We start from the raw sequence: 56,973 nt of genomic DNA, 5'->3' as shown, positions 1-56,973 counted from the left end.
GGATCCGCATCCCGGGGCCGGGTGCCCTTGATCGGCTCGGCGCGCATGGCACCGTCAGGCGCGATCCGCAGGAACCGCTCCGGCGAGGTGCTCGCCACAGTGAGGTCACCGAAGCGCAGGTAGCTGGCGAACGGCGCGGGATTGCCCCGCCGCAGCATCAGGTACGCCTGCCAAGGCTCGAGGGTCGCGGCGGGAAGATTGGCGGTCAGTGCAGTGGTCAGGCAGACCTCGTAGCTGTTGCCTTCGGTAATTTCGTGCTGCGCCCGGCTGATTTTGAACTTATAGGATGCTTCCGAGTCCCGGGCCGTAAAGTCCGGGCCGCCGTGGCCTGGTGCGCGGGGTTCGAGGACGTGGCCGGCGCCGGCCGGCTTTCGGTTGCTTGCCTCGGTGATGGCGGAGCGGGCAGTAGCCAGCCAGTCTCCGGCGTCTGCGGCGCCCAGCGCCAGCAGCCAGACCGTGCGCTCCACGTGGTCCAGGACCACTGCGCGACCGGCGAAAAGCAGGCAGGCATCCGGGGTCCCGGCCGATACGTCGCTGCCGCCGGTCTCACGTTTGAGTTCGTAGCCGAGGTAGCCGAGCCAGCCCAAAGTGAACCCGCACGGATAGTCCTCGGGGCCGCTGAGTGTGGGCTGGCCCCAGACGCCGTCGAGCCAGCGGAAGAACGGCCCCTCGGTCGTGACGCTGGCGTTTCCGACGCTCACACAAGTTGTCCCCGAGTTGTGCCGGACCGACTGTCCGTAAGGGCCGCCGTCGTCCGCCAGGATGCTGAAGCGGCTGCGTTCCGCCGCCGCACCGCCGTCGGGCGCCACGGGCGTCAGCGATGAGTCGAGCCAGACGGCATTGGCCGAGCCGCCGAAGAGGGCTTCGAACACCAGGACCGGGTCCGGGACGGCGTCGATCCGTTCGGCCTGCAGCTCCAGCCCGGTGCGTGCACTGCGTTCGGGCAGCAGCACCGGAGCCAGGGCCGGCAGGTACAAGAGGGACTGCAGCACTTCCGCAGGGGCGGCGCCGTCGGCACGGTTGAGCACCCGGACATCGGCGCGGGCCGGAACGTCATCCCCGGCCAGCCACTCCTGCTCCTGGGCGGCCCACTGGTCCCAGAACGGTTCGTACGTTTCACCGTCGCGGGCCAGGGCCCTGCTGCGCCGGTCTTGTTCGGGCGAATCGGCCCAGATCACGGCGGCAAGGAAGGGGAGGGCGGCTGCGGCGGCAGCACCCACGCCTTCCACCAGGACGATTTCAGCGGGCTGGGTGGTGCGGGTGGCGCCGTCGTAGTGGGCTGTCCAGTCCCAACTGACCCATTCGGCGGGCTCGCTGCGGTGCAGCGGGGCCAGGACCGTGGAGACGTAACGCTCGACGCCGGCCACAAGCCCGTTCCAGCCGGGATAGATGTCTTCCAGATGGAAGAGGGAGACCTTGTGGTGTTCGCGGAGCGTCGCCGCCAGCTCGATCGCCAAGGTGGTCTTGCCGGCGCCGGATCGTCCGTCGATGGCGATGATGACGGGTGCGGGACTCATGATTTAGAGCGTACCCGCTGCCCTGCATTGGGTTGATCACTGCCGGGTTGATCCCTGCCCGGTTGTTGCCCGCCCGGCCGTTGACGCCGGGCGAGCTCCGTCCGGACATGCGCCACGATCCCGGGCAGTGCAGCGTGGATCAGGTCCCAGGTGAGGTCGAAGTCCGCGTGGCCGCCGTACCAGGGGTCGTCGATGCCCTGGTCGAGGGGATCCTTGCCCGCGACGGCCGGATCGAAGCTGCGCAGAATCCGGATCTTGGACCCGGATTCGCGGTCCGGTGCGGCCTGCTGCAACCAGCCGAAATGGTCCACGTCCAGGGCAAGGATGAGGTCGCGGTTGTGGAACCATCTGGTGTCCCATTCGCGTGCCACGTGACGTTCCGAGGAAATGCCGTTGGCGGTGAGTTTGCGGGCGGCCCGCGGATCAATCGGGCGGCCCACTTCGTAGGCCGTGATCCCCGCCGAGTCAACGACGGCGCCGGCCAGGCCATCCGCGGCGATGGCCTCCGCCAGCATCAGTTCGGCCATCGGCGACCGGCAGATGTTCCCGGTGCAGACCGCGATGATCCGGTACTGGCTCGACGGTGAGGTCATAGTGCAAGCATGGATTATGCGGCTCCGCTTGGCTAGTTCCCGGCGGTGGATGTTACAGGCTTTGTCACATCATATTTGCAAGGTTTGAACTATCGGCCTGCGGGACTCCCGGACCAGACGGCCTTGCGGAGAATGGACCGCAGAGACGCCACCTCCTCGCCGGTAAGCATGACCAGCTGTCGCGCCTCGGCGGCCTGGGTTGCCTTCTGGGCGGCAGCGTGGAGGGTGCGGCCTGCTTTTGTGGCGGACACCAGTTTCTGCCGCCGGTCTGAGGGTCCCGGCTTTCTTTCCACGAGGCCGCGCTGTTCCAGCTCATCAATGAGTGCCACGATCTGGCTGGGATCCAGGCTGAGGAACTCGGCCAGTTCGCGTTGGGTGGGTCCCAGATTGCCGCAGGCCAGCGCCAGCACGGAGTAGGACCGCTCCTTCAGCCCGAACTCTGCAAGGGCCGCGTTGTTGAGCACGCTGCCGGCGGCGTGCAGCTTGGCCAGCAGGAAGCCTATGTCAGTGCTGATGCTTGATTCCGCCAGCCGGGTGGAAGCCTCGCCGGAGCTTTCGGCGGCGAGGTGTACCTGTTGTGTCATGGTGCCTTTCGGGCGGGTAGCCAGCCGGGTCGTTGAATTATTCAATGATCCCACGTGCACCGCGCCTGCGAAAAGCGTGCACCGGGAGCGGTGAATGCGGCGGGTGGGGAAGCTGATTGGATGCAGAAATAAATCATTGACATTCTCAAGGATTAAGTTTCTAATTGAAGCAGTCAAGGGAGATGTGCATCACACGCAGGCTCCCTGGGATATCCGCCGCAAGGCGCAGTGCAAAGGAGCAGCATGAGCCTGTCAGGGAAAGTAGCAATCGTCACCGGAAGCGGCCGCGGCCTGGGTCTGGCGTACGCCCGGGAACTCGCCCGCCAGGGCGCCGCCGTCGTGATCAACGATGTGGATGCCGACGTGGCCGCTGAAGCGGTCCGGACCATTGAGGCCGACGGCGGCCGCGTCGTCGCCGTCGTCGCTCCGGTGGGCAGCACCGAAGCCGCCCGGCAGCTCGTGCAGAAAGCGGTGGAGGCTTTCGGCCGGCTCGACATCCTGGTCACCAACGCCGGCATTCTGCGGGACAAGTCCCTGCTGAAGATGACGGACGAGGACTTTGACCTCGTCATTAACGTCCACCTCAAGGGCACCTTCACCTGCGCCCGCGAAGCGTTCGCCTACTTCAAGGAAAACGGTATCGCCGGCCGCATCATCACCATCGGATCGCCCACCGGCCAGCGCGGCAACTTCGGCCAGACCAACTACGCCGCCGCCAAGGCCGGAATCGTCGGCATGGTCCGCACCTGGGCGCTGGAAATGAAGAAGGCCGGCGTCACCGCCAACGCCGTCATCCCGGTGGCCGCCACCGCCATGACCAAGACCGTCCCGTACTTCCAGAAGGCCGTCGAAGCGGACGAACGCGGCGAGGCCATGCCGGCCTTCTTCCGTCACGATCTGGGGTTCGGAACCGCCGACGACGTCGCCGGACTCGTTGCCTTCCTCGCCTCCGACGCAGCTGCCGGCATCACCGGCCAGGCGATCGGCGCCGGCGGGGACCGTCTGCAGCTCTGGACCCACCCGGGGGCTGCCGTTACCGAGTACCGCGAAGGTGGCTGGGGCTATGCCGACCTGATCGAAAACTTTGGCAAGCTCTTCGGCGACAAGCTGCAAAGCGTCGGCGAGGAATTCCTGCCGCTTCCGGAAGAGCTCAAGCCCGAACCGGCAGAGGTCCGCTGACATGGCCTCCCAGCGCTATGAACTCAGCATCGACGCGGCAAAGCTCGACGCGATCGACATGCACGTCCACCTTGAGGTGGACGGCCACGGCCACGAATCCCTGCCGTCGGCCCTCAGCGAAGCGTCCGCCAAGTACTTCAAGTCCGAGGACCGCACCCCGTCGCTGGACCGGATCGCCGAGGTCTACCGCGAACTGAACATGGCCGCCGTCGTGTTCACCGTCGATGCCCGCACCCAGCTCAAACACGAGCCGAACAGCATCGAAGACCTCGTCGCCGGCGCCGCGCGGAACAACGACGTGCTGATCCCGTTTGGCAGCGTGGACCCACGGACCGGCGCCGAGGCCATCCAGGGCGCCAAGCACCAGGCCATCGACCTGGGTGCCCGCGGGTTCAAGTTCCACCCGTCCCTACAGGGTTTTGACCCCTCCAACGAACAGTTCTACCCGCTCTGGGCCGCCCTGCAGGAACTCGGCCTCCCGGCGATTTTCCACACCGGACAAAACGGCATGGGCGCCGGGCTCCCGGGCGGCTACGGCATCAAGCTGGGCTACTCCAACCCGCTGCTGCTGGACGCCGTCGCGGCGGACTTCCCGGAACTGCAGATCATCATGGCCCACCCCTCGGTGCCGTGGCAGGACGAGGCGAACTCCATCGCCACGCACAAGTCCAACGTCTTCATCGACCTCTCCGGCTGGTCCCCGAAGTACTTCCCGGAATCGCTGGTGAAGATGGCCAACTCCGTGCTGCAGGACAAGGTCCTTTTCGGCACCGACTTCCCGCTGATCACCCCGCAGAAGTGGCTGCGCGCCTTTGCGGACCTGCCGCTCAAGGACGAGGTCCGGCCCAAGATCCTCAAGCACAACGCCGTCCGCCTGCTCGGACTGGGAGGCTGAGATGACTGTCGATACCGAACAACAAACCCGGCTGTACGGCGTCTGCGACTACTACGACGCCGAGTCCCTGTTGACCGCGGGGGAACGCCGCGTGCTGGGCAGGCTGCGGACCTTCCTCGACGAGAAGGCCCGGCCGCTGCTGGCGGACTATTGGGAACGCGGCGAGTTCCCGGATGAGCTCGCCGAGCCGCTGATCGGCCTGGACCTGATGGAGCCGGCCGAACTGCGCGGCCCGGAGGGCAGCCCGGCCCGGGGAATCTACCAGGGCTTCCGGATCTTCGAGCTCGCCCGCACCGACGCCTCGCTCGCCACCTTCTACACAGCCCAGGCCGGACTGTTCCGGACCGCGATCCGGGTCGGTGCCTCCGCGGAACAGCAGGCCGAATGGATGCCGAAGGTCATCGACTTCTCGCTCAAGGGGGTCTTCTCGCTGACCGAGCCGGAGTCCGGTTCCGACATCGCCGGCGGGCTCTCCACCACCGCCCGCCGTGAGGGCGACACCTGGATCCTCGACGGCGCCAAGCGCTGGATCGGCGGCGCCGCCACCGCGGACGTCCTGGCCGTGTTTGCCCGCGACGTGGCCGACGGCCAGGTCAAGGCCTTCCTCGTCGAGCGGGAAGCCCCCGGCGTGACGCTGGAGAAGATCCACGGCAAGACCGCGTTACGGATGATGCAGAACGCCCACATCACCCTCGAGGGCGTACGGGTGCCCGAATCGATGCGCCTGCACAACGTGGAGTCCTTCCGGGACGTCGCGGCAATGCTGCGCGCGATGCGCTCGGACGTCGCCTGGATTGCCACCGGGATCGCGGCCGGTGCATTCGAGGCGGCCCTGCGCTACGTCACGGAACGCCGGCAGTTCGGCCGCACGCTCGGATCCTTCCAGCTGGTCCAGGAAAAACTGGCCCGGATGCTCGGAAACGTCACCTCGGCGCTGTCTCTCGTGGTGCGGCTCACCGAGCAGCAGTCCAACGGCATCTACCGGGACCAGGGCTCCGCCCTGGCCAAGATGCAGACATCCCTGCTGATGCGCGAAACCGTGGCCCTGGCCCGCGAAGTGGTCGGCGGCAACGGCATCACCCTTGAAACCGATGTCGCACGCTTCCACGCCGACGCCGAGGCCGTCTACTCCTACGAAGGCACCCACGAAATCAACGCCCTCATCGTCGGCCGGGCCCTGACCGGCGAAAGCGCCTTCACCCGCTGACCCCGGCACCCACCAAATCCAACACACCCCGCTCCGGCACCGCCGTCGGACAGTTCCCTGCCCCACCCAGCCCTCCAGGAGGACATCATGCCCAATCTCGTCGTCGATTTCGACAAACTGCTCACGCTCGCCGGCACCGATCTCGGGGTCACCGAGTACCGCGAAATCACCCAGGAACAGATCAACAAGTTCGCCGACGCCACCGGTGACGACCAGTGGATCCACGTTGACCCGGAACGCGCCAAGGACGGCCCGTTCGGCGCCCCCATCGCCCACGGCTTCCTCACCCTCTCGCTCATCATCCCTTTCTGGGGCGAGCTGTTCGACGTCGACGGCGTCACCACGAAGGTCAACTACGGACTGGACAAAGTCCGCTTCACGTCCCCGGTCAAGGTGGGCGCGCGGATCCGGATGCGGTCCACCATCAGCGAAGTGACCGAGGTCAAGGGCGGTGCCCAGATCAAGGTCGCCAACACCATCGAGATCGAAGGCCAGGAGCGGCCCGCCGTCGTCGCCGAGTTCCTCGCCCGCTTCTACAAGTAAAAAGCCCCCTCTACGAACCCTCCCTCTGTTCAAAGGAACAACCATGTCAGGACTCACTCAGCTTCAAGCGATGGGCACCGCCGAGCGACGCAAGGAAGCGCGCACCGTCATTGCCTCCAGCTACCTGGGCAGCACCATCGAGTACTACGACTTCCTCCTCTACGCCACGGCCGCGGCGATCGTCTTCCCGAAGGTCTTCTTCAGCGGCATGGACGACTGGGTAGGCGTGGTGGCCGCCTACGGCACGTTTGCCGCGGGCTACGTGGCCCGCCCGGTTGGCGGCATCATCTTCGGCCACTTCGGCGACCGGATGGGCCGCAAGAACATGCTGATCATCTCGATGCTGGTCATGGGCGTGTCCTCAACCCTGATCGGGCTGGTCCCGGGTGCCTCGGTGGCCGGCCCCTGGGGTGCGGTGCTCCTCGCGATTCTTCGTGTCTTCCAGGGCATCGCCGTCGGCGGTGAATGGGGCGGGGCCGCCCTCATGGCGCTGGAGCACTCCGAATCAGGCAAACGCGGTTTTGCCGCCTCGTTCGTCAACGCCGGGGCGCCCACCGGCGCCGTCCTTGGCACCCTGATCATGGGCGCGTTCTCAGCGCTCCCGAACGATCAGTTCCTCGCCTGGGGTTGGCGGGTGCCGTTCCTGCTCTCCTTCGTGCTGCTGGGCGTGGGCATGTTCGTCCGGCTCAAGGTTTCCGAAAGCCCTATCTTCAAAGCCGCCATTGAACAGGAAAAAGCTGAGCGGGAGAGCGCGGCGCAGGCAAACGGCGCCGGAATCACGGCAAAGCCGGCCGCGCCCCTGGTACAGGTCCTGCGGCGGCCCAAGACCCTGATTTTCACTATGCTCGCCGGCGCCGCAGGCTTCGCGCTCCAGGTGGTCCTGGCCACGTTCTCGGTGACCTACGCCGTCTCCAAGGGCGCCGACCGCCAGGGCGTGCTGTACGCCTTTGCTGCTGCCTCCCTGATCTCCATCGTGTTCGTGATCATGGGCGGCCGGCTTTCCGACAGGGTGGGCAGGCGGCCGGTGATGATCGGCGGACTGGTTCTCTTCATCATCTACCTGGTGCCGATGTTCCAGCTGCTCTCCTCCAACAACATCATGCTGATCTTCGTGGCGTTCGCCATCGGCCTGATGATCCACTCCACACTGTTCGGTCCATTGGCGGCCTTCGTGTCCGAGCAGTTCGGCACCACCTCCCGCTACACCGGGGCGTCCCTGGGCTACCAGCTGGCAACCCTGCTTGGGGCCGGGTTCACTCCGGGCATCGTGGCCCAGATCTTCAAGGACTCAGGCCAGGACACGGCATCAGTGGTCTGGTATCTGGCGATCATGTCGGTCGTCTCCATCGTCTTCATCCTGCTGACCCGGGAACCGAAGAACAACGACCTCCGCACCGTCCGGGCCTGACCCTTCATCGGGTCCCCTCACACGGGCTAACCTCACAGTAGAAAGGATTCGCCGTGGAAAATTTTGGCATCGGTTCGTGGCTGCAACGTCGCCGCCCGAAGTCCGGCAACAAGACCGCCCTGATCAGCGGTGACCGGGAACTTAGTTATGAACAGTTCGCGGACCGGACCGTCCGCCTCGCCAACGCCCTGGGGGACCGCGGCGTGGCCAAGGGCGACAGGGTTGCCTACCTGGGCGAGAACCACCCGTCCTTCCTGGAAACCCTCTTTGCGTGCGGCACCCTGGGTGCCATTTTCGTCCCGCTCAACACGCGGCTGGCACCCCCGGAAATCCAGTTCCAGCTGCAGGACTGCGGCGCCGGGGTACTGGTCCATGCAGGCAGCCTCGGCGACCTGGCAGCCCGCGGGTCGGCCGGCACGGCAGTGGCAAGGCTCGTCGTCGTAGACGATGCCGGCGCCGGCAATAACCCGGCGGTGCGCAGTGGAGCCGCCGGGGGCCCGACGGCGGTGGAGGACTTTGCGGACCTGGTGGCCTCCGGTTCGGACCAGCCGGTCGACGAACCGGTCACGCTGGACGACGGTGCCATGATCCTCTACACCTCCGGGACTACGGGCCGGCCCAAAGGGGCCCTGCTGACCCACGGCAACGTCACGTGGAACTGCATCAACGTGATCGTTGATTTCGACTTCTCCTCGCAGGACGTGGCGCTGATGATTTCGCCGATGTTCCACGTGGCGTCGCTGGACATGGGCGTCCTGCCCACCCTCCTCAAGGGAGGAACTGTGGTGCTGGAGCCGAAGTTCGACCCCGGCCGGACACTGGAACTCATTGAGCGGCACCGGGCGACCACCATCAGCGGGGTGCCGACCACCTATCAGATGCTCGCCGAGCACCCGGCGTGGGCCACGGCGGACCTCAGCTCCTTGAACAAGCTCACCTGTGGCGGGTCAGCGGTGCCGATGCGGGTGCTGGAGGCGTATGAAGCGCGCGGCATGCGGTTCTCCAATGGCTACGGCATGACCGAGACTGCGCCGGGCGCCACCACCCTGCCGGCGGCCCGGTCCAGGGATAAGGCTGGATCGGCCGGACTTCCGCAGTTCTTCACCGATGTGCGAATCGCCGGCTTCGACGGGGACACCGCTGCGCCGGGGACGGCCGGCGAGATCCAGATAAAGGGCCCGAACGTGATCCCCGAGTACTGGAACCGCGCGGACGCCACCGCCGAGTCCTATGCAGAGGGCGGTTGGTTCAAGTCAGGCGATATGGGATACAAGGATGACGACGGGTTCCTCTTCGTCTCGGACCGGATCAAGGACATGATCATCTCCGGCGGCGAGAACATTTATCCCGCAGAAGTGGAGCAGGCCATCACGGAACTCGAGGCGGTGGGAAGCGTGGCCGTGATTGGCGTGCCGGATGAGAAATGGGGTGAAGTGCCCCGGGCTGTGGTTCTGCTGCGCGAGGGTGCCCACCTCACGGAAGAGCAGCTCAGACGGTACCTGGATGGACGCCTGGCACGTTACAAGATTCCCAAGTCCGTGCTGTTTGTCGATGAGATGCCCCGGACCGCCAGCGGCAAGATCAGGAAGGCCGACCTTCGGAAGCTGAGCGCCATCCAGCCATAACTGGCCGTAGCCTGGGCCCGTCAGTGGATAAGGGCCAGCATGACGCCGACGGCCATGAACAGCACGCCGAACGTCCGGTTGAGGATGCGCTGGCCGCGGGCGTCGTGGGTGAAACGCTGGAAGGTCTTGGCTGCGGCCGCGAAGAAGAACCACATGACCAGGATGTCGATCACGATCACCGTGGCTGACAGGGTCAGGTACTGCGGCAGGAGCGGGTTCTCCGGGCGGATGAACTGCGGCATAAAAGCCAGGAAGAACACGATCGCCTTGGGGTTCAACAGGTTGACCCACAGGCCGCGGCGGAACATGGAGAATGCCGGCTCGTTGCGCAGCGCGGCGGCCTTTTCCTGGTCCAGGTCGGGTTTGTGCCGGAACTGCTGGATGCCCAGGTAGACAAGGTAGGCGGCGCCTGCGTAGCGGATCACGTTGAAGGCGACCGGAGAGCTGGCCACCAGCACCCCCACGCCGAGGGCCACGATCACGATGTGCACCACCAGCGCGGCCTGCTGCCCGAGGATCCCCCAGATGGAACGCCGGAAGCCGGAGTTCAGGGAATTGCTCATCGTGTTGATGGCGCCCGCGCCGGGCGTAAAGCTGATCAGGACACCGGCGCCGGCCAGGGCCAGCCAAAGGGAGGGTTGCACTGATTCAGTTTACGGCCGCGGACGCCCCTTTCACGCCGGGTGCTGCCGGCCGTCGGGAGGTTATCGGGAGCCAGGCTCTCCCCTCAGCTGCCGCGCAGGCCGTAGCTCAGAATCATGTTGCCCTTGCTCGTCTGCTGGGACGACTGCAGCTCAAGCCGGGTCAGCGGATCGCCGTCGGCGAAGAGCCTGCGGCCATTGCCCGTGATCACGGGATGGACGATCAGCATCAGGCTGTCGAGCAGCCCGGCGAAGAACAGTTGGCGGGCCAGCGAGATGCTACTGAACACGCCGATGTCGCCGCCGTCGCCGTCCTTCAGGCCCGCGACGAAATCCTCCAGCGGCCCCGCGATCAGCTGCGAGTTCTGCCACGCCAGCTCGCCGGTCAGGGTGCGGGACGCCACATATTTGGGCAGCGGGTTGATGAACCCGCCGAAGTCGGCGTCGGCTTCGGCGTTCGGCCAGTACTCCGCCCATTGCTGGTACCCGACGCGGCCCAGGAGCCCGGTATCGATCCGGCCCATCATCTCGTTCATCCCCGCGCCCAGCTCCTCATCGAAGCTGTCGAATTGCCACAGGAACGGGTCTTCCACCACGCCGTCCACGGAACTGAACAGGCCGGCCGTCACGTTGCGCATGCTTCCTCCTCGTCACAGGGTGTCTGAGTGCACCCTAGCGGCTGATCCGCCGGCGGGGAATGGCTGGTGTGAACCCGGAAGATCCGGCATGCGCAAGGGCTCAGCCACACCTGCCATGCTTTGAATGCGACCAGTGGAACATGGTCCTTGGCAGGTCCGCGTGACGCGGATACTGGTCGAAGTACGAGCGGGCTCGGGCCGACATGTAGCCTGTTTCGTCGATGGCGAAGTGGCCGATCAGCTGCATGCCTTGTCCGGCTGCTTTCGATTCCAGTTCCCGGGCCTCGTCCAGAATCGGATCCGGATAGCCGTAGGCTTCACCAAAGCTGCCCGGGTGGGCGATGGCAAAGTACCTTGTGTCCTGCGGGTCCAGTCCCGCGAGGACGGCATCCTGGAAAGGGACCAGGCAGCCCGCGAAATCCCCGGGGACGACATCCACGTCGCTTAGTTGCATCTCCGCGTCCAGGCAGATCAGCACGAGCCGGGGCATGGGCCTGGCGTGCTGGAGGATGAGCGGGCGGGCCAGTATCTCTAAGTCAAAGCCTGCTTGGATGATCATGTTTTGATGCTAGGAAACCTGCCCTTCGAGCTCCAGAGCCAGCCCGGCTATGTGGACAACGGGCCGCCGCTCACGCCCGGGCGATCACTTCGCCGTTGGGGATCAGGAACCAGCCGTCGTCCGTGGAACCCCAGCGGTGCCAGCCGGCCGAAATCCGGGCAAGGTCGGCGGCGTTGGCGAAGCCGTATTCGAGTGCCTGGTCCGCGAATGCCGAGTGCAGCACGCGTTCGCCCCACACCCGGGCCTGCCAACGGCGCTGCTGGCCGGTGGCGTAGAGCCAGTTGCTGCTGGAGGGCGCGACGTCGGTGAACCCGGCGGACTGGGCCCACGAAACCAGGCGGCGGCCAGCGTCGGGCTCCGCCCCGTTGCGTCGTGCGATCCGTTGGTAGAGCTCCATCCATTCATCCAGCTCGGGGACGGCCGGGTACCAGCTCATGCCGTGGAAATCGGCGTCGCGCACCGCCACGATCCCGCCGGGCTTGGCGACGCGGCGCATTTCCCGCAGGGCGGCCACCGGGTCCGTGAGGTGCTGCAGGACCTGGTGGGCGTGCACAACGTCGAACGCCTCGTCCTCGAAGTCGAGGTCGTAGATGTTGCCGGCCACGAACTCGACGTTCTGCACGCCGCGCTCCGCAGCGAGGGCGGTCCCCTGGCTGACCACCTCGGGCGAGCGGTCCAGTCCGGTGACCTTCCCGGGGGCGGCGAGTCCGGCGAAATCGCACGTGATGCTGCCCGGCCCGCAGCCGACGTCGAGCACCGAAACCCCCGGGGTCAGGTGCGGGATCACAAACGCCGCGGAGTTCTCCGCTGTCCGGGAGGCGTGGGCGCGGACCACCGACTCGTGGTGGCCGTGGCTGTACACATCTTCAGGCTGCTGCGCACTCATAATAAAACGCTACCGCCCCGCACCGACAAATCCGCGAATGCGGGGGACGCGGCCGGGAAGACGGCAGGATTTCGCGCGCAGCCGTCCGTTTTGCCGCTTCCGGCCGGGTCGGTTCAGCGGATGATTAGAGGAGTGAAAACCAACAGCAGCAAGCAGGCAGGGCTCGGCCTGTTCCGGGCCACCGGCATCTACGTCGGGGCAATCCTGGGCTCGGGCATCCTGGTCCTTCCGGCCATCGCCGCCAAGGAGGCCGGGCCGGCGTCGCTCCTGGCCTGGACCCTGCTGCTGGTGTTCTGCACCCCCGTGGCCTTCAGTTTCGCTGAGATGAGCCGCCAGCAGCCCGACGCCGGCGGAATTGCCCACTTCGTCACGCGTGCCTACGGGCGCCGCGCCTCGGCCGTGGCGGGCTACCTCTTCTACTTCGCCATTCCGTTCGGTGCCCCGGCGACGGCCTTGATTGGCGGGAACTACATCGCCCACGCGCTGGGCGGCGGCCGCGGGACGGCGTTGGTGGCCGCTGCCTTGCTGCTGGCCGCCGCCTTCGCGAGCAACGCCGTCGGGATCCGGATGTCCAGCGGCATCCAGCTGGTGCTGATGGTGCTGCTCGTCGGACTGCTGGCACTGGCCATCGCGCTGGCTGCGCCGTTTGCCCGGGCGGAGAACTTCGAACCGTTCGCGCCGCACGGCTACTGGGCCGTGGGCGGCGTGGCCAGCCTGCTCTTCTTCTGCTTCGCCGGCTGGGAGGCGGTCACACACATCGCCGGGGAGTTCCGCCACCCGGACCGTGACCTCAAACGGGCCACCTGGCTCACCCTGATCGTGGTCGGTCTGGTCTATCTCGGCGTCGTCTCGGCCTCGCTCGCAGTGCTGGGTCCAGCCCTTCCGGGCAGCGACGTGCCGATCGCGCAACTGCTTGAGAAGGGACTCGGCGGACTCGCGGCGCCGCTGACCGCCGTCGCCGCCGCGGTGCTGACTTTCGGCCCGGTCAACACCTTTGTTGCCGGCGCCAGCCGGCTGGGGGCAAGCCTGGCGTCCGACGGCGTTCTGCCGCGGCTCCTTGCGCGGGGTGCCGGTCCGGGGGAGGTGCCCACGGCCAGCCTGGCACTGCTGGGCGTGATGACGTTGCTGTCCTTCGGGGCGGCGGCAGCCGGGCTGGGCGACATGCAGTTCCAGATCGGGGCGGCGTCGGCCTGTTTCACCGCCGTGACCGCGTTTGGACTGTTCGCCGGGATTCGTTTGCTGCCCGCACGGACGCCGGCCTGGTGCGGGGTTATTGTGGCCGCTGCTGTGATGCTCGCCGTGCTGCTTTTCAGCGGCTGGGCACTGGTGGTCCCGCTCGGGCTGGCCGTGGCCGCCATCTTGGCCGGCAGGCGGGCCGGCCCGGAGGTGTTGCCGATGGGGCGCTCGAAAATGCCAACTAGCGCGGGTCGGCGGGAGACGGTGCCGGCTGTTGCGCGGCCTCTTGGCCGGCCCTGACCGTCGCCTCGATCATCGAGGCCATGAACCGCGTCGCGACGTCCAGTTCCGCCGGAGTGAATTCGGCCATCGCGGCCGCCATCTGCCGGGCCAGCGGCTGGAACATGGCGCCGCCGTCGCGGTAGGCCTTGGGGGTCATCCTGAGCTGGACCTGGCGGCGGTCCGGGCCTTGCCGTTCGCGGACCACGTGGCCGGAACTGTGCAGCCGATCAATCAGGGCGGTGGTGGCGGGTGAGCTCAGGTGGAGTTCCTTGCGGAGCACTCCGGGCGTGACAATCTGGTTCCTCGCGGTGTGCTGCATGATCACACCCAAGGCATTGAGGTCCGTCCGGTGCATGTCGTTGCGGCCGCCGGCGGAATCCACATAGCGGTTGGCCTCGAGGCTGAACTCCTGAAGGAGACGCACCAGCGGAGGCGGACCCTGGGGCCCGGGGAGTTCCGGCGGGTCAACTCTCACGCGAACCTTCCTCTCTCCTTTGCCTTGCCCACTGCTTCGCAGCAGGCGCCTTCCGGAGTTTACTTCAGCAGCCCGTGGCGCCGTAGCTTTGCTGATTCCGCGCTGACGCTCGGGAAGTTAACTTTCAGGGTTATCTCCATTGTGGAGATAGTCTATTATAGACTCAATTGCATTGATCCAGGCCCGTTCGAGAAGGAACCATGACCAAGACATCACAGGGCAGTACCCGCGTCCCCTTCTGGCTGCGCTGGCTGGTTCCCGTCCTCCTTGTTATTACCTGGCTGGCCATCGCCGGGATCGGCGGTCCGACCTTTGGCCGGCTGAGCGAGGTCTCCTCGAATGACCAGGCCTCCTTCCTGCCGGCGGGAGCCGAAGCCACGGAGGCCCAGGACTGGCAGGCCAAGTTCCGGGACTCCAAGGAAATACCTGCAGTCATCGTCATTGAGAACGACGCAGCCTTCACCCCGGCCCAGCTCGGCGAGGCGGCGGCGCTTAAGGGCAAGCTGGAAGCGCTCGGCGCCGGCAGCACAGTCGTGGGGCCCATCCCGTCAAAGGATGCCAAAGCGGTGCAGTTTGTGGTGCCGATCGGCTCATCCGACGAGGTGAAACAAGTGGTCCAGGAACTCCGCGACGAAGTACAGGCATCTGCTCCGGCGGGAATGCGGACCTTCGTCACCGGACCGGCCGGGCTTACCGCGGACCTGGTCAGCGCCTTCGCCGGCATTGACGGCATTCTGCTGCTCGTGGCCCTTGGCGCGGTGTTCCTGATTCTGCTGATTGTCTACCGCTCGCTGCTGCTGCCGATCACGGTGCTGTTCACCTCGGTTTTTGCCCTCACCGCCGCTATCCTGCTCGTCTTCGGCATGGCCAAACTCGGCTGGATCCAGCTCAACGGGCAGAGCCAGGGCATCCTGTCCATCCTGGTGATCGGTGCAGCCACGGACTACGCGCTGCTCTATGTGGCGCGCTTCCGTGAGGCCCTGACGCACACCACCAACCGCACTGCCGCCGCCCTCACCGCGTGGAAGGCGGCCTGGGAGCCGATCCTGGCGTCCGGCGCCACGGTTATCATCGCCCTCCTGTGCCTGCTGTTCTCGGACCTTAACTCGAACAAGGCCCTCGGCCCGGTGGCGGCGGCCGGCATCCTGTGCTCGCTCCTGGCGGCCCTGACCCTGCTCCCCGCGCTGATGGCGCTGCTGGGCCGGACTGCGTTCTGGCCTTTCCGGCCCAAGCTGCTGCCGGAGACCGAGCGCGAGCCCGAGCTCGTCACAGGACTCGAGGGCCAGAAGGGCCTGTGGCGCGCGACCGGTTCTCTTGTTTCACGCCGGCCCCGGGCCGTCTGGATCACCTCTGTGCTGCTGCTGCTGGCAGCATCCGCCGGCGTCCTGCAGCTCAAGGCAAACGGCGTCCCGCAGACCGACGTCATCCTCACTGCCTCCAACGCGGTGGACGGGCAGGACGCCCTGGCGCGGCACTTCGACGCCGGTTCCGGCAGTCCCGCCGTGATCGTCGCCGACGAATCGAAGGCCCAGGACGTACTGGACAAGACCAAAGCCACTGACAGTGTGGGGGATGCCTACCTGCTGGCCGACGGCGGAGTGCCGATCACCGGCGCGCCAGCGGCCCCGGGTGCGCCCGCGGCACCGTCGACTCCTTCGGTCCGGGACGGCAAGGTCCTGATCAACGCGACACTGAACTTCGCGGCGGACTCCAACGAGGCCGAGAACGTTGTTGTCGATCTGCGCCGGGAACTCAAGAAGACCGACCCCGGTGCACTCGTCGGCGGCGTCACCGCGACGGCCCTGGACACCAACACCACGGCCCAGCGCGACCTCGTCACCATCATCCCGGTGGTCCTCGCGGTCATCCTCCTGATCCTGATGCTGCTGCTGCGCTCGGTGCTGGCGCCGGTCCTGCTGGTCGCCTCGGTGGTCCTGTCCTACGGCGCCGCGATGGGAGTCTCCGCCTTCGTATTCAACAACATCTTCGGATTCCCGGGAGCAGACGCCACCGTTCCGCTGTTCGGCTTCGTTTTCCTCGTGGCACTGGGTGTTGACTACAACATCTTCCTGATGAGCCGGGTCCGCGAGGAATCCCTTAAGCACGGCACCCGGGCCGGCATCCTGCGCGGCCTGGCCGTCACGGGCGGCGTTATCACCTCCGCCGGCGTGGTGCTTGCTGCCACCTTCGCCGCCTTGGGCATCATCCCGATCATGTTCCTGGCGCAGTTGGCCTTCATCGTGGCCTTCGGAGTGCTGCTGGACACCATCCTGGTCCGCTCACTCCTGATCCCCGCCCTGGCCTACGACATCGGCCCGCGAATCTGGTGGCCAGGCAAGCTGGGACGCACCGGGACGCGCTCCGCCGCTCGCGCGGAGCCGGCCGCCCCCGAGGCGGCGTCAGCGGAGGCAGGAATCCGCTAGCCAGAGCCCGCAGCCGCCGCTACCGTCCCTGGCCCCCCCACCAGGCAATTGTGGCGGCGGCTGCTTCCTCCAGCGGCGTGGGCCGCAGTCCCATGGCCGCCTCGCTGGCGTGTGAGTCCAGCACAAACGGCTGCTCAAACTGGTACAGGGTTTCGACCAGTTCCTGCGTTCCCGGGGAAAACCGGCCAATGATCCGCAGAACCCAGCCGGGCACAGCGGCCACCCGCGGCGCCCGACCGCCGGCGGCTGCGGCGAACGCGCGGGCGATCTGCCGCTGGCTCACCGCGGTGCCGGTGGGTGCATGCCACACCCGGTTCCACAGCGCTGGGTCCTGCGCCGCCCGGATCATCGCGGCGGCCAGGTCGGGCACGTAGGTGAAGGAGTGCGGTAGGGATGCCTTGCCGATGACCACCAGCGGTGTGCCCGCCAGCACCGGCTTCACCATTCGCTCGCCCGCATGTGCGCCGCGCACCCGGGGGCCGAAGAAGTCGCTTGCGACCACGCTCACGGTGTCCGTCTCGGACGCCGCGCGGGCGGCCAGAAGTGCGGTCCGCACCCCGCGCTTGCCGCCCTCAGCCGCGCGGGGGCCGGCCTCCGTCATCGGGCGCTCCGGAGCGCTGTAGGAGTACAGGCTTTCCGGAAAAACGACGACCGCGCCAGCCTCGCCCGCCGCGGCAAGAACCGACTGCTCTGCGCCCGGCAATTCCTCCGCCCATGCCTTTGCGCTGTATTGGGAGCCGTGAATGCAGTGGAACACGGCGTGGGCGCCGCGGAACAGTTCGCCAAGTTGCGCCGGATTGGCCACGTTCACGGCCATCTTTTCGATCCGGGGATGGTCGGGTCCGCTGCCGGACCGGGTAAGCACCCGAACCCGATGGCCTTCCGCTGCAAGCTGTGCGGCAACCGTCCAGCCGACCGGCCCGGCGCCGGTGACGACAAATAAGGTAGAGGCTTCTGCCTCCGGGGATACGTGCTGGGACATCGATTTCTCGCTTTCATTCCGGTCGGACGGCGGCTGTCCGGGCGGCCGCCTTCCCCAGGGGCAACATCCGGAACTGAGAGCAGTGCTCTCTCACCTCAGGATGCGGCCGATCCTTGGCTAAGTCAAGAGCGGTGCTCTCATTTGTTGACACTGCTCTGGTTTATGGAATGCTGAAGCCATGCCGCAATCCGCCACCGCACCATCCGGCAAGCCGACCACGCCCCGGGAGCGGGCCCGGGCCCGGACCGTTGAAGATATTGTGCGCCTGGGGCGGGAGCATTTGGCAGTTCACGGGGCGGCCGCACTGTCCCTCCGCGCCGTTGCCCGGGACCTTGGCGTCGTCTCCTCGGCGGTCTACCGGTACGTGGAGAACCGCGAAGAGCTGCTGACCCTGCTGCTTATCGATGCCTACAACGAGCTCGCCGACGAAGTCGACGCCGCCGTGGCCGCAGCACCCGCGGCCGACTTTTGCGGGCAGTTCGGGGCCCTGGGTGCCGCGGTCCGCAGCTGGGCGCTGCGCGAGCCGGCGCGCTACAGCCTCCTTTTCGGCAGTCCTGTGCCCGGATACCAGGCGCCGGCCGAGCGAACAACGGGGCCCGGCACCAGGGTGGTCTACGCCCTGATGGCGGTACTCGACGGCGCCTACCGCGCCGGCGGGCTGGTCGCGCCAGACGGTCAGGGCGCCGCTTTGTCCGGACTCGCCGCAGACCTGCAGCGCATCCGCAGCGAGATGGGACTGGCGGTCCCGGACGCCCTGCTGGCTCGCGGCGCGCTTGTCTGGAGCGCCTTGTTCGGCACCATCAGCTTCGAGGTCTTTGGGCAGTACGGCGAGGGAACCTTTGCCGCACCGGATGAATTGTTCGCCTTGCACCTGGCTGCACTGGCAGAACTCGCCGGCCTCGCCGGCGCCGCGCCGCAACCGGACCTGCCGGCAGGGACGCAAGCCGCCGACCCCGGGAGCAGCCGATGATCCTGGTTCAGTTCACCCTGTTGCCTCCCGGTGGTGGTCGATAGACTGCCCCTGCGCCTGACTGGCGCGCCGAGGCTTCCGGAAAGGATCCAAACATGTCCGAAAACAGCGAGTTTGATCGAACGGCCCCGGAGCCCGAAGACCCGGCCGCGGAGGGCCAGTATGTCGAAGGCGACTACGGCACGGCAGGCACCGCCGGGGACAACCCGCTCGAGGCCGAAGAAGGCGAATACTCCAGCGGCGACTACGGCAATGCCGGCGTCAGCGGCGCCACGGCCGTTGGTGTGGAAGAGGGCGACTATCCCGAGGGCGACTATGGCGCAGCAGGTAGCGTCGGCGCGCCGGCCTCCGCAGCGAACGAGGGCGAGTATCCGGACGGCGACTACGGCGCCGCCGGCACCCCCGGTGCGGGCCGCGGCGCCGCCGGCGCGGCGCCCGTTCGGACGGAATCGACGGGCGAGCCGGACCGCGGGGACGGCTAAGCGGCAGGTCCGCACCCGGCGGCGGCCTTCGCGGACAGCGAAATTCGCCGCCGGTGGACAGGCGGCCAAGTGAAACTCCCGGAATTCCGGGAGTTTTTGCTGTCTGCGGTGTGCTCCTTGTGCAAGTTAATCCGAGGTTGAGCGGATGACGCTCAACTTTGGATTGACATTGCCCCGAGCCGGAGTAAAGTTGAGTGCAGATCGCTCATATCGGTCGGATCCCAGTGGTCTGCAGCGATTTCAGCTAGATTCCCCGGAAAGAAGGAAGCAACACATGTCACGTGCAGTAGGTATTGACCTCGGAACAACCAACTCCGTCGTCTCCGTTCTCGAAGGTGGCGAGCCCACCGTTATTGCCAACGCCGAGGGTGGGCGCACCACGCCGTCGGTTGTTGCATTCTCCAAGTCCGGCGAAGTGCTCGTTGGCGAGATCGCCAAGCGCCAGGCCGTCAACAACATTGACCGCACCATTGCTTCGGTCAAGCGCCACATGGGCACCGACTGGAACGTCGCGGTGGACGACAAGAAGTACACGGCGCAGGAAATCTCCGCCCGTATCCTGATGAAGCTCAAGAACGACGCCGAGTCCTACCTCGGTGAGAAGGTCACTGACGCTGTGATCACCGTTCCCGCGTACTTCAACGACGCAGAGCGCCAGGCCACCAAGGAAGCCGGCGAAATCGCTGGCCTTAAGGTCCTGCGCATCGTCAACGAGCCCACCGCTGCAGCGTTGGCCTACGGCCTGGACAAGGGCAAGGAAGACGAGCTCATCCTCGTCTTCGACCTCGGCGGCGGAACCTTCGACGTCTCCCTCCTTGAGGTCGGCAAGGACGAAGACAACTTCTCCACCATTCAGGTCCGCTCCACCGCAGGCGACAACCGCCTCGGCGGCGACGACTGGGACCAGCGCGTTGTCGACTACCTGCTGAACCAGCTCAAGGTCAAGGGCATCGACCTGTCCAAGGACAAGATCGCCCTGCAGCGCCTGCGTGAAGCAGCCGAGCAGGCCAAGAAGGAACTCTCCTCCTCGTCCAGCACCAATGTCTCCCTGCAATACCTCTCCGTCACCCCCGACGGTCCGGTGCACCTGGATGAGCAGCTGACCCGCGCCAAGTTCCAGGACCTCACCAAGGACCTGCTTGAGCGCACCAAAAAGCCGTTCCATGACGTCATCAAGGAAGCCGGCATCCAGCTTTCCCAGATCGACCACATCGTGCTGGTCGGCGGTTCCACCCGGATGCCTGCCGTCTACGACCTGGTCAAGGACCTGGCCGGCGGCAAAGAGCCGAACAAGGGCGTCAACCCGGACGAGGTTGTCGCCGTCGGCGCCGCACTGCAGGCCGGTGTCCTCAAGGGCGAGCGTAAAGACGTCCTCCTGATCGACGTCACCCCGCTCTCCCTCGGTATTGAAACCAAGGGCGGCATCATGACGCACCTGATCGAGCGCAACACGGCCATCCCGACCAAGCGCTCGGAAACCTTCACCACTGCCGATGACAACCAGCCCTCGGTAGCCATCCAGGTCTTCCAGGGCGAGCGCGAGTTCACCCGGGACAACAAGCCGTTGGGTACCTTTGAACTGACCGGCATCGCACCGGCGCCGCGCGGCATGCCGCAGGTCGAGGTTACCTTCGACATCGACGCCAACGGCATTGTGCACGTCTCGGCGAAGGACAAGGGCACCGGCAAGGAACAGTCCATGACCATCACCGGCGGTTCCAGCCTCTCCAAGGAAGACATCGACCGCATGGTCAAGGACGCCGAAGAGCACGCAGCCGAGGACAAGGCCCGCCGCGAGGCAGCGGACACCCGCAACACCTCCGAGCAGCTGGCCTACTCCGTGGACAAGTTGATCGCTGACAACGCCGACAAGCTGCCTGAAGAGGTCAAGACCGAGGTCCAGGCCGACGTCGACGCCCTGAAGGCTGCCCTCGAAGGAACCGATGACTCGGCCGTCAAAACGGCGTTTGAGAAGCTGCAGGCTTCCCAGACCAAGCTCGGCGAGGCCATCTACGCCCAGGCCGGTTCTCCGGACGGCGCCGAGGGTGCCGCTGCCGGCGAGCCCGCAGCGGGAGCCGACGAGGACATCGTCGACGCCGAGATCGTTGACGAAGACGAGAAGAAGTAATCATGCCGCATCACGGTAACGAAGAAGAGCACGGTTCTTCCGGGAGCCGTGGCGACGGTCAGCAGCGGGAGAACGAGCCGCAGAAACCGATCATCCACGACAACCGCAAGGTTGACCCGAAGACCGGCCAGGCCCGCCACCCCGACCAGGAGCGCGCCGCCGCACGGGAATCCGACTCCGGGGACGCGCTGTCCCAGGCGGAGGACATCCTCAACGGCGTTGACGTACCGGCCGAGGATTCCGTAGCCCAGGGTGCCGACGGTGCTGAGGCGGAGGAGCTCAGAAATGACCTGCGCCGCCTGCAGGCTGAATATGTCAACTACCGCAAGCGCGTCGAACGTGACCGCGCCGTGGCAGGGGAGATGGCCGTCATTGGCGTCCTGAACTCGGTGCTCCCGGTGCTCGACGACGTCGACGCCGCCCGGCAGCACGGTGACCTTACGGACGGCCCGTTCGCCGCGATTGCCGCCAAGCTGGAGAATGCGCTGAAGACCTACGGCCTGGTGCGCATTGACGAGACCGGCGTGGAGTTCGACCCCACGATCCACGAGGCCCTCATCCAGCAGCCCGGCACGGATGTCGAAATTGACACCGTCAGCCAGGTCCTGCGCTCGGGCTACAAGTCCGGCGACAGGGTCCTGCGGGCAGCCCAGGTCATCGTGGCGGTCCCGGCCTAGCAGTAACGTCATCGAGGTGACAGTTCGCTCCGGTGTTTATAAGGAACATTGGCGCGAACTGTCACTTCGGCACACAGATTTGAAAGGAAACGCCATTGGCTAGCCAGGATTGGGTGGACAAGGACTTTTACAAGATCCTTGGTGTCGCCAAGGACGCTTCCGACGCGGACATCAAAAAGGCCTACCGGAAGCTCGCGCGCCAGCACCACCCGGATACCAACTCGGGGAACGTCGCGTCGGAGAAGAAGTTCAAGGACATCTCCGAGGCGTACTCCGTGCTCTCCGATGCAGACGAGCGCCAGCAGTATGACGCCATCCGGGCCATGGGCGGCGGCGCGCGTTTCGCCCCGGGAGGCGGTGGCCCGGGGGCCGGCGGAGCCGGTTTTGAAGACCTTTTCGGCGGACTCTTCACCGGTGGCGGCGGCCGTCAGTCCGGCGGCTACGGCGCCGGCGGCGGGCTTCCTCCTGAGTTTGCGGACCTGTTCGGCGGCGGAGCCGGCGGCGGCTTCGGCGGCGGCCAGTCCTTCCAGCGTGCCCCGCAAAAGGGTGCGGACCGGACGGCGTCCACTTCGATCTCCTTCGCGGGCTCCATCCGCGGAACCACCATCGGGCTGCGTGAACCGGACGGCGAAGTCATCGACGTCCGTATTCCCGCAGGCATCAAGGACGGCCAGAAAGTCCGCGTCCGCGGCAAGGGCCAGTACGGGCCGGCCGGGTACGGGGACCTGATGGTGACCGTCTCGGTAAAGCCGCACGATTTCTACGTCCGCGACGGGGACAACCTGCGAATCCACGTACCGGTTACCTTCCCGGAGGCAACCCTGGGCGCGGACATCGAGGTTCCGACCATCGACGGCGACAAGGTAAAGGTGCGCGTGCCTGCCGGCACCCCGTCCGGCCGCACGCTGCGTGTTAAGGGACGCGGAGTCAAGCACACCAAGGCCACCGGTGACCTGCTGGTCGTCATCGACCTCGCCGTCCCGCGGAAGCTGAACAAGGAGGCCGAAGAGGCTGTCAAGTCCTTCGCTACGGCCACCGCCGGTGAGGATGTCCGCGCCGAACTGGCAGCCAGGGCCCGGCTCTAGGAACGGATGCCTGCCATGGCCATCGACTTCGAGCAGCCGATCTTCGTCATCTCCGTCGCTGCGGAGTTGGCGGACATGCACCCGCAGACCCTGCGACAGTATGACCGGCTGGGCATAGTGTCCCCGAGCCGGGCCCCCGGCAAGTCACGGCGCTATTCCCAGCGGGATATCACCATGCTCCGCGAGGTACAGCGGCTCTCGCAGGAGGGCGTCTCCCTCGAGGGCATCAAGCGGATCCTCCAGCTGGAGAACCAGGTGGCGGCCCTGCAGCGGCGCGTCGCCGAGCTGAGCGGCGAACTCGAACGCCGCTCCCGCCCCCTCGACGCCCGCATCTTCGCGGCGGGAGCCGCGGGCGACGTCGTCAGCCTGGCCCGCGGCAAACGCCCCCGGGCCAGGTCCCAGGCGCTGGTGGTGTGGCGGCCGCGCGGAACCGATTAGCAAATAGCTGTGCCCGGGACCTTGGCGGTCCCGGGCACAGCTGTGTTCGCGGGCAGGCTAGTAGCTGGCGGGTTGCTGGCCGGCGGAATCAACCGCCGGAATAAATGCCTGGGCAAAGCCCTCCGAGGCCCGGGCCAGCACGGCGACGTCCGCGCCGACCAGGATAAACGATGCCCCGGCGGCCAGGTAGCGCCGCGCGGTGTCCGGGTTGAAGGCGTTGACGCCGGCGGGTTTGCCGGCCGTCGCGGCGGCTGTGAGGCAGTGTTCGACGGCGGCGCGCACCTCGGAATGTTCCTGCTGTCCGAGCAGTCCCATGGAGGCGGCGAGGTCGGAGGGTCCGAGGAAGATGGCGTCCACTCCGTCGACCGCCAGGATGTCCTCAACGGCGGCGACGGCCGCAGTTGATTCAATCTGCACGGTGAGGCTGATGGTCTGCCCGGCTCGGGCGAGGTAATCCGGGATCCGGTTCCAGCGGCCGGAGCGGGCCAGCGCGGAGCCGACCCCCCGGACACCGTGCGGAGGGTACCGGGTGGCGGCGACGGCGGCCCGGGCCTCAGCCGCGGAGTTCACCATCGGCACCAGCAGGTTCTGGGCGCCAAGGTCCAGGTACTGCTTGATCAGCACTGTGTCATTGACCGGAGGCCGGACCAGCACCTGCCCCGGGTAACCGTGGACGGCCTGAAGCTGGGCCAGGACGGATTCGAGTCCGTTGGGGCTGTGTTCGGCGTCGATGAGGAGCCAGTCCAGGCCCGCGCCGGCGCAGATTTCGGCGACTAGCGGGCTGCCGGAGCAGACCCACATACCCGCCAGCGGCCGGCCCGCCGCGGCCAGCGCGTCGCGGAAAGTGCTCTCCGGTGCTACTCGAAGCGGCATGTCACGACTCCCAGCGGTCCGTAGTCTGCGTGGATGGTATCGCCAGCGTAAACCCAGACGGGGCGGGTGAAGGAGCCGGCCAGGATGATGTCCCCGGCCTTCAGGCTGTCCCCGTGCGCGGCAATCTTGTTGGCAAGCCAGTGCACCCCGTTCGCGGGGTGGTCCAGGACGCCGGCTGCGACACCGGTCTCTTCCACTGTCTGGTTCTTGTAGAGGATCGCGGAGACCCAGCGCAGGTCCACGGCATCCGGCCGGACCGGGTTGCCGCCCAGCACCATGGCCCCCATCGCTGCGTTGTCCGCGATGGTGTCCACGATGGTCCGGCCCTCCATTTCGATCCTGGAGTCCAGGATCTCCAGGGCCGGAACCACATAGTCGGTCGCGTTCAGCACGTCGAAGACTGTGCAGCCGGGACCGGCCAGGTCCTTCTTCAGCACAAACGCGAGTTCCACCTCCACCCGGGGGTGCGTGTACTTCTCCCACGGCACCGAGCAGCCGGTTTCCAGGACCATGTCATCGAATATCGCCCCGTAGTCCGGTTCCGTGATGCCGGTGGCCACCTGCATCGCCCGGGAGGTGAGCCCGATCTTACGGCCCACCAGGGACCGGCCGGCGTCCTCGTTCCGGCGGCGCCAGAGCTGCTGGACGGCGTAGGAGTCCTCCACTGTCATGCCCGGGTGGCGGGAAGTGAGGCGGGGTACCGGGGTCCGGCTGCGGCCGGCCTCCAGCAGTTCGTCGGCGATGGCCTCGATCGTCTTGGCATCCAGCATGGCTACAGCTGCGCCCCGAGCTTAAAGCCCTCCGCTTCGGCGCCTGCTGCGCGGGTGTAGGAGAATCCGTCGGCGCCCACTGTGACTGCCATCTCGGAGGCGTCCGTCCGTTCGATGACGGGCTGCGGGTTGCCGTCCAGGTCCAGGACCAGTGAGGCCTCGGTGTACCAGGAGGGGACCACTGCGTTGCCCCACCAGTCGCGTCGCTGGTTGTCGTGCACGTCCCAGGTGATGGTGGGGTTGTCAGGATCGCCGGTGTAGTAGTCCTGCGTGTAGATCTCGATCCGGTGCCCGTCGGGGTCCAGGATGTAGAGGTAGAAGGCGTTGGACACGCCGTGCCGGCCCGGACCGCGTTCGATCCGGTCCGAGATCCGCAGGGCGCCCATCTTGTCGCAGATCTGGATGATGTTGTGCTTCTCGTGCGTGGCGAATGCGACATGGTGCATCCGGGGGCCGTTGCCGCCGGTCAGGGCGGTGTCATGCACTGTCTGCTTGCGGTGCATCCAGGCAGCGTAGGTGACGCCGTCGGAGTCCTGGATGTCCTCGGAGACGCGGAAGCCGAGATCCTCGAGGTACTTCCGGCCGCGCGGGACGTCCGGAGTGACCTGGTTGAAGTGGTCCAGGCGGACCAGTTCCCCGGCCGAGTAGAGGTCGTAGCGCTGGGTGAGGCGTTCGACGTGCTCGGTCTCGTAAAAGAACTCGTAGGGGAAGCCCAACGGATCCTCGACCCGGACAGAATCACCGATGCCTTTGGTGAATCCGTCCTTGCGGCGTTCGGTCCGGCAGCCGAGTTCCTTGTAGTAGGCCTCTGCGGCATCCACCTCGGCCGGGGACTTCACCCGGTACGCGAATGCGGCAACTGCTGCGATGGGGCCTTTGCGCAGCACCAGGTTGTGGTGGATGAACTCCTCCAGGGAACGCAGGTAGATGCTGTTTTCATCTTCCTCGGTCACGTGCAGGCCAAGCAGGTCCACGTAGAAGGCGCGGGACCTGGCGAGGTCCGTGACGACGATCTCCATGTAGGCGCAGCGGACGATGTCGGGGGCTGGAACGGAGGGGGTGGGGACAAAGGTGCTCATGGTCTTCTCTCTTCGTTGAGGAGGCTGGTTAGGCGCCGAATTTGGGCGTGTGGACGGTGCCGAGGGTGATGTGAACGGCCTGCTGGTCGGTGTAGAAGTCGATGGAGCGGTAGCCGCCTTCGTGGCCCAGGCCGGAGGCCTTGACACCGCCGAAGGGGGTGCGGAGGTCCCGGACGTTGTGGCTGTTGAGCCAGACCATTCCAGCCTCCACGTTCTGCGCGAAGTTGTGGGCGCGCGTCAGGTTCTGCGTCCAGATATAGGCGGCCAGGCCGTACCTGGTGTTGTTCGCCAAAGCCAGCGCTTCGTCGTCGTCATCGAACGGGGTGATCGCGACGACGGGACCGAAGATCTCCTCCTGGAAGATCCGCGCGTCAGGGGCGACGTCGGCGAAGACGGTGGGGGCGATGTAGTTCCCGTGCGGCAGTCCCTCCGGTCGTCCGCCGCCGGCCAGGAGCCGGCCCTCGGACTTGCCGATCTCCACGTAGGAGGCCACCTTCGCGAAGTGCTCAGGGTGCACGAGCGCGCCGACTTCGGTGGCGGGGTCGTGCGGATCGCCGACGACGATGTTTTTCGCCCGGGCGGCGTACTTTTCGCAGAACTCCGCGTACACCGAACGCTCCACGAGGATACGGGAACCTGCGGTGCAGCGCTCGCCGTTGAGCGAGAAGACCCCGAACAAGGCGGAGTCGATCGCGGCGTCCAGATCGGCGTCCGCGAACACCACGCACGGGGACTTCCCGCCCAGCTCCATCGACAGGCCCTTGAGGTTCGCCGCGGCGTTGCGGAAGATCGTCTGCCCGGTGGTGGTTTCGCCGGTAAACGAAATCAGCGGGACGTCCGGATGCTTGACCAGGGCGTCGCCGGCTTCCTCGCCGAGGCCGTTGACCAGGTTGAAGACGCCGTCAGGAAGCCCGGCATCCTTGAAGATCTGCGCCCACAGCGACGCGGACAGCGGCGTGAACTCGGCGGGCTTGAGCACCACAGTGTTGCCGGCGGCCAGGGCCGGGGCGAGCTTCCAGGACTCCAGCATAAATGGGGTGTTCCAGGGCGTGATGAGGCCTGCGACGCCGATCGGCTTCCGGTTGACGTAGTTGATTTGCGAGCCCGGAACCTTCATGGCGTCATCGAACTGGGCCACGATCAGGTCCGCGAAGAAGCGGAAGTTCTCTGCTGCCCGGAGCGCCTGGCCCCGGGATTGGGTGATCGGCAGGCCGGTGTCGAACGTCTCCAGTTCGGCAAGGCGTGCCTCCTGGGCCTCGACGGCGTCGGCGATCCTGTTCAGGATGCGGGCGCGGTCCCGGGGCTTCATTTTCGGCCACGGGCCGTTGACGAACGCTGCGCGGGCGGCGGCGACGGCGAGTTCGATGTCTTCCTTCTGGCCGGCCGCAGCGGTGGCATAATTTTCGTTCGATACCGGGTCGAGCACATCAAAGGTCGCCCCGCCGACGGAGTCGACGAACTCCCCGTTGATGTAGTGCTGGATGTGGGTGGGCAGGTCCTGCGGAACGTAGTGGGCGGTGGTCGCGGCGGCGGGGGCAGTAAACGTCATTGTTGTTTTCCTAACTGCTAAGGGGGGTCTGGTCGGCAGGTGCTGCTGCCTGGGCGAGGTACGCGTCAAGGGTGGCGCTGCGGTGGCTGCGGGCCGCCTTTTCAATGGCGTCGGCGCCGGCCCGCGTCTCGATCAGCCGCAGCAGGGCCTCATGTTCGGCCACGGATTCGCGGGCTCGGCCGGGGACAAAACGGAACGTGGAGGACCGCAGCGAGGCCAGCCGGTTCCAGCCGCGGTGGACGAGGTCCAGGATGTGCGGGTTGGGGCAGTGCTCGAACAGGACGCTGTGGAAGTCCTGGTTAAGCCGGGTAAAGCGGTCGGGATCGAAGTGTTCCAGGCAGTCCCGCATTTCCGCATTGACCGCCCGTGCCCTGGCAATGTCCGCCTCCCCGATCAGCGGAGCTGACAGGGCTGTGGCGGCCCCCTCGACGATGCTCAGGGTCTGCATGGTGTAGAGGTATTCGGTGGGGTCGATGCCGGAAACGGTGGCCCCGACGTTCCGCTCGAACGTCACCAGCCCTTCAGCTTCGAGCCGGCGGATAGCCTCGCGGACCGGGACCACACTGACGCCGAGATGCTCGGCGATCTTGGCCAGCACCAGGCGGTAGCCGGGGGAGTACGTACCGTCCACGATCCGGGCCTTCACCACTGCGTACGCCATTTCTGACTTGCTGGCCGCGTTCCCTGTTCCGGCTGCATTTCCGGCGGTGGCAGTCTCAGTCACGGGCTTTGCCTGCTTCCCATTCTTCGTAGCGGGCCCGCCAGGCGGCGTTGAGCGGGTAAAGCCCGTCCACGCTGTGGCCTTGCTGAACCGTCTCGAAAATGAAGACTTCCTCGCGTTCTTGTGCAATGGAATCGTCTGCGAGTTCCGCCGCGAGGGCCGGCGGGATAACCAGGATGCCGTCCGCATCGGCGACGATGATGTCGCCGGGCTGGACGGTGGTGCCGCCGCAGGCGACGGTGACGTCAGTATCCCAGGGAATGTGGCGCCGTCCCAGCACTGCCGGATGCGGGTTGGCGTAGTAGGTGGGCATCTCCATCGCGGCGACGGCGGCGAAGTCCCGCACGCCGCCGTCGGTGATGATTGCTGCGGCGCCTCGGACCTGGGCGCGCAGGGCCAGGATATCGCCGATGGTTCCGGTGCCCTTTTCGCCGCGGGCTTCCATCACCAGGATTTCGCCCGGGTTCACCGAATCGATGGCGCGCTTCTGCGCGTTGAAGCCGCCACCGTGGGTCTTGAAAAGATCTTCGCGGTTCGGCACAAACCGCAGAGTCCGGGCCAGGCCCACGATCCGCTGGTCCGGGCGGGTGGCCTGCAGGCCGTCGATGCTGACGTTATTCAAGCCCCGTTTGCGCAGCTGGGAGGACAGGGTAGCGGTACTCACGCTCGCCAGCTTTGCCTTCAGCTCCGGCGTTAACGCCGGTTCCGGCGCCGTCCCGCCGACGTCGGGCAGCCCGGCGGCGGCGCGGGACCCGTAGGCCTCCTCGCGCTGGAGATCGTCAGTCTTCGGTTGCGCGCCGAAGTCCGCGAACGGCGTCAGGCCGTCCACGACAGTGGTCACGAGCCGGCCGGTGGTCAGTTCGCCGGCGCTGACTTCCACTTCGACGACGTCGCCGGGCTTGGCAACGGAGGCGCCGGCGGGAGTGCCGGTCAGGATGATGTCGCCCGTTTCGAGCGTGAGCAGCTGGGACAGATCCGCGACCAGCTGGGCGAACGGGAACAGCAGGTCCCCGGTGGTGTCGTCCTGGACCAGCTGGCCGTTGTGCCAGGTGCGGATCCGCAGGCCGGCCGGGTCCACGGCGTCCGCGGCGAGCAGTCCGGGCCCGACGGGGGTGAAGCCGTCGCCGCCCTTGGACCGGAGGTTGGAGCCCTTGTCGGCGTAGCGGAGGTCATAGACGCCGAGGTCATTGCTGGCCGTGACCCGCTCGACGTGGCTCCAGGCGTCCTCGATGCCCACCCGGCGGGCGGGCTTGCCGATAATCAGCGCAATCTCGCCCTCGTAGCCGAGGAGTTCGCACCCGGCCGGACGCTCCACCGTTGAACCGCTGAGGGCCAGGGAGGACGATGGCTTCAGGAAGTAGGACGGCTGCTCGGGGGTGCGGCCGCGCTGGGCTGCCCGGCTGGGGTAGTTAATATGCACCGCGATGACTTTGCGGGCCGCGGCCAGGGTGTGGTCGGTGACCTGTTCCAAAAGTAGCTCCTCATCGAGTACGAAATCGTATACGATAAGAATGCCCCGCAGCGGACACGTCGTCAACCCCTGCGTCCGGATCTTTTTGGGCACTTGTAACCTGCGTCATAGGTGCCGTAGAGTGAGGAACCAGTGTTCGAGTTCTATTATCGAACAGTCTGTTCTATTATCGAACGCCGTCTCGGCGAGAGTCCGCCACACAACGAAGTGAGGAAAGCCCGTGCAGTTCCACCACCACGGTTACGTATCCGGTGACCCGCGAGTCCAGCCGGCCGCCGGCGTCGGGATCGAACGCCCCGCCGAGCTTCCCGAGCACGTCGACGTCCTCATCGTCGGAACGGGGCCCGCCGGGATGCTCGCGGCAGCCCAGCTCTCCCAGTTCCCGGCAGTGACCACAAGGATCGTGGAGCGCCGCGGTGGCAGGCTCGCCATCGGCCAGGCTGACGGTATCCAGGCCCGGAGCGTAGAGACCTTCCAGGCCTTTGGTTTCGCCGAACGGATCATCGCCGAGGCCTACCGCATTACCGAGATGGCGTTCTGGAAGCCGGACCCGAAGGATTCGTCCCGCATCGTCCGGGCGGCCCGTGCCGCCGACGATCCTGCCGGCATCAGCGAGTTCCCGCACCTGATCGTCAACCAGGCCCGGGTGCTGGACTACTTCGCCGAGTTTATGGCCAATGCGCCCACCCGCATGGCCCCCGATTTTGGCCTGGAATTCCAGGGCCTTGAGGTCGCCGGCGACGGCGAATACCCCGTCAGTGTGACGCTGCTCCATACTGATGGTCCCGACGCAGGCACCGAGCGGATTGTCCGTGCCAAGTACGTTGTGGGGGCGGATGGGGCCCGGAGCAAAGTCCGCGACTCGATCGGCTGCACGCTCGCCGGCGACAAAGCCAATCACGCGTGGGGGGTTATGGACGTTGTTGCCGGCACGGACTTCCCCGACATCCGGACCAAGTGCGCCATCCAGTCCGGTACGGGTGGCAGCATCCTGCTCATCCCGCGCGAGGGCGGCCACCTGTTCCGAATGTACGTCGACCTCGGCGAGGTAGACCCGGCTGACAACGGCGCCGTGCGCAACACCACCATCGAGCAGATCATCGCCAAGGCCGGCGCAATCCTCCACCCCTACGTTCTCGACGTGCGCAATGTCGCCTGGCACAGCGTGTACGAGGTGGGCCACCGCCTTACCGACCGGTTCGACGACGTCCTTCCGGCGGAGCTCGGCATCCGCGCGCCGCGCGTGTTCATCACCGGCGATGCCTGCCACACACACAGTGCCAAGGCCGGCCAGGGTATGAACGTCTCCATGCAGGACGGCTTTAACATCGGCTGGAAACTCGGTCACGTACTTGACGGCCGCAGCCCAGAGAGCCTGCTCTCCACCTACTCGGCCGAACGGCAGGTTGTTGCGAAGAACCTCATCGACTTCGACAAGTTGTGGTCGTCCCTGATGGCGAAGAAGCCCGAAGAGTTCGAGAACCCCTCCGAGCTCGAGGACTTCTACGTGCGCACGGCAGAGTTTCCTGCGGGCTTTATGACCGAGTACTCGCCTTCGATGATCGTCGGCGAAGCGACCCACCAGGGCCTGGCTACCGGATTTCCTGTCGGCAAGCGCTTCAAATCCGCGCCGGTGGAGCGCGTCTGCGACACAAACCCGCTTCAGCTCGGCCACCAGGCCGCGGCGGATGGCCGGTGGCGTATCTACGTCTTCGCGGATCAGGCTGCGGCCGGCGCTCCGTCGCCCACGACGGAGCTGGCCGCCTGGTTGGCCAACGCGCCGGAATCGCCGCTGGCAGCTACCCCGGACGGAGCGGACGCCGACGCCTGGTTCGACGTGAAAGTGATCTACCAGCAGGACCACACGGGTGTGGACATCACGGCTGTTCCGGCGGTGTTTACCCCGGAAGTCGGCCCGTTCCGGCTCACCTATCTGGAGAAGGTTTACGGCACCGACCCGACGGCGGACATCTTCGAACTGCGCGGCCTGGACCGCGGCGGCGTCATTGTGATCGTCCGCCCTGACCAGTACGTGGCCAACGTCCTGCCGCTGACGGCAACGGCGGAGCTCGGCGCCTTCTTCGCGCCCCTCGTGCCGGTCCGGCTGACTGGGCAGGCCTCAGGTAGCGCCCTAACACCCTGATCGAAAGAACCGCCCAATAGTTACACTGTGTAGATGCGCTTGACCGTTGACCACATCCTTTCCCTTCCTGCTGTCAGGAAAGGGGATCCCGAGATCCTCACCGGGGCCAGCAAGCTTGGGACTCCGGTGCGGTGGATCCATGTGGCCGAGCTCCGGAACCTCACGGGATTTCTTGAAGGCGGGGAGCTGGTGCTCACCACGGGCCTGGCCTTTGAAGATTCCAGCAGCGCCGCCACCCGGTATTTGGCCGAACTGGCGTCCCTGGGCGCCGCAGGAGTGATCGTGGAAATCCTCGATGACAGGGCTGAAGCGTCACGGGCGCTGCGCGAGGCGGCAGCTTCTGCTCGAATTCCGGTGATCCTGGTGCGCAAGCCGGTGCGTTTTGTGGAAATCACGGAAAACGTGCACAAGATAATCCTCGCCGGGCAGCTGGAGCGGGTTGAGAAGGCAAGGCATGTTCATGAGGTGTTTACGCTGCTCAGCCTGGAGAGTGCCGGCGCGGACGAGATCGTCGCCCGTGCGGCGCAGCTGATCGGTGCGCCGGTTGTTCTCGAGAATATTTCGCACTTGGTCCTCGCCTTCGACGGTGCCGGCGTTCCGGCCGGAAAGCTGCTCAACGACTGGGAGAACCGCTCCCGCGTTGTCCATCTCAACGAGGCCACCACACGCACCGGTGAGGAAAACTGGCTGCAGACGCCCGTCGGCCTTCGCTCACAGCGCTGGGGCAGGCTGGTGGTGCCGGTGACGCTGGACAATGACACGGACGCGTCGATGGTGCTTGAACGGGCAGGCCAGGCGCTTTCCATCAATCGATTCGCCGAACGGGATCAGCGCGAACTCGGATACCAGGCACGCGCGGGTTTGATGCACGAGCTCCGCCAACCGCGCTCCCTCAGCGAAGCCGAGGCCCAGGCGCGGGCAGGTGCGCTGGGGCTCCGGAGCTATCAGATGTACGTGCCCGTGGTCTTTCGGCTGGACCCGCGGGGCGGCGAGGGCCCCCTGGCCCTCCAGCGAAGGGAGCGGGCGCTGTTGGAATCGGTGAACCGCTCGCTTCAATCGCTGAAGTACTCTGCCCTGGCTGCAAGTTTGCAGACCGGCACGGTGGCCCTGTTGCTTGGCCTGCCGCCGAAACAGGCTGAGGAGGGGGCCGTCACGAGAATCTGCGCCGAGCTTCGCCGCCTGGCAGCAGACAGCGCCGAAGACCTGCAGTGGGCTGCCGGCATTGGACATCCGCAGGGTTCCCTCCTGCTGGCCGCCGCCGGACTTGATGAGGCGAATCACGTAGCCGAAGCGGCCAGCACGCTGCAAAAACGAGGCAAGCCGTTTTATCGCGCTGCCGACATCCGGCTGCGGGGGCTGCTGGCTCTCCTGCGCAGTGATCCGCGGGTCCAGACGTTCGTGGAAGGCGAATTGGCGGGAATTCTGGGCGGAAACGAGTCCGAGGAACTGCTGCTGCTTGAAAAATACCTGGAAGCTCAGGGGAATAAGGCCGAACTGGCCCGCACCAGCTTCCTGAGCCGGCCAACACTGTATTCGCGGTTGGCGCGCCTGGAACGAAAGCTTGGCCTCGAACTGGATGAGCCGGAATCCCGGACCTCCCTGCACGTGGCATTGATGCTGTACCGGTTGAAGGATCTCTAACACCAAGGGCGGCCCCGGCCGGGTTGGCCAACTCCGGGCCGGTGCGGCTTGCCATCCGGGACTAATGCCCGCCCGCTGAAGCGGCTGCGGAAGGCGCCTTCAGCCTTGGCGGAAGGCGGAGATGCCCGTGATGCGCTGGCCCAGGATGAGGGTGTGGACCTCGTCGGTGCCCTCATAGGTGCGCACGGATTCGAGGTTGTTGGCATGTCGGAGCGGAGAATAGTCCAGCGTGATGCCGTTCCCGCCCAGGATGGTGCGCGCTTCCCGGCAGATGGCGATGGCCTCACGGACGTTATTCAGCTTTCCCACCGAAATCTGCACCGGCTCCAGCGTCCCGGCGTCTTTCAGTCGTCCGGTATGCAGGGCCAGGAGCGTCCCTTTCTGGATTTCCAGCAGCATATTAACGAGCTTTTCCTGGGTCAGCTGGTAGCCGGCGAGGGGCTTGCCAAACTGCAGTCGCTCCTGCGCGTATGCGAGGGCGGATTCGTAGGAGTCCCGGGCCGCGCCCATGGCACCCCAGATAATGCCGTAGCGGGCTTCGTTGAGGCAGGAGAACGGGCCGCTGAGCCCGCGGGCGCCGGGGAGGAGCGCCGCGGCCGGCAGCCGGACGTCGGCCAGGCTGATGTCGCATTGGATTGATGCCCGCATGGACAGCTTGGATCCGATGGGCGTCGCGGTGAAGCCGGGTGTATCCGTGGGCACGATGAATCCGCGGATTCCCTCGCGGGTGTTGGCCCAGATGACCGCGATCTGGGCCACTGAGGCAAGCCCGATCCAGCGTTTTGCGCCATTGATGACCCAGCCGCCGTTGCCGTCGGACTCCGCGAAAGTCGCCATGCTGGACGGATCGGAGCCGGCGGTTGGCTCGGTCAGCCCGAAGCAGCCGATCGTCCTGCCTTGGGCCATGGCCGGCAGATACTCGTTTTTCTGCTCCTCGGACCCCCACTTATGGATGGCACTCATGGCCAGCGAGCCTTGGACGCTGACGAAGGTCCGGAGCCCGGAATCCCCGGCCTCCAGTTCCATGGCCGCCAGGCCGTATTCGACGGCGCTGCGGCCGGGGCAGCCATAGCCCTTTAGGTGCATCCCGAGGACGCCCAGCTTCCCGAGTTCGGGGACCAGCTCCAAGGGGAAGTGGGCGTCCTCGTACCAGCTGGCAATGTAGGGCCGGAGGCGTTTGTTCACGAAGTCGCGGACAGTGCCTCGCAACTGCAGCTCATCCGCGCTCAGGAGGCTGTCCAGGTTGAGCACATCGTCGAGGGCCAGGGCGGGTGCGGTTACGGTCACGGTTTGTTCTCCTGGCGTCGGATGCGGCTAGTTAACGGCGGGTCTACTTCAGGCCCGTCGAGCTCCGACCACTGTGACAGCTGGATTGCTGAAGATCCAATACCAAATCCTGCGGCCGCTGATGTCCTGGGCGTATCAATGAGCGCCTGCGTCCGGCGACGGCAAGACTTCTTCCGAGAGCCGAAGGACCTCCCGCAGTGCCGGGCTGGTGTTGTCATTCCGCCAGACCAGCCGCAACTGGATGTTCTCGGCCGGGCCGTCCAGCGGCAGAAAGATAACCCCGGGGTGGTTGAAGTTCTCCGGTACCGAAGACACCGTCAGGGCGACGCCGATTTCCGCGGCGACGAGCGCCATAAGCGTCTGGGAGTCCGGGGCCACCTGGACGATCTCCGCGGCGTAGCCGGCGTCGCCGGACAGCCTGCGGAGGTGGTCATGGAGGATCGATCCCGGGTGCTCGGGCAGGGTGACGAAGGGCTGATCCGCGAGGTCGGCCATGTTCAGCGAATCGCGGCCGCTGAGGGGATGGGCTTCGTACAAGGCCACCACAAGCCGCTCGTTGGCCACGATCCGCGAGTCCAGGAGCGCCGGGATGAAGTTCCAGCGGCCCAGGCCCACCTCCATGGCACCGCTCAGGACCTTGTCCATCGCCGGCAGGGCGAAGTTGGAGCTGGACAGTTCAAAATCAATTCCCGGATGCGCCTCCCGGACGCGCTTGGCGAGCTTGCCCACCATCACGTGGGAGGAAACGCCGGCAAACGCGACCCGCACGCGACCGGTTTCGCCGCGGCCTGCCGAGGCGACCGCGAGGCTTGAGCGACGGCAGGCCGCCAGGATGTCCCGGGCCGGCGCCAGCAGTGCCTCGCCCTCCGGCGTTAGCTGGACCGTCCGGGTACTCCGGACAAAGAGCGGTGCCTTGAGTTCGTGTTCCAACCGTTGAATGGACCGGCTCAGCGGCGGTTGAGCCATGTGGAGCCGGAGCGCGGCCCTGCCGAAGTGCAATTCTTCGGCCACGGCCAGGAAGGCCCGGATCTGTTGTATTTCCACGCCAGGTCAGCTTCCGCTCAGGTAAACGTCATTGTTCATATGCCCAAGATACCCAACACAACGAAATAGGCATTGATGGCGGTGGGGTATCAATCCAGCACCAAATGCGTATTGGACGCGGATCAATCCGCTTGCGAGGGTAGGTGATGCAGACCACATACCGGAGGTACAGAATGACACAACCGAGCAGTAAACCGGCGGCCGGCGGGCGCAACCGCCCCGCCGCAGGCGGAGCCGGGCCCGGCGTTGACGTCCTGGGCCGGGAAGGCACCGGGCCCCTGGCCGGCGTCGTCATTGCGGATTTCAGCCGGGTGCTGGCTGGTCCGTACGCCACCATGCTGCTGGCCGATATGGGCGCCACAGTCATCAAGGTCGAGGGCCCCGACGGCGACGACACCCGCACCTACATGCCCCCGGTCCGCGACGGCGAGGCCACATTCTTCCTGGCCGTGAACCGCAACAAGCACTCCATTGCCCTGGACCTGAAGGACCCGGAGGACCTGGACGTGGCGCGCTCGCTGATCCGCTCCGCAGACGTTATGATCGAAAATTTCAAGCCCGGCAACATGGCGCGGCTGGGTCTGGACTATGCCGCCGCCGCGGAGCTGAAGCCGGACATCATCTACGCCTCCATCACCGGGTTCGGCACCGGGGCAGGCGCGCACATCCCGGGCTATGACCTGCTTGTGCAGGCCGCCTCGGGAATGATGAGCCTGACCGGTGACCAGGACACGCAGCCGTACCGGGCCGGCATCGCCCTCTTTGACGTTATTACCGGCCTGCACGCGGCCATCGGCATCCTCGGGGCCATGCACCACAAGGACCAGACCGGCGAAGGCCAGTTGGTGGAGCTGAACCTCCTGACCTCCGCACTGTCCGGCATGGTGAACCAGTCCGCGGCCTACGTGACCGGCGGTGTGGTGCCGGCCCGGATGGGCAACGAGCACCCCAGTATGTATCCGTACGCACCGATGCAGACCGGCGACGGCATGATCATCATCGCCACGGGCAATGATGCCCAGTTCGTCCGGCTCTGCGGGGCGCTGGCGATCCCCGAAGTCGGCCGGCACCCGAAGTTCGCCAAGACCCGGGAACGCAATGCGCACCGGGACGAGCTGCGCGACATCCTCCACGCCCGGCTGGCCACCCAGTCCGCCGCGCAGTGGTTTTCTGAGCTCTCCGCGGCGGGGCTGCCGTGCGCGCCGATCCAGGATGTCCGCGGCGGGGTTGATTTCGCCGAGCAGCTCGGGCTGCAGCCGGTAGTGCTGGCCGGCAGCGGGGCGCGGCAGATTCCCACAGTGCGGCATCCCGTCGAGTACTCCCGCACCCCGGTGGACTACTCACTCGCTCCGCCGGAGCTCAACGAAAGCTCCGAGCTGGTCCGGAACTGGCTGCTGCACCAGAAAACGCTGGCCCATGCCTGAGGCATACCGGACCCGGATCTCCCCGCGGTGGTCGGACCAGGACCTAAACGGCCACGTCAACCACGCCGCAGTCGTGACACTCCTGGAGGAGTCGAGACTCAAATGGCGGGCCACGATGCAGGGAGTCCACTCAACCGACGTGGCCCCCACCGTAGTGGCAGCCCTCGAACTGAGCTACCGGCGTCCGATCCACTACGGCGAAGACCTCGACGTTGAACTCGCGGTCAGCAGAATCGGCACCAGCTCCGTCGGCCTCGAATTCACCGGCACCCAAAACGGCGCTGTAGCCGTCGAGGGCCGGACAGTGCTTGTTTCAGTCTGGCCCGAAACCGGCAAGTCGCGGCCCCTGGCGGAACGCGAACGGCACTGGCTCGCCCAGTTCCGGCCCACACCGGCAAACACGGAACCCCGTGAACCGCAGATTCCCGATCACCCACCCCTGGAGCTGACCCAATGACACCGGAACCGGCCGCACAAGGCACCGACTTCTACCTGCTGGATGATTTCCTCACCGCCGAGGACCGCGCCCTTCGGCTGAAGGTCCGCAGCTTCGTCGACAAGGACCTGCTGCCAGTTATAAACGGCTACTGGGAGCGCGCCGAGTTCCCGTTCGAGCTGATCCCGAAACTCGCCGCCCTCGGCATCGTAGGAACCACCATCACCGGATTCGGCTGCCCCGGGCTGAGCCGGCTCGCCGCCGGAATCGTCGCGGCGGAAGTCTCCCGCGGCGACGGCTCCGTCAATACGTTCCTGGGTGTCCAGTCCGGCCTGGCCATGGGCACCATCAACATGCTCGGCAGCGCGGAACAAAAGCAGCGCTGGCTCCCCGCGATGGCCACCCTGGACAAAATCGGTGCCTTCGCCCTGACCGAACCGGACCATGGGTCCGATTCGGTGGCCCTGGAGACCAGCGCTCGGCGGGAGGGCGACAACTACATCATCAACGGCCGCAAGCGGTGGATCGGCAACGCCAGTATGGCCGACGTCGTAATTATCTTCGCCCGCGACGACGAGGACGCCAAGGTCAAGGCCTTTGTGATGGAGCGCAACGACGACGGCAGCTACCCGGACGGCTATCACACCGAGGTCATCACCGGAAAGATCGGCAAAAGGGCGATCCTCCAGCCGGACATCACCCTCGAAGGACTCAGGGTACCGGCGGACAATAGGCTCACCGGCTGCCACTCCTTCAAGGACGTCACCCGCGTTCTGACGTCCACCCGCAGCGGAGCCTCGTGGGAGTCCCTCGGCCACGCAATGGCGGCCTACGAGATCGCGGTGGACTACGCGAAGACCCGGCACCAGTTCGGTAAACCGATCGGCAGCTTCCAGCTGGTGCAGAACAAACTCGCCAACATGCTCGCCGAACTGACGGCCATGCAGTTGATCTGCTTCCGGCTTGCCGTCCTGGCCGAGGACGGACGCATGACCGGGCCCATGGCGTCGCTGGCCAAGATGCACACGGCGCAGAAGGCGCGCTGGATCTGTTCCGAAGCCCGGGACATGCTCGGCGGCAACGGTGTGCTGCTGGAGAACCATGTCGCCCGGCATATGACCGACATGGAGGTCGTCTCCACCTACGAAGGCACCGATTCCATCCAGTCCCTGCTCGTTGGCCGGGAGATTACCGGTTTCTCCGCCTTCAGCTAGTCCCCGGCCAGGCAATCGCCACCCGGGCATCAGCCACATTCCACGCAAGCGAAGGAAACACCATGACTAATTTCACCAACCGAGTGGCCGTCGTCACTGGCGGCGCCCAGGGGATCGGCGCCGCCACGGCGCTGAAGCTGGCCGCGGGGGGCGGCACCGTCGTCGTCCTGGACCTCAATGAGGAAGGCGCCAAAGCCACCGCTCAGGCGATCACTGTCGACCCGCAGGTGCTCGCGGCAGGCGGCCGCGCCATCGCCGCCGCCTGCGACGTCACCGACGAAGCCACCGTGGACCGGGTCTTTGCGGAGATCCATCGGGAGTTCGGCCGCCTCGACATCCTGGTCAACAACGCCGGTATCACCCGCGACAACCTGTTCTTCAAAATGGACCGGCCGGATTGGGACTCGGTCCTGGCCACCAACCTCACCAGTGCCTATCTGTGCTCCCGTGCGGCCCAGCGGTACATGGTCCCTGCGAAGTACGGGAAAATCGTCTCGCTGAGCAGCCGGAGCGCGCTGGGCAACCGCGGCCAGGCCAACTACGCCGCCGCGAAAGCCGGCATTCAGGGCCTGACGGCGACGCTCGCCATCGAACTCGGCCCATTCAACGTCACGGTCAACGCCGTGGCCCCCGGCTACATCGCCACCTCGATGACCGCGGCCACCGCCGAGCGCGTCGGCAGCAGCCCGGCCGAACACCAGGAGGCGGTGGCGGCCCGCACGCCGCTGGGCCGGGTGGGCCAGCCCGAGGAAGTGGCAGCCGTCGTTGCCTTCTTCGCCAGCGACGATTCCTCTTACGTCTCCGGCCAGACGCTCTACATCAACGGCGGGGCCCGCTGATGCCCGAGGCATTCCTGGTCGGCGGCGTCCGCACGCCGGTGGGCCGCCACGGCGGCGCACTCGCGACGGTCCGGCCCGATGACCTGGCCGCGCTCGTGCTGCAGGCCGTCGTGGCTCGCGCCGGCGTCGACCCGGCCAGCATCGACGAGGTCATCCTGGGCTGCGCCAACCAGGCGGGGGAGGACAACCGGAACGTCGCCCGGATGGCAGTGCTGCTGGCCGGCTTGCCCGAGGCCGTCCCCGCTGTAACGGTCAACCGGCTGTGCGCCTCCGGCCTGACCGCCGTCAGCATGGCGGCGCAGGCGGTCCGCAACGGCGACGCCGAGCTGGTGGTGGCCGGCGGCGTCGAGTCCATGACCCGGGCACCTTGGGTGCTGGCCAAGCCGGAGAAACCCTACGCGAAACCTGGGGAGCTGGCGGACACTTCGATCGGTGCCCGGTTCGTCAACCCGCGGATGGAATCCAACGCCCGGTTCTCGATGCCCGAAACCGCCGAAGAAGTGGCCGGCCGAGAAGGGATCTCCCGCGCCGACGCGGACAGCTTCGCGCTGCGCTCGCACGAACTGGCGTTGGCGGCGATCGACGCCGGACGCTTCAGGGACGAAATCGTCCCCGTCCCGGTCACCGGCCGGCGCGGTGAAGTATCGCTTGTGGACACCGACGAAGGGCCGCGGCGCGGGTCCACCGCCGAGTCCCTGGCCGGGCTCCGGCCACTCGTCAAGCCCGGCGGAATCGTCACCGCGGGCAACTCCAGTTCCCTCAACGACGGCGCCTCCGCAGTGGTGGTCGCCAGCGGTGAGGCCGTGGCGCGCTATGGCCTGACGCCGCGGGCGCGCATCGTCACCAGCCAGGCCGCCGGCGTCGCCCCGGACGTGATGGGGATCGGCCCGGTCCCAGCGACCCGGAAGGCGCTGGCCAAGGCGGGCTGGAGCCTGGACGACGTCGGCGCCGTCGAGCTCAACGAGGCCTTCGCGGCGCAGTCGCTGGCCTGCATGCGGCTGCTCGGCATGGATGCCGGCACCGTCAACAACGACGGCGGCGCAATCGCCCTCGGGCATCCGCTGGGCTCCTCCGGATCAAGAATTGTCGTCACGCTGCTGGGCCGGATGGAACGCGAAAACGCCGGCCGCGGCCTGGCCACAATGTGCGTCGGGCTGGGCCAGGGCGTCGCCATGCTGCTGGAAAGGGTTTAGATGAGGCTGTTCGAGGACGCCGCCGAGCTGGCAAGCATGACTGGACAGGAAATCGGGGTGAGCGCCTGGCACACCCTGGAGCAGTCCCAGATCCAGGCATTTGCCGATGCGACCCTGGACCAGCAGTGGATCCACACCGATCCGGAGCGGGCCGCTGCCGGACCGTTCGGCGCCACGCTCGCCCACGGGTATCTCAGCCTCTCGATGCTGCCGTACCTTGCCGGTCAGGTCTACCGGGTCCAGGGCGCGGCGATGATCATCAACTACGGCCTGAACAAGGTCAGGTTCCCGGCGCCCGCCCTGGTGAACTCGCGAATCAGGGACCGGCTGACGCTGGCTTCGGTGACCAACACGGCCAACGGCCGGCAATTGCAGTTCCGGCACCTGATCGAGCTGGAAGGTTCCGAAAAGCCTGCCTGCATCGCGGAAACCGTGTCCCTGCTCCGGAGCTGACCGGTCTCCGGCACCACCCTGCACCACCATCCGAACAACGACGTTACGGCCGAGCCTGCCTGCAGGCTCTTCACGAGGGAGAAAATCCGTGGTTACTGAAAACCTGAAACTGACACACGCCGAGGCGGGCGCGCAGGGCACGGCGCTGCATCCTGGGGTGACGCCGGCTGAATTGCGCCGCACCTCGATCTCATCCTGGCTGGGCTCTGCGTTGGAGTACATGGACTTCACGCTTTACACCCTGGCCGCGGCGCTGGTCTTCGGGCCGCTGTTCTTTCCCAATGTCGACCCGGCAATGGCGCTGCTGGCCAGCTTCGCCGCCTACGGCTCCGGGTTCCTCGTCCGGCCGCTGGGCGGAATCTACTTCGGCTATCTCGGGGACAAATACGGCCGCAAGTGGATCTTGGTGATCACTGTCGGGATGATGGGGATCGCCACCCTGGGGATGGGCCTGTTGCCGACCTTCGCCCAGGTGGGCGTTATCGCGCCCATCCTCCTGGTGCTCCTGCGGCTCATCCAGGGCTTCGGTGCCGGCGCTGAACTGTCCGGGGCCTCGCTGCTGCTGGTGGAATCCGCGCCCGCTGGCAAACGCGGTTTCTATGGTGCGGTGGTGGCGTTGGGGACCGCGACCGGTGTGCTTCTGGCCAGCGGACTGTGGCTGTTGCTATCGCAGATGCCGAAGCAGGAATTCCTCGCCTGGGGGTGGCGTATTCCCTTCCTGCTGAGCGTCGTGACCACCCTGGTGGCGCTGTACCTGCGGCGCAGCGTCAGCGAATCTCCGGTCTTCGAGGAGCTCAAGGCGCGGCGTGCTGCGGCGCGCGTCGAGGCCAGGCAGCAAAGCGTCTGGCGTGACGCGGCGGACGCCAAAAAATCATTCCTCGTCTCACTGGGCATCAAGCTCGGTGAGAACGGTTCGGTCTACCTCGTCAAGGGATTCCTGATCGGCTGGACCGTGTCCGTGGTGAAAATGGACGCCAACCTCGTCACGACCGGCGTGACGCTCGGCTCGATCCTGGGCGTCGCCACAGTTCTGCTGACGGGCAAGCTCACCGACCGGTTCGGCCGGCGCCGGGTCTGGCTGTGGCTCTCCGGCTTCCAGTTCGCCTTCACCATCCCTGCGATGCTGCTGATTGAAACCCGGAACCCGCTGCTGGTGGCCCTCGTCTTCGTCATTTTCATCGGCGGTCCGCTGCCCAACATGTACGGCGTGGAATCAACCTGGTTGGTGGAGATGTTCGGGTCCAAGCACCGCTTTACCTTTATGACGACGGTCAAGGAGATCGGCGCGGTGCTTTCCGGCGGCCTGGGGCCCGTCCTGGCCGCCGCCGTCGTCGCGGCGACGGGTCCGGGCTGGGTGCCGATCGCCGCTATCCTGATGAGCTATGCCGCGATCGGCTGGGCGGCCGGGTTCATCGCTCCCGAAACCAGGGACCGGGATCTCAACGCGGAGGCCGACGCCTGCTGACCCGGGGTGGCGGTCCGGGCCGCGAAGGGTGTGGACACGGTACATTCATCCCAATAGGGCAAAGATGAAATGCGAAGGTGCCAGCCGGTCCTGGCCCCTGAACCCCACATGAAGGAAGACACCATGACGATCCCCAACCGCGGACTTGCGATCTTCAGGTACTGGTTCGCTGCCATAGGACTGCTGGCCGTCGCGTTTCAGCTCGCGCATCTGCTCACCAGCGTGCCCGGAGCATCGACGGTGAATTACTTCAGCTACTTCACCATCGAATCAAACGTCATCGCTTTTGTGACCCTGGCAGTAGCAGGCACCTTCGCGTGGCGGGGAGAAAACCCGCGGTGGCTTGATTTGCTGCGGGGCGCGGCGACCATCTACATGACCATCACCGGAATTGTGTACAACCTGCTGCTGAGCAACGTGGACGTTAACACGCCAATCCCCTGGATCAATGTGGTCCTGCACTTTACGATCCCCACGATTATGGTGATCGACTGGCTCGTTGACTTGCCCAAGACCAGAATCCCGTTGCGGACGTCCCTGATCTGGCTTGGGTTTCCGCTCCTCTATCTCGTCTACAGCCTGATCAGGGGCCCGATCGCCGGGTGGTACCCCTATCCGTTCCTCGACCCGCGGATCAGCGGCTATGGAGCTGTGGCCGCAACGTCCCTGGCCATCGCCATCGGCGCCTTTGTTTTCGCGGCGATCGCAGCGCTCTCCACCCGGCTGCACCTGTCCACCAGCGCGCCTGAACCCGCGGTTCGCCAGGGCAGCGAAACCGCCGGCTGACCGCCCGGCACCTTGGGCTGCCGGCCTCTCCTTTGCGCCAGGGACTTTGAACGAACGACGACGGCGGGATATCCCGCCGTCGTCGTTCTGGTTGCGTGTGCCGGGGCCGGCCTGGCCGGCCGCCCGCGCGGCTAGCTGGCGAGGCCGGCGAGGCCAAAGACGGCCGCAGCGATCCCGAAGCCCATCACACCGATGAGTGTTTCCATCACGGTCCAGGTCTTCAGCGTGGTCTTGACGTCCATTCCGAAGAAGCGGCCAACCAGCCAGAAGCCGGAGTCGTTGACGTGGGATACAACCACGGAGCCGGCGGCGACCGCGATCACGAGGGCTGCCAGCTGCATGCCGTTCATGCCGGCGGCGGCAACGGCCGGTGCGATCAGTCCCGCTGTGGTGGTCAGCGCCACCGTGGCGGAGCCTTGAGCGATGCGCAGGATGGCCGCGATGAGGAAGCCGGCGAGGATCAGCGGAATACCAACGTCGCCGAGGACATCAGCGAGAGCCTTGCCGATGCCCGACGTGCGCAGGACACCGCCGAACATACCGCCGGCGCCGGTGATGAGGATAACGGAGCAGACCGGGCCCAGCGCCGACTCGAACAGCTTTTCCAAGGTGCTGCCGTGCAGGCCGCGGCTGCGGCCCAGGACAAAAGCCGCCACGAGGACAGAGATCAGCAGGGCTACCGGGGTTTCACCAAGGGTCCGCAGGACCTGGTACCAAGCCTCGGACTTGGCCGAGGCCGGCAGCACGCCGGCGGAGGAGAGTGTGCTCAGCCCGGTGTTGAGGAAGATCAGGACCAGCGGTAGCAGCAGGACCCCGACGACGGTGCTGAACTTAGGCGGGTTGGCTTCAGCTGCGGCGTCGGCCTGGCCCAGCAGGGTGGGGACAGGCAGGACCAGGCGCTTACCGGTCCACAGGCCGAACAGATATGCCGTGACGTACCAGGTGGGGATGGCAGCGATCAGGCCGACAATAAGGACCAGGCCGATGTTGGCATCGAAGAACGTTGCGGCTGCGACCGGACCCGGGTGCGGGGGCAGGAAGATGTGGGTCACCGAGAAGGCGCCGGCTGCGGGAAGCCCGTAGCGCAGTACGCCGCCGCCGAGACGGTGCGCGACAGCGAAGACCACCGGGAGCATCACAACGAGGCCGGCGTCGAAGAAGATTGGGAAACCGAAGATCAGCGAGGCGAGGCCCAGGGCGAAAGGCGCACGCTTTTCGCCGAACAGGTTGATGAGGTGGTCAGCCAGGGCCTTGGCCCCGCCGCTGGTCTCCACAATGCGGCCTAGCATCGCACCGAGGCCGACCAGCAGCGCGACCGCGCCAAGTGTTGTGCCGAAACCGCTGACCAGGACGGTCACGACCTTGTCCGCCGGAATTCCGGTGGCGAACGCGGTGGCCAGGCTGATCAGGATCAGGGCAAGCAGCGCATGGACGCGCAGCTTGATGATGAGGAACAGCAGCACGGCGATGGCCGCGGCGGCGATCAGCAGCAGGGGACCTGCGCCGAGGGTTTGAGTCCATCCTTCGATGGTCATGGTTCTCCTTTGAAGCAACGGGGCAATAGGGGTAAAAAGGGGTGAAAAGGCCGGAAGGAATTAGGGGAAGAGTCAGGCCCTGGGGGACAGGCCGGTGCCGGGTCCGCCGGAGAGCCCCAGCGACGCCTTGATCTCGGCGATCAGCTGTTCGGGGGTCCGGGTGATTTCCAGGCGCAGGCTTCCCCCGGCGAGCTCGGCGGGGGTTAGCGGTTCCAGCGTGGCCAACTGGCTGGGCAGCAGGGTGACGGGCATAAAGTGGCCTGCGCGGCCCTGCATACGTTCCGCCAGCAGCCCGGGTTCGCCGTCCAAATGCAGGAAGACAACCCTGCCTTCCGCTCCGGAGAGCAACTCGCGATAGTCGGTTTTGAGGGCAGAGCACGTCAGGACCGTGCACTGCCCGGCGCGGGCCTGGGAGGTCATCCAGTCCCGGATGGCGTTCAGCCAGGGCCAGCGGTCGCTGTCTTCCAGCGGGGTGCCGCTGTTCATCTTGCTGATGTTGGCTTGCGGATGGAATTCGTCGGCCTCGGCCATGGCCCAGCCCAGATCTCGGGACAGCGCCTCGGCAACCGTGGACTTTCCGGCACCTGCAACCCCCATCACCACCAGGTGAATGGCAGAAAACGTCATTGTTTACCTCCGTAGACGATGTCCGAAGACGCGGACAAACCAAGGGCCATCGCTACGGCCCGATCAAAAAGGTAGCACCTTTGATGGGTCAATCGTACTATCTTTACGTTAGAAAAGTCACACCTTTGGCTGAGCGGGCACTATGCTGGGAGGCAGCCCTTGCGGGCAGAGGGAGGCTCGACATGTCGACGGCGACACCAGACCAGGAGCGCGGCGAGGAGAACGGCGGCGACGGCGAACACGGCGACGCCGCTGACCGGGGTGAACCCGTTCGTGCCCTGCACCTGCGGGTCCTGGACGAATTGGGCGAGGGAATTGTCTCGGGCACCTTCGCACCCGGACAACGGCTGACACTGGAGGGCATCCAGCAGCAGTACGGCATCTCCCGGACCCTGGCCCGCGACACCACGCGGGTGCTTGAATCGATGAATCTGGTCTATTCCCGGCGCCGCGTAGGCATCGTGGTGCAGGATTCCGCGCACTGGAACGTTTTTGACCCGAAGCTGGTGCGTTGGCGGTTGGCCTCAGGGCGACGGACTGAACAGTACGCCAGCCTCACTGAACTCCGCATCGCCGTCGAGCCAATCGCCGCGGCCGGTGCGGCCCGCCGGGCGGGCTCCGCCGAACGCCGTCGGCTCGTTACGCTGGCGGCGGAGCTGCGCCGGCTCGGAGAGGCAGGCGATCTGGAAGGATTCCTGACCGCCGACATCGCCTTTCACCAGTTGCTCCTGCACAGCAGCGGCAACGAGATGTTCCAGGCCCTGGACGGGATGGTGGCCGAGGTTCTCTCCAGCCGCACCCGGCAGAGGCTGATGCCCTTCCACCCGCGGCAAGAAGCGCTGCAGGCGCACGAGGATGTCGCCGCCGCGGTCGCAGCGGGGGACGCAGGCGCGGCCGAGTCCGCCATGCACCGAATTCTCGAGGAGGTCCGGACCGCGATGGGCCTCTGACCGGCCCGCCCCGGCCGACCGGTTTCCGGCTGTTGAAAAATGGTCAGCCGTTGATGACCTGCGGTACTCCGAGGGCTTTGAGGCCTTCGACGCCGAATTCCAGGCCGTAGCCGGACTGCTTGGCACCGCCGAAGGGGACCCTCGGGTCAACCGCGCCGTGCTTGTTGATCCAGACGGTGCCGGCCTCGAGCCGGGCCGCGACCTTGCGGGCTTCCGCCGGATCGGCGGACCAGACCGAGGCGCCGAGTCCAACGTCGAGGGCGTTGGCCATGGTGACGGCCTCGTCCACCGTGCTGTAGCGGATGATGGGCAGCGCGGGACCGAACTGTTCCTCGGCCACCAGGGCATTGTTGTTGTCGATGTCCGCAACCAGGGTGGCGGGGTAGAAGTAGCCGGGCTGGTCTGTGTCCGGGTCCCCGCCCAGCAGGAGCTTGGCCCCCGAGTCGCGGGCGGCATCAACCAGCCGGGCCACGATGTCGAACTGCTGCTTGTTCTGCAGCGGGCCAAGCACATTGCCCTCGTCGAGGCCGTTTCCCATCGGCATGGCGGCTGCGACGGCGGTAAGTTCCTCGCAGACGGCATCGTAGATGTCGCTGTGGACGTAGAGGCGCTTCAGGGCCGCGCACGTCTGGCCGGTGTTGATGAAGGCGCCCCAAAAGAGGCCTTCGGCGATGGCCTTGGGGTCGGCGTCGGGCAGGACGATTCCGGCGTCGTTGCCGCCGAGCTCGAGGGTGAGGCGTTTGACCGTGTCTGCGGAGGACCTGATGATGGCCTTGCCCGTGGCGGTGGAGCCGGTAAACATCACCTTGCCGATCGCGGGGTGTTCGGCCAGCCGTGCGCCGACGTCGCGGCCGCCGGAGACCACGGTGAGGAGGCCTTCGGGCAGCTCCTCGTTGAGGACCTTCGCCAGGGCCAGGACGGACAACGGGGTGTATTCGGAAGGTTTGACCACCACGGCGTTGCCCATCCGGAGGGCCGGTGCGATCTGCCAGACGGTGATCATCATGGGCCAGTTCCAGGGCCCGATCGCCCCGACGACGCCGATGGGCCGGTAGTGCAGTTCGGCGCGGGTTTCGCCGTCGTCCACCACGGTCTCCGGCTCCATCGCGGTGCCGGCAGCCGTGCGGAGCCACGCTGCGCAGGCGCCGACCTCGAACCGCGCGTTGGGGCCGTTCAGGGGTTTGCCCTGCTCGCGGGAGAGCAGGTGGGCGAGTTCTTCGGCAGAGCGTTCGACGGCGTCGGCGGCCCGCAACAGTGCGGCGCTCCGCGCGTCATGGCCCAATGCCGCCCACGCGGGCTGCGCGGCGCCGGCAGCGGCAACGGCCCGCTCCAGGTCCGCCAAGGTGTGCACCGGCGCTTCGCCGACGACGGCGCCGGTGGCGGGGTCAAGGATGGTCCGGGTGTCGCCGGTGTCCGGGGTGATCGAGGCCAGGAGGGCGTCGTAAGTTTCCATGGGGTGTACTCCACATCGAGTAGTTGGCCGTGCTGTCATCTCCGAGTGTCCTCCGGTGCGGGGCGCGCAGTCTTGTCTTTGCGCGAACTGCAGTTGACCCACTGCGAAGGATCGCGGCGGCCCTGGATGCCGTTGCGCTGAGGGACAACAAACGATCGCTGATCGACAAAAGGGTGATGGGCGTCACCTGCAATGCTGGATTGCATGGTGCCAGACACCCCTCCTTTCTCACACCGCCTTTCTCGCACCGCCAATCCCCAGACTCATGACCGTTAAGAAGGATCCGATGAGTATTTCAAAATCCGAGTCCCGGACCGCGGAAGCCACTCCCCGCGCCGAGCACTCCACAGCACTGCGCGCCGGCAGCGTCGGCGTGATGGGCATTCTCTTTTTTGTCTTATCCGCCCAGGCGCCGCTGACCGGAATCGTCGGGGCGTCGCCGCTGGCCGCGGCCCTCGGCAACGGCCCTGGAGCGCCCGGGGCGTACCTGGTGGTGGGCATTGTCATCGTGATCTTCGCCGTCGGGTTCGTTGCGATGAGCCGCAAAATCCAGGCCAACGGCGCCTTCTACGCCTATGTCACGGCCGCCTTTGGACGCAAAACAGGGGCGGGAGCCGCGTGGCTCGCCCTCCTTGCCTACAGCACCGTCCAGGCCGCGATGTACGGGCTGTACGGCGCCGCGTTTGCCGGACTCCTCGGGTCCGCCGGCTTCGTGGTTCCCTGGTGGCTGCTGGCCGTGGTCACCATGGCGGGCGTACAGGTGCTGGGATCCCTCAACATCGAACTGGGGGCGCGGGTACTGGCGGTGCTGGTGGGCCTGGAGGTCGCCATCCTGATCATGTTCGGCTTCACCGTGCTGTTGCGCGGCGGCGGCCCCGAAGGAATCAGCCTGGCGGCTTCCTTTTCTCCTGCGGCGATCGCGACGGGCGCCCCGGGCGTGGCCATTATGTTCGCTGTAGCCTCCATGTTCGGCTTCGAATCGACTGCCATCTACTCAGCCGAAGCCAAGGACGCCCAGCGCACGGTGGCCCGGGCCACGTACCTTTCGGTAGTGGTTATCTCGGTGTTCTTCTCCTTCATCTCGTGGATGCTGGTCAGCTACTATGGCCCCTCGCATGTCATTGATGCGGCGGGGGCGGCCCTCGAATCGGGTGACTCCACCTCCTTCGTGCTGACACCGATGGTGGAACTCTTCGGGCCGTGGGCCGGGATCGCCACCGGTATCCTGCTCGTGACTTCCCTGCTGGCCGGCATTATCGCCTTCCATAACGGCATCAACCGCTACCTCCATTCACTGGCGCTGCGCGGGTCGATGCCGGGCACTGTCGCCCGCACCAACCGGCACCGGGCACCCGCCACCGCAGCGCGAATCCAGACCGTGATCGCGTTCCTGCTGGTGGCACCGTTCGCAGTACTTTCCCTGGACCCTGTGCTGACCCTCTTTTCCTGGTTCAGCGGGCTGGCCGTGGCGGCGCTCCTGGTCCTGTATATCCTCTGCTCCCTTGCCGTCGTCGCGTATTTCCGGCGCGAAAGGGTGGCCGGCCAGGTCTGGCAGACCAAAGTGGCGCCGACACTCGCCACCCTGCTACTTGGCTGGGTTCTGGCCCTTGTTGCCAGCAACTTCACGGCACTCATCGGCGGCAGCGCCGAAACGGCCATGGGCCTGCTTGCCGCCGTTCCCTTGGTCTTCGTTGCCGGTGTGCTGGTGGAGGTCGGGGTGGAGCGCAGGGCCGCGCGGGAGGAGGCCCCCGCATAGCCGCGGGCTTCGATCGCCGCATGGGCGGTTCCGGGCAGCGCCGGGACCGCCCCTTCGGGTGCCAGTGCTGGTGCCGGGTGCGGGTGCTGCACAAGCGCCGGGGGCCGCCGCCTGCCGGGGGTGGCAGCTCTAGGCGCCGCGCCGCCAGTCGCTGGGGGATTCGCCGAAGGCATCACGGAACGAGCGGCTGAAATGGGCCGCGTCCAGGAATCCCCAGCGCGCGGCCACGGCTCCGACGGGCATGCCGGCCAGGAGCGGATCCCGCAGTTCGCGGCGCGCCCCTTCCAGCCGCTGGCTCCGGATCCAGCTCGCCACTGTGGTTCCGGATTCGTGGAAAACGTTGTGCAGGTGCCGGGTGGAGATGAAATGGGCTGCCGCGATGGACGCGGGCGAGAGCAGCGGATCGGCCAGTCGGGCGTCGATGTACTCGCGGACGGATGCCGCCAGGAGGGCCTGCGGCCGCATCCGGTCAGCGGACATGTCCAGCTCCGAATGCAGCATCGTGGACACAAGATCGAGGGCATTCGTGGCAAGGCGGGACCCGCTGGGGCCGCTCAGGGCATCGAGGTTCTCGGCAAGGTGGGCGATGAACGGCCCGACGATTGCGGCGAGGCCTGAGCCGGCGGCCATCCGCACGGCCGAAAGCTGCGCGATGCAGTCCGGCGGCAGGGACAGTGCGTCCCAGGGGAACATCACCACCATAAGGCGGGCGTCGCCCTCGAAGGCCAGCGTGTAGGGGCGGCTGGTGTCATAGATAGAGAGGTCGCCCGGCTGGAGGACAGCCTCGCGGTTGTCCTGGATAAGGAGCCCGGTGCCCTGCAGCTGCAGATTGAGTTTAAAATAGCGCTGCTGGGACTGGGCAATCAGCGCCGGCGTCCGGTGCACCTCATGGCTCGTCGAGGCGACCTCGACGACCGCCACGCGGTCCAGCCTTCGGGCCCGCATGCGGCCGCGGAAGTTGTCCGCGTCCCTGCTTGAGGCGGCCAACGGAACGAAGGACTCCGCGACGAGGTGCCGCCAGTGATCGAAGGAGGCCGCTGTGCTGGTGCGCAGGTCCTGTCCGGCGGGACTGAAGGAGGGGCGGGCTGCAACTGCGCTCATAAAGGATCCTGACGCCGTCGTACTGCGGAAAATGTGTCATGGGACACAGTCCTTTTAGGGTAACGCCGGAATCGACCGGTGTCATCTATTTTCGACAACGGGCGAATAAAAAAGGTTCCGCGGAACTAGTGGCCCAGCAGGATCAGGAATCCGTCCAACTGCTCGTTCAGCCCAAGCTCCACCTGGCCCTCCGGGGCGAGCGCCGCCGCGATCTGCGCGCCAAGCAGGAGATTGAGCAGCTGTCCGGCGAGGGCCGCGTCGGTGACGGCGGTGGTGACTGTGCCGGCTAGCCGCGCCTCGGCGAGGTACTGCCGCATCGCGGCAAGCCACAGCTGCATCGAGTCCCGGTGGATGGCGGCCTTGTCGGGATCGTTTATGGCCTTTTGCCAGAACGGAATAACAATTCGGGCCTCGTTGATCCGCTCCTCATCCAGGGGCAGCACTTCGACGCAGAATGCCCTGAGGGCCGCGAGCCCCGCCTGCCCTGCCGTGACTCCGGCGATCCGCTCGTTGGTGCGGTTGAAGACATGCCCAAACGCGAAGGTCAGCAGGTCATCCTTCGTGGGGAAGTACGGCTTGAGGGCACCGTTCGCAAAGCCGGCTTCGAGCGCGATCTCGCGCATGGTGGCACTTTCGATTCCGAGCCGGGCGATGATCCGCCACGTGGCATCAACGAGTTCAAGCCGCCGCTGGTTGTGGTCGACAATCTTTGGCACCGGACAGCTCCCCAACACATTTCACGACGGACTCTTGTGGCACAGCTTACATTTCCGTATTCTCTACAACTATAGAAAATAAAGTTCTGACCCGCCAGGGTCCCCGGACAAAGGCCGCCACCATGACCGCACAAACTGACACCCGCACCTCGTTTAGTCCATCCAGTCCGTACAGTCTGGCCGCGAGTGCCGAAATCACGGCAGTCCAAGGCGTCCTGCGCGCAGCGGGGCTGCTGGGCGAGACAAAACGAATCGCGTACCTGGGCCTGCTGGATCCCGCCAGGGGCTCGGCGGCGGAAACCGGGGACCGCCGGTTCCGGGTCTTTCTGCACGACGTATCGGGAGGACGTCCGGCCGACGTGACGGTCTCGGTGTCCAGCGGCGCGGTGATTTCCGTCGTCGAGCTGGACACGGCGGTGGCCGGTGAACTCCCTGTCCTGGAAGAAGAGTTCGAGGTCGTCGAGGAGCTTCTGGCCACGGATGAGCGGTGGCTTGAGGCGCTCGCAGCGCGCGGGCTCGACGTCGGAAAGGTGCGGGTCGCGCCCCTATCCGCCGGTGTCTTCGAGTATCCGGAGGAAAAGGGCCGCCGCATCCTGCGCGGGCTGGCTTTCGTGCAGGATTTCCCCGAGGACAGCGCCTGGGCGCACCCCGTGGACGGCCTCGTGGCGTACGTCGATGTGGTCAGCAAGGAAGTCACCCAGGTCCTGGACACCGGTATCGTCCCGATTCCCGCAGAGCACGGCAACTACACGGACCCGGAGCTCACCGGTCCGCTCCGCAGCACGCAGAAACCCATCAACATCACCCAGCCGGACGGACCCAGCTTCACCGTCACCGGCGGCAACCACATCGAGTGGGAAAAGTGGAGCCTCGACGTCGGCTTCGATGTTCGTGAAGGCGTGGTGCTGCATAACCTTGCGTTCCAGGACGGCGAACGCCTGCGCCCAGTCATCAACCGGGCGTCGATCGCCGAAATGGTGGTCCCGTACGGGGACCCGTCGCCGATCCGGTCCTGGCAGAACTACTTCGACACCGGCGAATACCTGGTCGGCCAGTACGCCAACTCCCTGGAACTGGGGTGCGACTGCCTCGGCGAGATCACCTACCTCAGCCCCGTCATCAGCGACGCCTTCGGCAACCCCCGCGAAATCCGCAACGGCATCTGCATGCACGAGGAAGACTGGGGGATCCTGGCCAAGCACAGCGACCTCTGGACGGGCATCAACTACACCCGCCGCAACCGCCGCCTGGTCATTTCGTTCTTCACGACCATCGGCAACTACGACTACGGCTTCTACTGGTACCTCTACCTCGACGGCACCGTCGAGTTCGAGGCCAAGGCCACCGGCGTCGTCTTCACCTCCGCCTACCCGGCAGGCGGCTCGGCCAACATCTCCCAGCTCGCCCCGGGGCTGGGCGCCCCCTATCACCAGCACCTGTTCAGCGCCCGCCTGGACATGGCAATCGATGGCTTCACCAACCGGGTGGAAGAAGAGGACATCGTCCGGCAGGCGATTGGCGAAGGCAACGAACGCGGCAACGCCTTCTCCCGGAAGCGCACGCTCATCGCCCGTGAATCCGACGGCGCGCGCGAGGCCGATGCCCGCAACGGCCGGACCTGGGTCATCTCCAACCCGCAGTCACGGAACCGCCTCGGCGAACCGGTGGCGTACAAGCTCCACGCCGAAGGCCAGCCCACCCTGCTGGCGGACCCGGCGTCCTCGATTGCCCGGCGCGCCGCTTTCGCCACGAAGGATCTGTGGGTTACCCGGTTCGCCGAGGACGAGCGCTACCCCACGGGAGATTTCGTGAACCAGCACGGCGGGGGAGCGGGGCTGCCGCAGTACACAGCGCAGGACCGGGACCTGGACGGCCAGGACATCGTCATCTGGCACACCTTCGGCCTGACCCACTTCCCGCGGCCCGAGGACTGGCCCATCATGCCCGTGGACACGGCCGGTTTTAGGTTGCGGCCCGAGGGCTTCTTCGACCGCAGCCCCGTGCTGGATGTGCCCGCAAGTGCACAGCCGGCCGGCGGCCACTGCCACAGCTAGACGGTGGTCATGGCAGTGGCGGGGGGAATGGCCGGCATCGCCGGTGTGGTCCTGCACGCCAGGATCTGCGCCGCCGTGACGGCGGGGTCGTGCCTCGCGCACCTGTGGCTTGTTGCCGGGAACCAGCATGGGACTGCGCTGAACGTGCTGATGCTGGCCATGGTGGCGGTGTGCCTGCCGTGCGCCGTGCACATCTGGCGGCAGGGCCCGGCCCGGCCGCTGCGGCAGGTGATGGCCTCGGCGCTGGCGATGACCGGGGTGCATGCGGTCCTGCTTCTCGGCGCGGTGCCCGGGACCGGGGGCGCCAGCCATAGCCACCATGCCGCTGCTGTGGCCGAAGCGCCGCCGTCGGGTGCCGGGGCGCTGCTGGCAGTCATTGCCCTGGAGCTGACGACGGCGCTGCTCGCCGCGACGCTACTGGCACGGCTCCGGCGACGCCCGTGGCTTAGTCGGTGAACAGCCCGGCCAGGTCTTCGGCCGTGAGCGCCCCGCCGGTCAGCGCGTCGCCCTCCATCACGTCGGCGAACAGCTGGGACTTCCTGGCCTTGAGCGCCATAACCTTCTCCTCGATCGTGTCTTTCGCCACCAGCCGGTAGACCATAACGTTGCGGGCCTGCCCGATCCGGTGGGTCCGGTCCACGGCCTGGGCTTCCGACGCCGGGTTCCACCACGGGTCCAGCAGGAACACGTAGTCAGCCTCCGTCAGGTTCAGGCCGAAACCGCCGGCCTTGAGGCTGATCAGGAACACCGGCGCGGCGCCGTTCTTGAATTCATTAACGACGTCGGTGCGGTTACGGGTGCTGCCGTCGAGGTAGCAGAACTCGATCTTCTCCTCGACAAGCCGCTCCCGGACCTTGCCGAGGAACCCGGTGAACTGGCTGAAGATAAGGGCCCGGTGCCCTTCCGCCACAAGGTCGTCGAGCTGCTCGAAAAGCACATCGAGCTTGCTGGACCGGACCCCGGAGAGCGAGGGATCGATCAGCGAGGGGTCCAGGCTGAGCTGCCGCAGCAGGGTCAGGGACTGGAAGATGGTGAAGCGGTTCTTGTTGACGTCCTCGATCAGGCCCAGGATCTTCTGGCGTTCGCGCTGCAGGTGTGTCTGGTAGACCTTCTGGTGCCGCGGGTTCAGTACAACCTCGAGGATCTGCTCCTGCTTGGGCGGCAGGTCGTGGATGACTTGTTCCTTGGTGCGCCGCATCATCAGCGGACGGACCCGACGCCGGAGCTTATCCAGCTGCGCCTTGTCCCCGTTCTTTTCGACCGGTTTCTGGTAGTACTCGGCGAACCGCTTCGGGCTGGAGAAGAGCCCCGGTGCGACGATCGAGGTGAGGGCCCAGAACTCCATCAGGTTGTTCTCCAGCGGTGTGCCGGTGATGGCGAGTTTGAACACCGCGGGGAGTTTCCGGGCGCACTGGTAGGCCTTGGACTGGTGGTTCTTGACGAACTGGGCCTCGTCCAGGACCAGCCCGGCCCACTCCTTTGAGGCATAGGCCTCGTAGTCGATCCGGAACAAAGCGTAGGAGGTGATGATGATATCCGCTCCGGCCATCGCCTCGGCTGGACTGGAGCCGCTCTTGGCGAACGTTTCGCTGATGGCGCGCACTGTCAGGCCCGGGGCGAACCGGGCGGTCTCGGCCTGCCAGTTGCCCACGACGCTTGTCGGGGCAACAACGAGGAAGGGCGCAGCGCCGGGGGGCGCGCCGGCAGCCACGGCGGCTGCGCCGCCGTCGAGTGCTTCGGCAGGGACCCCTGCCGCGACCTTGGCGGCGCAGATCAGTGCCAGCGCCTGCACCGTCTTGCCGAGGCCCATGTCATCGGCCAGCACGCCGCCGAGTCCGTGCCGGTAGAGGAAACTGAGCCAGTTGAACCCTTCCAGCTGGTAGGGGCGCAGCTCGGCGTTGAGCGTTGCCGGCAGCGGCAGTCCCTTTACGCCGCCTTCCAGCAGTCCGCCCACAGCCTCACGCCAGGCCGCTGCCTGCTCGTCCACGATGCCGAGCTGCGCCAGTTCGTCCCAGAGCCCGGCCTGGAAGCGGCTGATCTGCAGCGGGGCGTCCTTGTTGTCCTGCAGCGAACGGGCCTCATCAATGAGGGCCCGGAGCTGGTGCAGCTCAGGCAGGTCCAGTGAGAAGTAGGCGCCGCTGGGCAGCAGCATGCGTGTCTGGCCCGCGGCGAGGGCGGAGAACATCGCCGCGAAGGAGACCGGCTGGCCTTCCAGGGTGATCACGATGCCAAGATCGAACCAGTCCCGGCTGTCGGTGGCCTTGGTCGAAATCGCCACCACCGGCGCCTCTTCGGCTTCCCGGTAGTCGGCGATCTCACCGGCAGTGTCCACCGAGACGCCGGGGACGTCGCGGAGCAAGGGGAGCAGCTCTTCGGTGAAGGCCAGGGTGTCGAGGCCGCTGAGTTCCGCCGAAGCTGCCAGCCGGGGTGTTCCCCACCCGCCCGTGGCCGACTCGCCGAGGGCCGGCACCACATCCCACGGCTGTCCGACGGCTTCCAGGATGCGGGCCTCGGCGGGGTCGTCCCGGTAGCCGTGATCGCCGGGGTGACGCCACAGCGGCTGGGCCGTAACGAGCTTGCCGGACTTGTAGTGCCATTCCCAGTGCAGCCGGACCCGGTGGTCGGCGCCGTAGTTGGCCAACAGCGACAGGGTGGGAAGGGCCAGTTGGGGGAGCTCCACTGACTCGTCGGAAGCCGTGACCCGGGCGCTTTGTTTGAGCTTGGGATAAAAACCGGTCAGGAAGCGGCTCTCATCCCGGGCTGGAATGTGCAGCGTGGTGCCGGCCGTGACGAAAGTCAGCAGCTCCTCGCTGAGGCCGCCTTCCAGCGGTGCGAGCGTGATGATGGTGTCAGTGGTCGCGGCACCGGGCAGTGCGTCCGGCCCGGAGGTGAGGAAGATTCCGTGCGCCGGGCGTCCGATGGTCCCGACGGTTGCCGGATCGACCACCTCATCCTCCACGGTGATGGTGGGGGCGAGCGAGAGCCCACCGCCTTCGCCGG

51 protein-coding genes (2 of these 51 only partly in view) are annotated in these 56,973 nt (G+C 66.4%); 28 read left to right on the top strand and 23 right to left on the bottom strand.

Annotated features, from left to right (window positions below; all coding sequences use genetic code 11):
- From pabB to QI450_RS15120, 3 genes are all read right to left on the bottom strand, one after another.
- A protein-coding gene (gene pabB, locus QI450_RS15130) for an aminodeoxychorismate synthase component I (protein WP_282468042.1) crosses the window boundary here: on the bottom strand, positions 1–1,517 show its 5' portion. Its footprint begins 544 nt before the window's first position; only the first 1,517 of its 2,061 coding nucleotides appear in the window; it begins with the start codon at positions 1,515–1,517; its stop codon lies beyond the left edge, outside the window.
- Positions 1,514–2,110 carry a low molecular weight protein-tyrosine-phosphatase gene (locus QI450_RS15125; RefSeq protein WP_226775234.1) on the bottom strand — a complete coding sequence of 199 codons (597 nt, stop codon included), beginning with the start codon at positions 2,108–2,110 and terminating at the stop codon, positions 1,514–1,516. The genes pabB and QI450_RS15125 overlap by 4 nt, the downstream gene beginning before the upstream one ends.
- Before the next feature lie 89 nt (positions 2,111–2,199).
- The gene (locus QI450_RS15120) at positions 2,200–2,694 is read right to left on the bottom strand and encodes a MarR family transcriptional regulator (protein ID WP_226775235.1); all 495 of its coding nucleotides are present in this window, start codon (positions 2,692–2,694) and stop codon (positions 2,200–2,202) included.
- 243 nt (positions 2,695–2,937) lie between these two features.
- Between QI450_RS15120 and QI450_RS15115 the strand changes: the two genes are divergently transcribed.
- The 6 genes from QI450_RS15115 to QI450_RS15090 all read left to right on the top strand — a co-directional run bounded on the left by QI450_RS15115 (position 2,938) and on the right by QI450_RS15090 (position 9,551).
- Complete coding sequence (locus QI450_RS15115; RefSeq protein ID WP_226775236.1) at positions 2,938–3,873, top strand: SDR family NAD(P)-dependent oxidoreductase; 936 nt, start codon at positions 2,938–2,940, stop codon at positions 3,871–3,873.
- A gap of 1 nt (position 3,874) precedes the next feature.
- Positions 3,875–4,768 (top strand): amidohydrolase family protein, encoded by an 894-nt coding sequence (locus QI450_RS15110; protein WP_226775237.1) that lies wholly within the window; start codon positions 3,875–3,877, stop codon positions 4,766–4,768.
- Between the two features lies 1 nt (position 4,769).
- Entirely contained in the window at positions 4,770–5,975 is a 1,206-nt protein-coding gene (locus tag QI450_RS15105) for an acyl-CoA dehydrogenase family protein (protein WP_226775238.1), read from the top strand.
- 87 nt (positions 5,976–6,062) lie between these two features.
- A complete protein-coding gene (locus tag QI450_RS15100) occupies positions 6,063–6,518 on the top strand; it encodes a MaoC family dehydratase (RefSeq protein WP_226760581.1) in 456 nt (151 codons plus the stop codon).
- 43 nt (positions 6,519–6,561) lie between these two features.
- The gene (locus tag QI450_RS15095) at positions 6,562–7,926 is read left to right on the top strand and encodes an MFS transporter (protein ID WP_226775239.1); all 1,365 of its coding nucleotides are present in this window, start codon (positions 6,562–6,564) and stop codon (positions 7,924–7,926) included.
- A 53-nt stretch (positions 7,927–7,979) separates the two neighbouring features.
- Positions 7,980–9,551 carry a long-chain fatty acid--CoA ligase gene (locus QI450_RS15090; RefSeq protein WP_226775240.1) on the top strand — a complete coding sequence of 524 codons (1,572 nt, stop codon included), beginning with the start codon at positions 7,980–7,982 and terminating at the stop codon, positions 9,549–9,551.
- Between the two features lie 20 nt (positions 9,552–9,571).
- Here QI450_RS15090 and QI450_RS15085 read toward each other — a convergent pair whose 3' ends face one another.
- From QI450_RS15085 to QI450_RS15070, 4 genes are all read right to left on the bottom strand, one after another.
- Entirely contained in the window at positions 9,572–10,195 is a 624-nt protein-coding gene (locus QI450_RS15085) for a LysE family transporter (RefSeq protein WP_024367074.1), read from the bottom strand.
- An 83-nt stretch (positions 10,196–10,278) separates the two neighbouring features.
- Complete coding sequence (locus tag QI450_RS15080; RefSeq protein WP_226775241.1) at positions 10,279–10,830, bottom strand: dihydrofolate reductase family protein; 552 nt, start codon at positions 10,828–10,830, stop codon at positions 10,279–10,281.
- A 100-nt stretch (positions 10,831–10,930) separates the two neighbouring features.
- Positions 10,931–11,389, bottom strand: a complete 459-nt coding sequence (locus QI450_RS15075) for a hypothetical protein (protein ID WP_226775242.1) — start codon at positions 11,387–11,389, stop codon at positions 10,931–10,933.
- A gap of 70 nt (positions 11,390–11,459) precedes the next feature.
- Complete coding sequence (locus QI450_RS15070) at positions 11,460–12,275, bottom strand: class I SAM-dependent methyltransferase (RefSeq protein ID WP_226775243.1); 816 nt, start codon at positions 12,273–12,275, stop codon at positions 11,460–11,462.
- 132 nt (positions 12,276–12,407) lie between these two features.
- Here QI450_RS15070 and QI450_RS15065 point away from each other — a divergent pair, with 132 nt between their 5' ends.
- Positions 12,408–13,751 (top strand): amino acid permease, encoded by a 1,344-nt coding sequence (locus QI450_RS15065; protein WP_226775244.1) that lies wholly within the window; start codon positions 12,408–12,410, stop codon positions 13,749–13,751.
- On the opposite strand, the gene QI450_RS15060 is transcribed toward QI450_RS15065, so the two are convergent.
- Positions 13,693–14,208, bottom strand: a complete 516-nt coding sequence (locus QI450_RS15060) for a MarR family transcriptional regulator (protein ID WP_226775245.1) — start codon at positions 14,206–14,208, stop codon at positions 13,693–13,695. The genes QI450_RS15065 and QI450_RS15060 overlap by 59 nt on opposite strands.
- 200 nt (positions 14,209–14,408) lie before the next feature.
- Here QI450_RS15060 and QI450_RS15055 point away from each other — a divergent pair, with 200 nt between their 5' ends.
- The gene (locus QI450_RS15055) at positions 14,409–16,631 is read left to right on the top strand and encodes an MMPL family transporter (RefSeq protein WP_226775246.1); all 2,223 of its coding nucleotides are present in this window, start codon (positions 14,409–14,411) and stop codon (positions 16,629–16,631) included.
- Between the two features lie 19 nt (positions 16,632–16,650).
- On the opposite strand, the gene QI450_RS15050 is transcribed toward QI450_RS15055, so the two are convergent.
- Positions 16,651–17,613, bottom strand: coding sequence for an NAD-dependent epimerase/dehydratase family protein (locus QI450_RS15050; protein WP_226775247.1), 963 nt, complete (start codon positions 17,611–17,613; stop codon positions 16,651–16,653).
- A 178-nt stretch (positions 17,614–17,791) separates the two neighbouring features.
- On the opposite strand from QI450_RS15050, the gene QI450_RS15045 reads away from it, so the two are divergent.
- The 6 genes from QI450_RS15045 (at position 17,792) to QI450_RS15020 (ending at position 23,393) form a co-directional block, all read left to right on the top strand.
- A complete protein-coding gene (locus QI450_RS15045) occupies positions 17,792–18,583 on the top strand; it encodes a TetR/AcrR family transcriptional regulator (protein ID WP_226775248.1) in 792 nt (263 codons plus the stop codon).
- A 95-nt stretch (positions 18,584–18,678) separates the two neighbouring features.
- Positions 18,679–19,065 carry a hypothetical protein gene (locus QI450_RS15040; RefSeq protein ID WP_226775249.1) on the top strand — a complete coding sequence of 129 codons (387 nt, stop codon included), beginning with the start codon at positions 18,679–18,681 and terminating at the stop codon, positions 19,063–19,065.
- Between the two features lie 274 nt (positions 19,066–19,339).
- Entirely contained in the window at positions 19,340–21,193 is a 1,854-nt protein-coding gene (dnaK, locus tag QI450_RS15035; RefSeq protein ID WP_226775250.1) for a molecular chaperone DnaK, read from the top strand.
- Between the two features lie 2 nt (positions 21,194–21,195).
- Positions 21,196–21,870, top strand: a complete 675-nt coding sequence (locus QI450_RS15030; protein ID WP_226775251.1) for a nucleotide exchange factor GrpE — start codon at positions 21,196–21,198, stop codon at positions 21,868–21,870.
- Positions 21,871–21,965: 95 nt separating this feature from the next.
- Positions 21,966–22,955 carry a DnaJ C-terminal domain-containing protein gene (locus QI450_RS15025; protein WP_226775252.1) on the top strand — a complete coding sequence of 330 codons (990 nt, stop codon included), beginning with the start codon at positions 21,966–21,968 and terminating at the stop codon, positions 22,953–22,955.
- A 15-nt stretch (positions 22,956–22,970) separates the two neighbouring features.
- Positions 22,971–23,393: a helix-turn-helix transcriptional regulator gene (locus tag QI450_RS15020; protein WP_226775499.1), complete on the top strand. Its 423-nt coding sequence runs from the start codon at positions 22,971–22,973 to the stop codon at positions 23,391–23,393.
- Positions 23,394–23,450: 57 nt separating this feature from the next.
- Here QI450_RS15020 and QI450_RS15015 read toward each other — a convergent pair whose 3' ends face one another.
- Genes QI450_RS15015 through QI450_RS14990 form a run of 6 tightly spaced genes read right to left on the bottom strand, consistent with a single transcriptional unit; the run spans position 23,451 to position 29,856 of the window.
- A complete protein-coding gene (locus QI450_RS15015; protein ID WP_226775253.1) occupies positions 23,451–24,266 on the bottom strand; it encodes an HpcH/HpaI aldolase/citrate lyase family protein in 816 nt (271 codons plus the stop codon).
- On the bottom strand, positions 24,251–25,036 hold the full coding sequence (hpaH, locus tag QI450_RS15010) for a 2-oxo-hept-4-ene-1,7-dioate hydratase (protein ID WP_226775254.1): 786 nt from the start codon (positions 25,034–25,036) through the stop codon (positions 24,251–24,253). The genes QI450_RS15015 and hpaH overlap by 16 nt, the downstream gene beginning before the upstream one ends.
- A gap of 2 nt (positions 25,037–25,038) precedes the next feature.
- Positions 25,039–26,115 carry a 3,4-dihydroxyphenylacetate 2,3-dioxygenase gene (gene hpaD / locus QI450_RS15005; protein WP_226775255.1) on the bottom strand — a complete coding sequence of 359 codons (1,077 nt, stop codon included), beginning with the start codon at positions 26,113–26,115 and terminating at the stop codon, positions 25,039–25,041.
- Between the two features lie 28 nt (positions 26,116–26,143).
- The gene (hpaE, locus tag QI450_RS15000; RefSeq protein WP_226775256.1) at positions 26,144–27,664 is read right to left on the bottom strand and encodes a 5-carboxymethyl-2-hydroxymuconate semialdehyde dehydrogenase; all 1,521 of its coding nucleotides are present in this window, start codon (positions 27,662–27,664) and stop codon (positions 26,144–26,146) included.
- 10 nt (positions 27,665–27,674) lie between these two features.
- Positions 27,675–28,388 carry a GntR family transcriptional regulator gene (locus tag QI450_RS14995; RefSeq protein ID WP_226775257.1) on the bottom strand — a complete coding sequence of 238 codons (714 nt, stop codon included), beginning with the start codon at positions 28,386–28,388 and terminating at the stop codon, positions 27,675–27,677.
- Entirely contained in the window at positions 28,381–29,856 is a 1,476-nt protein-coding gene (locus tag QI450_RS14990; RefSeq protein WP_226775258.1) for a fumarylacetoacetate hydrolase family protein, read from the bottom strand. The genes QI450_RS14995 and QI450_RS14990 overlap by 8 nt, the downstream gene beginning before the upstream one ends.
- Before the next feature lie 220 nt (positions 29,857–30,076).
- Here QI450_RS14990 and QI450_RS14985 point away from each other — a divergent pair, with 220 nt between their 5' ends.
- Complete coding sequence (locus QI450_RS14985; RefSeq protein WP_226775259.1) at positions 30,077–31,999, top strand: FAD-binding monooxygenase; 1,923 nt, start codon at positions 30,077–30,079, stop codon at positions 31,997–31,999.
- 33 nt (positions 32,000–32,032) lie between these two features.
- Positions 32,033–33,640 (top strand): PucR family transcriptional regulator ligand-binding domain-containing protein, encoded by a 1,608-nt coding sequence (locus QI450_RS14980; RefSeq protein WP_226775260.1) that lies wholly within the window; start codon positions 32,033–32,035, stop codon positions 33,638–33,640.
- Positions 33,641–33,739: 99 nt separating this feature from the next.
- Here the strand turns inward: QI450_RS14980 and QI450_RS14975 are convergent, their stop codons facing one another.
- Positions 33,740–34,927, bottom strand: a complete 1,188-nt coding sequence (locus tag QI450_RS14975; RefSeq protein WP_226775261.1) for an acyl-CoA dehydrogenase family protein — start codon at positions 34,925–34,927, stop codon at positions 33,740–33,742.
- Positions 34,928–35,062: 135 nt separating this feature from the next.
- On the bottom strand, positions 35,063–35,971 hold the full coding sequence (locus QI450_RS14970; protein ID WP_226775262.1) for a LysR substrate-binding domain-containing protein: 909 nt from the start codon (positions 35,969–35,971) through the stop codon (positions 35,063–35,065).
- Positions 35,972–36,144: 173 nt separating this feature from the next.
- Between QI450_RS14970 and QI450_RS14965 the strand changes: the two genes are divergently transcribed.
- The 8 genes from QI450_RS14965 (at position 36,145) to QI450_RS14930 (ending at position 43,781) form a co-directional block, all read left to right on the top strand.
- Positions 36,145–37,395: a CoA transferase gene (locus QI450_RS14965; RefSeq protein WP_226775263.1), complete on the top strand. Its 1,251-nt coding sequence runs from the start codon at positions 36,145–36,147 to the stop codon at positions 37,393–37,395.
- Entirely contained in the window at positions 37,388–37,852 is a 465-nt protein-coding gene (locus QI450_RS14960) for a thioesterase family protein (RefSeq protein ID WP_226775264.1), read from the top strand. The genes QI450_RS14965 and QI450_RS14960 overlap by 8 nt, the downstream gene beginning before the upstream one ends.
- Positions 37,849–39,045 carry an acyl-CoA dehydrogenase family protein gene (locus tag QI450_RS14955; RefSeq protein WP_226775265.1) on the top strand — a complete coding sequence of 399 codons (1,197 nt, stop codon included), beginning with the start codon at positions 37,849–37,851 and terminating at the stop codon, positions 39,043–39,045. Before QI450_RS14960 ends, QI450_RS14955 begins: the two co-directional genes overlap by 4 nt.
- Positions 39,046–39,107: 62 nt before the next feature.
- The gene (fabG, locus tag QI450_RS14950) at positions 39,108–39,884 is read left to right on the top strand and encodes a 3-oxoacyl-ACP reductase FabG (protein WP_226775266.1); all 777 of its coding nucleotides are present in this window, start codon (positions 39,108–39,110) and stop codon (positions 39,882–39,884) included.
- Positions 39,884–41,077: an acetyl-CoA C-acyltransferase gene (locus QI450_RS14945; protein WP_226775267.1), complete on the top strand. Its 1,194-nt coding sequence runs from the start codon at positions 39,884–39,886 to the stop codon at positions 41,075–41,077. Before fabG ends, QI450_RS14945 begins: the two co-directional genes overlap by 1 nt.
- Positions 41,078–41,530: a MaoC family dehydratase gene (locus QI450_RS14940; RefSeq protein ID WP_226775268.1), complete on the top strand. Its 453-nt coding sequence runs from the start codon at positions 41,078–41,080 to the stop codon at positions 41,528–41,530. It begins immediately after the preceding gene.
- 88 nt (positions 41,531–41,618) lie between these two features.
- Entirely contained in the window at positions 41,619–42,995 is a 1,377-nt protein-coding gene (locus QI450_RS14935) for an MFS transporter (protein WP_226775269.1), read from the top strand.
- A gap of 123 nt (positions 42,996–43,118) precedes the next feature.
- Entirely contained in the window at positions 43,119–43,781 is a 663-nt protein-coding gene (locus tag QI450_RS14930; RefSeq protein WP_226775270.1) for a Pr6Pr family membrane protein, read from the top strand.
- Positions 43,782–43,912: 131 nt separating this feature from the next.
- Here QI450_RS14930 and QI450_RS14925 read toward each other — a convergent pair whose 3' ends face one another.
- Positions 43,913–45,316 carry a GntP family permease gene (locus QI450_RS14925; RefSeq protein ID WP_226775271.1) on the bottom strand — a complete coding sequence of 468 codons (1,404 nt, stop codon included), beginning with the start codon at positions 45,314–45,316 and terminating at the stop codon, positions 43,913–43,915.
- 72 nt (positions 45,317–45,388) lie between these two features.
- On the bottom strand, positions 45,389–45,943 hold the full coding sequence (locus tag QI450_RS14920; RefSeq protein ID WP_226775272.1) for a gluconokinase: 555 nt from the start codon (positions 45,941–45,943) through the stop codon (positions 45,389–45,391).
- Positions 45,944–46,125: 182 nt separating this feature from the next.
- Here QI450_RS14920 and QI450_RS14915 point away from each other — a divergent pair, with 182 nt between their 5' ends.
- Positions 46,126–46,893, top strand: coding sequence for an FCD domain-containing protein (locus tag QI450_RS14915; RefSeq protein WP_226775273.1), 768 nt, complete (start codon positions 46,126–46,128; stop codon positions 46,891–46,893).
- A 43-nt stretch (positions 46,894–46,936) separates the two neighbouring features.
- On the opposite strand, the gene QI450_RS14910 is transcribed toward QI450_RS14915, so the two are convergent.
- Positions 46,937–48,346, bottom strand: a complete 1,410-nt coding sequence (locus QI450_RS14910) for an aldehyde dehydrogenase family protein (protein WP_226775274.1) — start codon at positions 48,344–48,346, stop codon at positions 46,937–46,939.
- 286 nt (positions 48,347–48,632) lie between these two features.
- Between QI450_RS14910 and QI450_RS14905 the strand changes: the two genes are divergently transcribed.
- The gene (locus tag QI450_RS14905; protein WP_226775275.1) at positions 48,633–50,102 is read left to right on the top strand and encodes an APC family permease; all 1,470 of its coding nucleotides are present in this window, start codon (positions 48,633–48,635) and stop codon (positions 50,100–50,102) included.
- Between the two features lie 129 nt (positions 50,103–50,231).
- Here QI450_RS14905 and QI450_RS14900 read toward each other — a convergent pair whose 3' ends face one another.
- Together QI450_RS14900 and QI450_RS14895 are read right to left on the bottom strand one after the other, a co-directional pair.
- Positions 50,232–51,203, bottom strand: coding sequence for a helix-turn-helix domain-containing protein (locus tag QI450_RS14900; RefSeq protein WP_226775276.1), 972 nt, complete (start codon positions 51,201–51,203; stop codon positions 50,232–50,234).
- Positions 51,204–51,328: 125 nt separating this feature from the next.
- The gene (locus QI450_RS14895; RefSeq protein ID WP_226775277.1) at positions 51,329–51,919 is read right to left on the bottom strand and encodes a TetR/AcrR family transcriptional regulator; all 591 of its coding nucleotides are present in this window, start codon (positions 51,917–51,919) and stop codon (positions 51,329–51,331) included.
- A 122-nt stretch (positions 51,920–52,041) separates the two neighbouring features.
- Between QI450_RS14895 and QI450_RS14890 the strand changes: the two genes are divergently transcribed.
- Together QI450_RS14890 and QI450_RS14885 are read left to right on the top strand one after the other, a co-directional pair.
- Positions 52,042–53,973 (top strand): primary-amine oxidase, encoded by a 1,932-nt coding sequence (locus QI450_RS14890; RefSeq protein ID WP_226775278.1) that lies wholly within the window; start codon positions 52,042–52,044, stop codon positions 53,971–53,973.
- Positions 53,974–53,982: 9 nt separating this feature from the next.
- On the top strand, positions 53,983–54,429 hold the full coding sequence (locus QI450_RS14885; protein ID WP_226775279.1) for a hypothetical protein: 447 nt from the start codon (positions 53,983–53,985) through the stop codon (positions 54,427–54,429).
- On the opposite strand, the gene QI450_RS14880 is transcribed toward QI450_RS14885, so the two are convergent.
- Positions 54,419–56,973: the 3' portion of a DEAD/DEAH box helicase gene (locus QI450_RS14880; RefSeq protein WP_226775280.1), read on the bottom strand. It continues 934 nt past the right edge of the window; 2,555 of the gene's 3,489 nt are visible here — the last part of the coding sequence; its start codon lies beyond the right edge, outside the window; the stop codon is at positions 54,419–54,421. The two genes, QI450_RS14885 and QI450_RS14880, sit on opposite strands and share 11 nt — an antisense overlap.

Source organism: Arthrobacter sp. EM1, assembly GCF_029964055.1.
GTDB lineage: Bacteria > Actinomycetota > Actinomycetes > Actinomycetales > Micrococcaceae > Arthrobacter.
The sequence above is the reverse complement of the archived record's forward strand: the minus strand, read 5'-3'. Positions and strand labels throughout refer to the sequence as shown.

Excerpts from the sequence above, each read along its gene's own strand:
- QI450_RS15095 (WP_226775239.1), top strand. The coding sequence starts at position 6,562 with ATGTCAGGACTCACTCAGCTTCAAGCGATGGGCACCGCCGAGCGACGC.
- QI450_RS14905 (WP_226775275.1), top strand. The coding sequence starts at position 48,633 with ATGAGTATTTCAAAATCCGAGTCCCGGACCGCGGAAGCCACTCCCCGC.
- QI450_RS15125 (WP_226775234.1), bottom strand. The coding sequence starts at position 2,110 with ATGACCTCACCGTCGAGCCAGTACCGGATCATCGCGGTCTGCACCGGG.
- QI450_RS14960 (WP_226775264.1), top strand. The coding sequence starts at position 37,388 with ATGCCTGAGGCATACCGGACCCGGATCTCCCCGCGGTGGTCGGACCAG.
- QI450_RS15080 (WP_226775241.1), bottom strand. The coding sequence starts at position 10,830 with ATGCGCAACGTGACGGCCGGCCTGTTCAGTTCCGTGGACGGCGTGGTG.
- QI450_RS15030 (WP_226775251.1), top strand. The coding sequence starts at position 21,196 with ATGCCGCATCACGGTAACGAAGAAGAGCACGGTTCTTCCGGGAGCCGT.
- QI450_RS15120 (WP_226775235.1), bottom strand. The coding sequence starts at position 2,694 with ATGACACAACAGGTACACCTCGCCGCCGAAAGCTCCGGCGAGGCTTCC.
- hpaD (WP_226775255.1), bottom strand. The coding sequence starts at position 26,115 with ATGAGCACCTTTGTCCCCACCCCCTCCGTTCCAGCCCCCGACATCGTC.
- QI450_RS14900 (WP_226775276.1), bottom strand. The coding sequence starts at position 51,203 with ATGAGCGCAGTTGCAGCCCGCCCCTCCTTCAGTCCCGCCGGACAGGAC.
- QI450_RS14885 (WP_226775279.1), top strand. The coding sequence starts at position 53,983 with ATGGCAGTGGCGGGGGGAATGGCCGGCATCGCCGGTGTGGTCCTGCAC.
- QI450_RS15115 (WP_226775236.1), top strand. The coding sequence starts at position 2,938 with ATGAGCCTGTCAGGGAAAGTAGCAATCGTCACCGGAAGCGGCCGCGGC.
- QI450_RS15050 (WP_226775247.1), bottom strand. The coding sequence starts at position 17,613 with ATGTCCCAGCACGTATCCCCGGAGGCAGAAGCCTCTACCTTATTTGTC.
- hpaH (WP_226775254.1), bottom strand. The coding sequence starts at position 25,036 with ATGCTGGATGCCAAGACGATCGAGGCCATCGCCGACGAACTGCTGGAG.
- QI450_RS14915 (WP_226775273.1), top strand. The coding sequence starts at position 46,126 with ATGTCGACGGCGACACCAGACCAGGAGCGCGGCGAGGAGAACGGCGGC.
- QI450_RS14925 (WP_226775271.1), bottom strand. The coding sequence starts at position 45,316 with ATGACCATCGAAGGATGGACTCAAACCCTCGGCGCAGGTCCCCTGCTG.
- QI450_RS14890 (WP_226775278.1), top strand. The coding sequence starts at position 52,042 with ATGACCGCACAAACTGACACCCGCACCTCGTTTAGTCCATCCAGTCCG.
- QI450_RS14930 (WP_226775270.1), top strand. The coding sequence starts at position 43,119 with ATGACGATCCCCAACCGCGGACTTGCGATCTTCAGGTACTGGTTCGCT.
- QI450_RS15105 (WP_226775238.1), top strand. The coding sequence starts at position 4,770 with ATGACTGTCGATACCGAACAACAAACCCGGCTGTACGGCGTCTGCGAC.
- QI450_RS15070 (WP_226775243.1), bottom strand. The coding sequence starts at position 12,275 with ATGAGTGCGCAGCAGCCTGAAGATGTGTACAGCCACGGCCACCACGAG.
- QI450_RS15110 (WP_226775237.1), top strand. The coding sequence starts at position 3,875 with ATGGCCTCCCAGCGCTATGAACTCAGCATCGACGCGGCAAAGCTCGAC.
- QI450_RS15040 (WP_226775249.1), top strand. The coding sequence starts at position 18,679 with ATGTCCGAAAACAGCGAGTTTGATCGAACGGCCCCGGAGCCCGAAGAC.
- QI450_RS14955 (WP_226775265.1), top strand. The coding sequence starts at position 37,849 with ATGACACCGGAACCGGCCGCACAAGGCACCGACTTCTACCTGCTGGAT.
- hpaE (WP_226775256.1), bottom strand. The coding sequence starts at position 27,664 with ATGACGTTTACTGCCCCCGCCGCCGCGACCACCGCCCACTACGTTCCG.
- QI450_RS15015 (WP_226775253.1), bottom strand. The coding sequence starts at position 24,266 with ATGCCGCTTCGAGTAGCACCGGAGAGCACTTTCCGCGACGCGCTGGCC.
- fabG (WP_226775266.1), top strand. The coding sequence starts at position 39,108 with ATGACTAATTTCACCAACCGAGTGGCCGTCGTCACTGGCGGCGCCCAG.
- QI450_RS15020 (WP_226775499.1), top strand. The coding sequence starts at position 22,971 with ATGGCCATCGACTTCGAGCAGCCGATCTTCGTCATCTCCGTCGCTGCG.
- QI450_RS15075 (WP_226775242.1), bottom strand. The coding sequence starts at position 11,389 with ATGATCATCCAAGCAGGCTTTGACTTAGAGATACTGGCCCGCCCGCTC.
- QI450_RS14980 (WP_226775260.1), top strand. The coding sequence starts at position 32,033 with ATGCGCTTGACCGTTGACCACATCCTTTCCCTTCCTGCTGTCAGGAAA.
- QI450_RS15055 (WP_226775246.1), top strand. The coding sequence starts at position 14,409 with ATGACCAAGACATCACAGGGCAGTACCCGCGTCCCCTTCTGGCTGCGC.
- dnaK (WP_226775250.1), top strand. The coding sequence starts at position 19,340 with ATGTCACGTGCAGTAGGTATTGACCTCGGAACAACCAACTCCGTCGTC.
- QI450_RS15045 (WP_226775248.1), top strand. The coding sequence starts at position 17,792 with ATGCCGCAATCCGCCACCGCACCATCCGGCAAGCCGACCACGCCCCGG.
- QI450_RS14945 (WP_226775267.1), top strand. The coding sequence starts at position 39,884 with ATGCCCGAGGCATTCCTGGTCGGCGGCGTCCGCACGCCGGTGGGCCGC.
- QI450_RS14940 (WP_226775268.1), top strand. The coding sequence starts at position 41,078 with ATGAGGCTGTTCGAGGACGCCGCCGAGCTGGCAAGCATGACTGGACAG.
- QI450_RS14920 (WP_226775272.1), bottom strand. The coding sequence starts at position 45,943 with ATGACGTTTTCTGCCATTCACCTGGTGGTGATGGGGGTTGCAGGTGCC.
- QI450_RS15100 (WP_226760581.1), top strand. The coding sequence starts at position 6,063 with ATGCCCAATCTCGTCGTCGATTTCGACAAACTGCTCACGCTCGCCGGC.
- QI450_RS14910 (WP_226775274.1), bottom strand. The coding sequence starts at position 48,346 with ATGGAAACTTACGACGCCCTCCTGGCCTCGATCACCCCGGACACCGGC.
- QI450_RS14965 (WP_226775263.1), top strand. The coding sequence starts at position 36,145 with ATGACACAACCGAGCAGTAAACCGGCGGCCGGCGGGCGCAACCGCCCC.